This is a genomic window from Spirosoma soli (assembly GCF_042684525.1).
GTDB classification, from domain to species: domain Bacteria; phylum Bacteroidota; class Bacteroidia; order Cytophagales; family Spirosomataceae; genus Spirosoma; species Spirosoma soli.
In genome coordinates this window covers 1-54,851 of the sequence record NZ_JBHULN010000029.1, presented here as the reverse complement: position 1 = coordinate 54,851, position 54,851 = coordinate 1, and the positions used below count along the sequence as shown (strand labels likewise).

General features: G+C 49.1%; 50 protein-coding genes. 22 read left to right on the top strand and 28 right to left on the bottom strand.

Going from position 1 to position 54,851, the window contains the following annotated elements:
- Nucleotides 1–73: 73 nt before the first annotated feature.
- The 3 genes from ACFSUS_RS28120 to ACFSUS_RS28110 all read right to left on the bottom strand — a co-directional run bounded on the left by ACFSUS_RS28120 (nt 74) and on the right by ACFSUS_RS28110 (nt 3,715).
- Nucleotides 74–700, bottom strand: coding sequence for a DUF4886 domain-containing protein (locus ACFSUS_RS28120; protein WP_381528316.1), 627 nt, complete (start codon nt 698–700; stop codon nt 74–76).
- 130 nt (nt 701–830) lie between these two features.
- Nucleotides 831–1,778, bottom strand: coding sequence for a hypothetical protein (locus ACFSUS_RS28115; protein WP_381528313.1), 948 nt, complete (start codon nt 1,776–1,778; stop codon nt 831–833).
- A gap of 134 nt (nt 1,779–1,912) precedes the next feature.
- Complete coding sequence (locus ACFSUS_RS28110; RefSeq protein WP_381528310.1) at nt 1,913–3,715, bottom strand: IPT/TIG domain-containing protein; 1,803 nt, start codon at nt 3,713–3,715, stop codon at nt 1,913–1,915.
- 218 nt (nt 3,716–3,933) lie between these two features.
- Between ACFSUS_RS28110 and ACFSUS_RS28105 the strand changes: the two genes are divergently transcribed.
- Nucleotides 3,934–5,466 carry a P-loop NTPase family protein gene (locus ACFSUS_RS28105; RefSeq protein WP_381528307.1) on the top strand — a complete coding sequence of 511 codons (1,533 nt, stop codon included), beginning with the start codon at nt 3,934–3,936 and terminating at the stop codon, nt 5,464–5,466.
- Between the two features lie 126 nt (nt 5,467–5,592).
- Here the strand turns inward: ACFSUS_RS28105 and ACFSUS_RS28100 are convergent, their stop codons facing one another.
- Complete coding sequence (locus ACFSUS_RS28100) at nt 5,593–5,913, bottom strand: heavy metal-binding domain-containing protein (protein ID WP_381528304.1); 321 nt, start codon at nt 5,911–5,913, stop codon at nt 5,593–5,595.
- 236 nt (nt 5,914–6,149) lie between these two features.
- On the opposite strand from ACFSUS_RS28100, the gene ACFSUS_RS28095 reads away from it, so the two are divergent.
- Nucleotides 6,150–6,683 carry a lipocalin family protein gene (locus ACFSUS_RS28095; RefSeq protein WP_381528302.1) on the top strand — a complete coding sequence of 178 codons (534 nt, stop codon included), beginning with the start codon at nt 6,150–6,152 and terminating at the stop codon, nt 6,681–6,683.
- Between the two features lie 61 nt (nt 6,684–6,744).
- On the opposite strand, the gene ACFSUS_RS28090 is transcribed toward ACFSUS_RS28095, so the two are convergent.
- The 11 genes from ACFSUS_RS28090 to ACFSUS_RS28040 all read right to left on the bottom strand — a co-directional run bounded on the left by ACFSUS_RS28090 (nt 6,745) and on the right by ACFSUS_RS28040 (nt 18,431).
- A complete protein-coding gene (locus ACFSUS_RS28090) occupies nt 6,745–7,425 on the bottom strand; it encodes a uracil-DNA glycosylase family protein (protein WP_381528299.1) in 681 nt (226 codons plus the stop codon).
- 13 nt (nt 7,426–7,438) lie between these two features.
- Nucleotides 7,439–8,113 carry a toxin-antitoxin system YwqK family antitoxin gene (locus ACFSUS_RS28085; RefSeq protein WP_381528296.1) on the bottom strand — a complete coding sequence of 225 codons (675 nt, stop codon included), beginning with the start codon at nt 8,111–8,113 and terminating at the stop codon, nt 7,439–7,441.
- 81 nt (nt 8,114–8,194) lie between these two features.
- Nucleotides 8,195–9,010 carry a serine hydrolase gene (locus ACFSUS_RS28080; RefSeq protein WP_381528293.1) on the bottom strand — a complete coding sequence of 272 codons (816 nt, stop codon included), beginning with the start codon at nt 9,008–9,010 and terminating at the stop codon, nt 8,195–8,197.
- 69 nt (nt 9,011–9,079) lie between these two features.
- Nucleotides 9,080–10,183: a vWA domain-containing protein gene (locus tag ACFSUS_RS28075; RefSeq protein WP_381528290.1), complete on the bottom strand. Its 1,104-nt coding sequence runs from the start codon at nt 10,181–10,183 to the stop codon at nt 9,080–9,082.
- Nucleotides 10,184–10,282: 99 nt separating this feature from the next.
- A complete protein-coding gene (locus tag ACFSUS_RS28070) occupies nt 10,283–10,624 on the bottom strand; it encodes a hypothetical protein (protein ID WP_381528287.1) in 342 nt (113 codons plus the stop codon).
- A gap of 130 nt (nt 10,625–10,754) precedes the next feature.
- The gene (locus tag ACFSUS_RS28065; protein WP_381528284.1) at nt 10,755–11,678 is read right to left on the bottom strand and encodes an aspartate carbamoyltransferase catalytic subunit; all 924 of its coding nucleotides are present in this window, start codon (nt 11,676–11,678) and stop codon (nt 10,755–10,757) included.
- Between the two features lie 90 nt (nt 11,679–11,768).
- The gene (locus ACFSUS_RS28060; protein WP_381528282.1) at nt 11,769–12,122 is read right to left on the bottom strand and encodes a DUF5615 family PIN-like protein; all 354 of its coding nucleotides are present in this window, start codon (nt 12,120–12,122) and stop codon (nt 11,769–11,771) included.
- Nucleotides 12,119–12,421, bottom strand: coding sequence for a DUF433 domain-containing protein (locus ACFSUS_RS28055; protein WP_381528279.1), 303 nt, complete (start codon nt 12,419–12,421; stop codon nt 12,119–12,121). The genes ACFSUS_RS28060 and ACFSUS_RS28055 overlap by 4 nt, the downstream gene beginning before the upstream one ends.
- An 83-nt stretch (nt 12,422–12,504) precedes the next feature.
- Complete coding sequence (locus ACFSUS_RS28050) at nt 12,505–13,953, bottom strand: efflux transporter outer membrane subunit (RefSeq protein ID WP_381528277.1); 1,449 nt, start codon at nt 13,951–13,953, stop codon at nt 12,505–12,507.
- Between the two features lie 28 nt (nt 13,954–13,981).
- On the bottom strand, nt 13,982–17,182 hold the full coding sequence (locus tag ACFSUS_RS28045) for an efflux RND transporter permease subunit (protein ID WP_381528274.1): 3,201 nt from the start codon (nt 17,180–17,182) through the stop codon (nt 13,982–13,984).
- A 40-nt stretch (nt 17,183–17,222) separates the two neighbouring features.
- Entirely contained in the window at nt 17,223–18,431 is a 1,209-nt protein-coding gene (locus ACFSUS_RS28040) for an efflux RND transporter periplasmic adaptor subunit (protein ID WP_381528272.1), read from the bottom strand.
- A 339-nt stretch (nt 18,432–18,770) separates the two neighbouring features.
- Between ACFSUS_RS28040 and ACFSUS_RS28035 the strand changes: the two genes are divergently transcribed.
- Nucleotides 18,771–19,013, top strand: coding sequence for a hypothetical protein (locus ACFSUS_RS28035; RefSeq protein WP_381528270.1), 243 nt, complete (start codon nt 18,771–18,773; stop codon nt 19,011–19,013).
- Between the two features lie 459 nt (nt 19,014–19,472).
- Here ACFSUS_RS28035 and ACFSUS_RS28030 read toward each other — a convergent pair whose 3' ends face one another.
- From ACFSUS_RS28030 to ACFSUS_RS27985, 10 genes are all read right to left on the bottom strand, one after another.
- Nucleotides 19,473–20,102, bottom strand: coding sequence for a Uma2 family endonuclease (locus ACFSUS_RS28030; protein ID WP_381528319.1), 630 nt, complete (start codon nt 20,100–20,102; stop codon nt 19,473–19,475).
- A 47-nt stretch (nt 20,103–20,149) separates the two neighbouring features.
- Nucleotides 20,150–21,685, bottom strand: coding sequence for an alpha-amylase family glycosyl hydrolase (locus ACFSUS_RS28025; RefSeq protein WP_381528268.1), 1,536 nt, complete (start codon nt 21,683–21,685; stop codon nt 20,150–20,152).
- A 90-nt stretch (nt 21,686–21,775) separates the two neighbouring features.
- Nucleotides 21,776–23,350 (bottom strand): alpha-amylase family glycosyl hydrolase, encoded by a 1,575-nt coding sequence (locus ACFSUS_RS28020; RefSeq protein ID WP_381528267.1) that lies wholly within the window; start codon nt 23,348–23,350, stop codon nt 21,776–21,778.
- 81 nt (nt 23,351–23,431) lie between these two features.
- Entirely contained in the window at nt 23,432–24,484 is a 1,053-nt protein-coding gene (locus ACFSUS_RS28015; RefSeq protein WP_381528263.1) for a SusE domain-containing protein, read from the bottom strand.
- A 67-nt stretch (nt 24,485–24,551) separates the two neighbouring features.
- Nucleotides 24,552–26,144: a RagB/SusD family nutrient uptake outer membrane protein gene (locus tag ACFSUS_RS28010; protein WP_381528258.1), complete on the bottom strand. Its 1,593-nt coding sequence runs from the start codon at nt 26,142–26,144 to the stop codon at nt 24,552–24,554.
- Nucleotides 26,145–26,193: 49 nt separating this feature from the next.
- Nucleotides 26,194–29,208 carry a SusC/RagA family TonB-linked outer membrane protein gene (locus ACFSUS_RS28005; RefSeq protein WP_381528256.1) on the bottom strand — a complete coding sequence of 1,005 codons (3,015 nt, stop codon included), beginning with the start codon at nt 29,206–29,208 and terminating at the stop codon, nt 26,194–26,196.
- Between the two features lie 206 nt (nt 29,209–29,414).
- Nucleotides 29,415–31,364 (bottom strand): helix-turn-helix domain-containing protein, encoded by a 1,950-nt coding sequence (locus ACFSUS_RS28000; protein WP_381528254.1) that lies wholly within the window; start codon nt 31,362–31,364, stop codon nt 29,415–29,417.
- Between the two features lie 51 nt (nt 31,365–31,415).
- Entirely contained in the window at nt 31,416–34,295 is a 2,880-nt protein-coding gene (locus ACFSUS_RS27995) for an alpha-amylase family glycosyl hydrolase (protein ID WP_381528253.1), read from the bottom strand.
- Between the two features lie 34 nt (nt 34,296–34,329).
- Nucleotides 34,330–34,911 carry a Maf family protein gene (locus tag ACFSUS_RS27990; RefSeq protein WP_381528251.1) on the bottom strand — a complete coding sequence of 194 codons (582 nt, stop codon included), beginning with the start codon at nt 34,909–34,911 and terminating at the stop codon, nt 34,330–34,332.
- A gap of 187 nt (nt 34,912–35,098) precedes the next feature.
- A complete protein-coding gene (locus tag ACFSUS_RS27985) occupies nt 35,099–35,797 on the bottom strand; it encodes a 3-keto-disaccharide hydrolase (protein ID WP_381528249.1) in 699 nt (232 codons plus the stop codon).
- Nucleotides 35,798–36,131: 334 nt separating this feature from the next.
- On the opposite strand from ACFSUS_RS27985, the gene ACFSUS_RS27980 reads away from it, so the two are divergent.
- From ACFSUS_RS27980 to ACFSUS_RS27945, 8 genes are all read left to right on the top strand, one after another.
- Nucleotides 36,132–36,653, top strand: a complete 522-nt coding sequence (locus ACFSUS_RS27980) for a GNAT family N-acetyltransferase (RefSeq protein WP_381528246.1) — start codon at nt 36,132–36,134, stop codon at nt 36,651–36,653.
- A gap of 75 nt (nt 36,654–36,728) precedes the next feature.
- Complete coding sequence (locus ACFSUS_RS27975; protein ID WP_381528244.1) at nt 36,729–38,699, top strand: BamA/TamA family outer membrane protein; 1,971 nt, start codon at nt 36,729–36,731, stop codon at nt 38,697–38,699.
- 54 nt (nt 38,700–38,753) lie between these two features.
- Nucleotides 38,754–39,209 carry a MarR family winged helix-turn-helix transcriptional regulator gene (locus tag ACFSUS_RS27970; protein WP_381528241.1) on the top strand — a complete coding sequence of 152 codons (456 nt, stop codon included), beginning with the start codon at nt 38,754–38,756 and terminating at the stop codon, nt 39,207–39,209.
- 50 nt (nt 39,210–39,259) lie between these two features.
- Nucleotides 39,260–39,886: a YceI family protein gene (locus tag ACFSUS_RS27965; protein WP_381528238.1), complete on the top strand. Its 627-nt coding sequence runs from the start codon at nt 39,260–39,262 to the stop codon at nt 39,884–39,886.
- A 197-nt stretch (nt 39,887–40,083) separates the two neighbouring features.
- Nucleotides 40,084–40,515 carry a MarR family winged helix-turn-helix transcriptional regulator gene (locus tag ACFSUS_RS27960; RefSeq protein WP_381528235.1) on the top strand — a complete coding sequence of 144 codons (432 nt, stop codon included), beginning with the start codon at nt 40,084–40,086 and terminating at the stop codon, nt 40,513–40,515.
- 1 nt (nt 40,516) lies between these two features.
- Nucleotides 40,517–41,845: a TolC family protein gene (locus tag ACFSUS_RS27955; protein ID WP_381528232.1), complete on the top strand. Its 1,329-nt coding sequence runs from the start codon at nt 40,517–40,519 to the stop codon at nt 41,843–41,845.
- A gap of 30 nt (nt 41,846–41,875) precedes the next feature.
- A complete protein-coding gene (locus ACFSUS_RS27950; RefSeq protein ID WP_381528229.1) occupies nt 41,876–42,988 on the top strand; it encodes an HlyD family secretion protein in 1,113 nt (370 codons plus the stop codon).
- Between the two features lie 199 nt (nt 42,989–43,187).
- The gene (locus ACFSUS_RS27945; protein WP_381528227.1) at nt 43,188–44,744 is read left to right on the top strand and encodes a DHA2 family efflux MFS transporter permease subunit; all 1,557 of its coding nucleotides are present in this window, start codon (nt 43,188–43,190) and stop codon (nt 44,742–44,744) included.
- A 28-nt stretch (nt 44,745–44,772) separates the two neighbouring features.
- On the opposite strand, the gene ACFSUS_RS27940 is transcribed toward ACFSUS_RS27945, so the two are convergent.
- Entirely contained in the window at nt 44,773–45,216 is a 444-nt protein-coding gene (locus ACFSUS_RS27940) for a type I restriction enzyme HsdR N-terminal domain-containing protein (RefSeq protein ID WP_381528224.1), read from the bottom strand.
- A gap of 119 nt (nt 45,217–45,335) precedes the next feature.
- Here ACFSUS_RS27940 and ACFSUS_RS27935 point away from each other — a divergent pair, with 119 nt between their 5' ends.
- The gene (locus tag ACFSUS_RS27935) at nt 45,336–46,106 is read left to right on the top strand and encodes an AMP nucleosidase (RefSeq protein ID WP_381528223.1); all 771 of its coding nucleotides are present in this window, start codon (nt 45,336–45,338) and stop codon (nt 46,104–46,106) included.
- 38 nt (nt 46,107–46,144) lie between these two features.
- A complete protein-coding gene (locus ACFSUS_RS27930) occupies nt 46,145–47,350 on the top strand; it encodes a tyrosine-type recombinase/integrase (protein WP_381528221.1) in 1,206 nt (401 codons plus the stop codon).
- Here the strand turns inward: ACFSUS_RS27930 and ACFSUS_RS27925 are convergent.
- Nucleotides 47,325–47,543, bottom strand: a complete 219-nt coding sequence (locus ACFSUS_RS27925) for a hypothetical protein (RefSeq protein ID WP_381528219.1) — start codon at nt 47,541–47,543, stop codon at nt 47,325–47,327. The two genes, ACFSUS_RS27930 and ACFSUS_RS27925, sit on opposite strands and share 26 nt — an antisense overlap.
- 439 nt (nt 47,544–47,982) lie before the next feature.
- On the opposite strand from ACFSUS_RS27925, the gene ACFSUS_RS27920 reads away from it, so the two are divergent.
- The 4 genes from ACFSUS_RS27920 to ACFSUS_RS27905 all read left to right on the top strand — a co-directional run bounded on the left by ACFSUS_RS27920 (nt 47,983) and on the right by ACFSUS_RS27905 (nt 50,675).
- Nucleotides 47,983–48,504 (top strand): hypothetical protein, encoded by a 522-nt coding sequence (locus ACFSUS_RS27920; protein ID WP_381528217.1) that lies wholly within the window; start codon nt 47,983–47,985, stop codon nt 48,502–48,504.
- A 393-nt stretch (nt 48,505–48,897) separates the two neighbouring features.
- The gene (locus ACFSUS_RS27915; protein ID WP_381528216.1) at nt 48,898–49,728 is read left to right on the top strand and encodes a hypothetical protein; all 831 of its coding nucleotides are present in this window, start codon (nt 48,898–48,900) and stop codon (nt 49,726–49,728) included.
- Nucleotides 49,715–49,945, top strand: coding sequence for a hypothetical protein (locus ACFSUS_RS27910; protein ID WP_381528214.1), 231 nt, complete (start codon nt 49,715–49,717; stop codon nt 49,943–49,945). Before ACFSUS_RS27915 ends, ACFSUS_RS27910 begins: the two co-directional genes overlap by 14 nt.
- Nucleotides 49,946–50,051: 106 nt before the next feature.
- On the top strand, nt 50,052–50,675 hold the full coding sequence (locus ACFSUS_RS27905; protein ID WP_381528212.1) for a hypothetical protein: 624 nt from the start codon (nt 50,052–50,054) through the stop codon (nt 50,673–50,675).
- Nucleotides 50,676–50,695: 20 nt separating this feature from the next.
- On the opposite strand, the gene ACFSUS_RS27900 is transcribed toward ACFSUS_RS27905, so the two are convergent.
- Complete coding sequence (locus ACFSUS_RS27900) at nt 50,696–50,953, bottom strand: hypothetical protein (protein WP_381528210.1); 258 nt, start codon at nt 50,951–50,953, stop codon at nt 50,696–50,698.
- Between the two features lie 75 nt (nt 50,954–51,028).
- Between ACFSUS_RS27900 and ACFSUS_RS27895 the strand changes: the two genes are divergently transcribed.
- The 5 genes from ACFSUS_RS27895 (at nt 51,029) to ACFSUS_RS27875 (ending at nt 54,579) form a co-directional block, all read left to right on the top strand.
- Nucleotides 51,029–51,430, top strand: a complete 402-nt coding sequence (locus ACFSUS_RS27895) for a hypothetical protein (protein WP_381528208.1) — start codon at nt 51,029–51,031, stop codon at nt 51,428–51,430.
- A 625-nt stretch (nt 51,431–52,055) separates the two neighbouring features.
- Nucleotides 52,056–52,433: a DUF4160 domain-containing protein gene (locus tag ACFSUS_RS27890; protein WP_381528206.1), complete on the top strand. Its 378-nt coding sequence runs from the start codon at nt 52,056–52,058 to the stop codon at nt 52,431–52,433.
- A 324-nt stretch (nt 52,434–52,757) separates the two neighbouring features.
- On the top strand, nt 52,758–53,297 hold the full coding sequence (locus ACFSUS_RS27885; protein ID WP_381528205.1) for a hypothetical protein: 540 nt from the start codon (nt 52,758–52,760) through the stop codon (nt 53,295–53,297).
- Between the two features lie 369 nt (nt 53,298–53,666).
- The gene (locus ACFSUS_RS27880) at nt 53,667–53,918 is read left to right on the top strand and encodes a hypothetical protein (protein WP_381528203.1); all 252 of its coding nucleotides are present in this window, start codon (nt 53,667–53,669) and stop codon (nt 53,916–53,918) included.
- A 403-nt stretch (nt 53,919–54,321) separates the two neighbouring features.
- On the top strand, nt 54,322–54,579 hold the full coding sequence (locus ACFSUS_RS27875; protein WP_381528201.1) for a hypothetical protein: 258 nt from the start codon (nt 54,322–54,324) through the stop codon (nt 54,577–54,579).
- The last annotated feature ends 272 nt before the right edge of the window (nt 54,580–54,851 follow it).

Below are 54,851 nucleotides of genomic sequence, written 5' to 3'. Positions count from 1 at the left end.
TGTTTGAAGAGCCGCAACCAGGGCAGTTGTGTTGGTAAAACATGACGGGTAATTCAAGTTTGGCGACTCAAAATTACCCCCTTGGTTGCGGCTTCTTACCTGACATCATTACTTCTTGAGGACTACCGATAATCTTATAGTGCTTTTGGCCAACTTCAATTTTGCCGATTTGCGTAGCAGCCGCAGTTGAGTCGTAGGCTGCACTTAGTAAGGCGAATTCCTCTTCTACATCTTTAATTTTTGCTGAACAGCAACTGGGCTTTTGTATTGACGGATCAATCATTGAAGAACGATAACAGAACTGTTCAGGGTATTTATGCTTGGAAGGCCAGGTTTTAAACAGAATAAACGCAGTATTAAGATTGTTATTGAGCTTTTTGATTTTCTCAATAGCTGTATTTACTGAATACTTTCTTGCCTCAGGGATTAGTAGCCGAATGGTTCCTTCTTGCAGAACGATAACATCCCACTTTCTGCTGAGGATCTTAACTTCTGTTTCGGTTTGTTCGTTTGGCTGCTTCTTCCGGGTTCTTATGCCATTTTCTGTTTTGGCTTCAATAACATTGTCCAAGTGATCGGCTAATGACATACCTGGAAACGTGCTGGTCTCAATATGCACTCGTTGATGGGTTGCTTTCAACATCTGATCCAGATACTCAGGCATTCCATTGTAATACGTCAAACTATTGCCGATGAACAATACATTTATTTCCCTTCCCGGCTGGCCATAAGAGTTGAATGAAAGAAAAAGGAAAACGATAATTTTAGATAAGCGTACGTAGCAAACTTTGGGTTGAAAAAAACGTTACACTGCCGTTTAAACAAGTCATTTACTTCTCAGCCGGTTTAGAAATAGTAGCATTAGCTAAGCCTTTATCTGTCAAAAGCAGCTTATCGCCCTGTAGTGAAATACGTGTGATCTCGATTCGGTGATTGTCTAGAATAAATGATTGCCCAATCCTGTACTCTGGTTTACCAAGAGCGCTTGACAGAGCCTGTGGGTCCTGCCGAATCTCGATTGTAGCCATTGGTGAGCTATACGGTAATCCAGCTGTACCACTCGTTACGATAAAATAAACCGGTTTTCCTCTCAGGATACCATTACCAGATCGATATTCGTGGGCCAGCAGAGTTAAATGAAACTGATTCTCTATTGGGTTAAGATACGTCCAGCCGCTATTGTAAGGATTAGGCTTAACCCAGACGTATCTAGGAATTATCTTCTTCCCATCAAACGCTTCGATCTGCACCCGAACGGCCGGTAACGTATCATAAACAGCGTGAATGCTATGTGTATAAAAGCCGTTCTTGTATCGCTCAATGGTTGGAAGTGTCATGGGATAGCGTAACACCCGATCATCGCTGAAATTCTGATTGTTATTGGCATCGACAATGACTACTCTACGTCCTTGTTTATCGGTGCCAACCAGCGTATTAATGCGCTGTTTAAGTGGAGCTGGGCTTAGTGCCGTTGTGTCGCATGCGCAGGACGCTTTCGCTTTTTCCCATTCGGCTGGGGTAAGCTTGCCCATCTGATACTCTTCAAATTTAGATTGCCCCCGGACCGTATTTGAGAATCGAATGACCCTCTCAACTAGATAATCAGGTATCCCCTGAAAGCCTGAAAGATCGGTAGACTGCTCTGTACCCACCTGATTATAGGCTTTAGCAAAGTAGTTATCGACTGATTTCAGAGATATTTCAACCGTTTTCGATTGAGCGATTGACAGAGCAGGCAGAAATACTAACAAAAGATAAGCGATAGTCTTATGTTCCATGTCAGTCAGAGTTAATAGAAGACAACTACTTATCTTAAAGCTAAACTATAAAAATGATTATGCAACTATTTTTGTAGTTTATTGAGTAAGTGGTTTTAAACCTACGCACTGCAAGCGTCATGGTACGGATGAAACTACTTCGCCACCGTGAAGCTGCTGGTCGAGCAGGACTTGCCAGCTTCGTTTGTCAGGCAGATCTGACCCGTAACGGCATCAGCCGGAACAGTGACCTTTAGGCTGGTCGTGTTAATCAACGTGAATTTGGCAGGCGACGACGTGCCATTGCCAAAACGGATTTCCTGAACCGACGCTACATTCTGACCCGTCAGCACAACTTCGGTACCTACTTTAGCGGATTTCGGGGTGAAGTCTACATCAGGAATTAGGCGTAATACTGTGAACGTTTCGGTCGTCACGGGATCGTTCAGGACGTTGACGACCTGAATTGGACCCGTTTGCGCATCGGCGGGCACTAACACCCAACGCTCGGTATCTTCGTTTTTGCCGCCATCAACGGCCGCTGTAGTTGTGCCCGAAAACAGAATCTGGGCATTGAGCAGAAAATCACCGCGTAACACGACCCGCTCACCAGGCCGGGCTTTTTTCGGAATAATATCGGTAATGACGGGCTTTTGAATCACAACCAGCGGCTTGGCTGTACTTGCCGAACCAGCCCGGTTGATGACCGTGACCGGTCCGCTGACAACATTAGCGGGAACGTTGACTAGCAAATCAAATCCCTCCGTGCGGCTCGTGATGGGTACAGCCTGACCACTGACGCGCACTTCGGTAATGCGGTATAGATTTTGCCCCGAAATCGTGATCGGACGGTTGTTGAGCTGACGGGCCGGATTAACTGTAATATTGGTCGGTGCCTGATAGAAAAAGAATGGATCTGCGGCACTGGTATTGCCGCCAACACCACTGGCCGAAACCGTTACGGCTCCGGACGAAGGGAGCGTCGGAACCGTAGCTTCGAGCTGGGTATCGCTAATGACGCGGTACGTAGCGGGCAGGCTTCCGAACGACACCGCTGATATTTCACGTAAGTTCTGACCCGTTAAAATTATCTTATCGCCTGCAATCCCGTCGGGGGCACTCAGGTTGGCAATAGCGGGCTGTTGCACAATTTGCAACGTATCAGCACTGGTGGCCACGAGTTTATCAAAAACGGTGACCGTAACACGGCCTGTTTGGGCAAATTCCGGAACAATCGTGCGAATCTCAGTGTCTTGTACGCTTGTTCGGCTCCGGTCGGTACCCATGCCGTTGATGTAGACCAGGCCATCCGTCAGGTTAACACCCTTAATGATTAGCTCTGAACCGGGACGGATTTTCTTTGCTGAAAGGCTGGTAATCTGAGGAGTCCCCGCTACAATAAAACTTCCTGATGATACCCCCCCCGACGTTTCTATGACGATGGTTTGTGGACCGCGGGGTATGTTGGGCGGCACCGTTACAGTGAGTTTCTGCGCCGAGCTATCTTTAACGGCAATGTCCACATTAGCAAACCGAACGTACCTGACCTGATTAAGGTAAGCGCCCGTGAGCTCAACCGTAGTGCCGGGCAAACCATTCGCGGGAGTAATGGTACTGAGCGTAGGAGCGGGTTGCTCGACTATAAATGGTAAGGGGTCAGAGGTACCTTCGTCGGTCTGTACCCGAATTTGTGTCCGGCCTGGATTTACGAGCGGCACCGTAATCTTGATGGTGTTATCGTCGCTGCTGCCCACTGTAGCGGCTACTGCTGATGCGGCTACACCAACGGTTACGGTAGGGGTAGAGCTGAACTGATAGCCCGTTAGTGTAATCTCCTGGCCTATAGGTGCCTGTTTAGGAGATATGCCGGTTAATTCAGGAGGATATTTCTGAATGCGACAGCCAATGGCACCGAGTAGTAAGAAGAGGAAAGAGAAAGGCAAAAAAGTTGATTTCATAAACGGCGGCAGCAACCTGCATCTGGTCTAAATGTTCGTTGCAGACTGGTAAAATTAGTCAATTTGAGCGTCCAAAAACCATTTCTTCCCAAAGCCTGTTAGCTTTAATGGATAATGTAGAATGAATAATGTACCAGAGGGCGTAATCAAGAATTGAGCCAGTAACTCTCCAAATCATTAGACATATACATCGTTCGTTATTCATTCAAAAACGCCCAATGAACTACCGCAGCCTGAAATCATCAAAATTATTGACGATCACTACGCTTGGCGAGTTAAAAGCCGCCGGGTATGAATCCCGCTCAATCAAGCAGGAGTTGCGGGACAACCTGATTGACCGAATTAAGGAAAAGGAAGTTGTTTTCCCCGGCATTTGGGGCTATGAAGATACCGTTATTCCCGACGTAGAGCGTGCCATCCTGTCGATGCACCACATCAATCTGCTAGGTCTGCGTGGGCAGGCAAAAACCCGAATCGCCCGGCTGATGGTAAATTTGCTCGACGAGTACATCCCGGTGGTAGCCGGTTCGGAACTAAACGACGATCCTTTACAGCCGCTGTCCCGGTTTGCCCTTGATCTGATTGCCGAAAAAGGCGATGCTACGCCAATTGCCTGGCTGCACCGAGACGAGCGTTATACTGAAAAGCTGGCCACCCCCGACGTATCGGTAGCTGACCTGATCGGGGACGTTGACCCAATTAAAGCCGCAACGCTTAAATTGCCTTACTCGGATGAGCGGACCATTCACTTTGGCCTGATTCCCCGCTCGCACCGTTGTATCTTTGTTATCAACGAGTTGCCTGATTTGCAGGCTCGTATTCAGGTGTCGCTGTTCAACATTTTGCAGGAAGGCGATATTCAGATTCGGGGCTTCAAGCTTCGTTTGCCGCTCGATATTCAGTTCGTCTTTACGGCTAACCCAGAAGATTACACCAACCGGGGTAGTATTGTGACGCCGTTGAAAGACCGGATCGATTCGCAGATTGTGACGCACTATCCGAAGTCGATTGAGATCGGGAAAAAGATCACGATGCAGGAGGCTACTGTCAAGACCGAGCAGAAAGGTATGGTGAAGACCAATGACCTCGTGGCTGACCTGATCGAACAGATTGCCCTCGAAGCGCGTGAAAGCGAATACGTTGATGCGAAGAGTGGCGTATCGGCCCGTATGACAATTTCGGCCTACGAGAATTTGCTTTCTTCAGCCGAACGGCGGGCGCTGCTCAACGGTGAAAAAGATACGTACGTTCGTATTGCCGATCTGTACGGCGTAGTGCCGGCTATCTGTGGTAAGGTCGAGTTAGTGTACGAGGGCGAAGTCGAGGGCCCGGTCATCGTGGCGCAGAACCTGATTGGTAAAGCCATTCGAAATCAGTTTTTGCAGTATTTCCCAAACCCGGAGAAAGCTAAAAAAGACAAGCGTGGCAATCCGTACAAGAAAGTCACGGACTGGTTTGGCGACGGCAACACGATGGACATTCTGAACGATCTGACCAACCGCGATTACGAAGCCCGATTGAAAACCATTGATGGTCTGGATGACGTAGTGGATCAGTTTCAGCCGCGTTTAAGTAAGCCCGAAAAGTTATTCATGATGGAGTTTGCCCTGCACGGACTGGCCGAACACTCACTAGTTGGCAAGAAAGCTATGGATACCGGACAGACGTTCAAAGACCTTCTCGGCTCAATGTTCAATCCCGGAAGTAGTTTCGGGGAAGAAGAGGATGAGGACGACGATGACCGGTTTTAGTTTGTAACGCGGGTGGAAACCTGTGATTTTAAGACAAAACGGGTCAAAGCAGGTTTCCACCCGCGCTACATTAACAAAACGAGGAACCCCAGCTGGGGTTCCTCGTTTTGTTAATGAGTGTATAGATCACTCAATTATTACGGCTGTACCATTGGCGCTAACCATCAGCATCGCGCCATTGCCGCCGATAGTTTCATAATCTAAGTCTACGCCGATGATAGCGTTTGCTCCTAAGCGCGTAGCCTGATCAATCATTTCTTTAATCGCAATGCTTTTTGCTTCGCGAAGCCCTTGTTCGTAAGCGCCGGAGCGGCCCCCAACCACATCGCGGATGTTAGCGAAGAAATCTTTAACGATGTTAGCCCCAATAATGGCCTCCCCGTTGACTAAGCCAATGTATTGTTTGATCCGTTTACCTTCGATGTTGGGCGTAGTGGTTACGAGCATCTGCTAAAGTTATATAGTCCTGAAGTTGTAAAGTTATAAAGAATTGTATCTGTCACTATGCCCCTGGGTTGATAACATAGTGGTCTTTTGGCTCAAATTCGGTTGTACGATTCACTGTCACGAAGTGACACTTCATTACGTCAATACGACTATCCATACCAATCCTGCTCGGAATGCCCTATGGGAGCACGATACTTTTGAAGCGTAATCAAAAACGATCTCAAAAATATACGCTCATGAAAATGATGAATCTCTCCCGGTTAATGGTTTGGGCATTTGTACTGGTAATGCCTCTGATGTTTGCAAGTTGTAAGAAAGACGGTAACGAGGTTGTAAATCCGTCAGGAAATGCTGTTGAAGGAAGCTGGAAAATTTCAGACATAAAGATCTCAGATGGTAAGGATTCACAAAGCTTTCTGGATTACATCGTAGACTTGTATGCTCAGCAGGGTGCCGAAGAAGAAGGCGCTAAACTAATTGCCTGCTTAAAAGACAGCCGCATTACGCTCAACGGTGACGGAAAAGTTACGGGGGCTGCATCACCTAAATGCGAGTCTGAAGATTCCGATGACCTTAACCCAGCTAAAAGCGGGTCAACCTGGAAAGTAAACGGTAACAAATTGACCATTACCGATAGCGACGGTTCCGAAACCTTTGATCTAACTGTCAGTGGTAACACCATGACCTGGAGCAATCAGGAAGAGGATGATCTCGACGGCGATGGCATAAACGAGAAATACACGTTCTCAATTGAATTCAGGAAGGCATAAGCGCTGAATGGTTTAACAAAGGCAACCTCTTGCATTAAAGGGTTGCCTTTTGCCATATGAATTAGTCAACGAGGCAGTCGGCTAGCGTAGTAATGTACCGATCTGCATAGGCGTCAATGTCTTTGCTTCGGTACTGCAAAATGTACCTTGGGTGGTCGAGTGTAACAATGCGCTCAAAAAAGCCCTGCTGATCGTTTAGTCGGCGTAGGTATGTCTCATTTTTGCGACCCAGACAAACCGCTACGCGTCGGTCACTGCCGAAAGCCAGTTGTGCCCTGACAGTTTCGGTAATGGCTGGCCAGAGGGATTCTGTCGTGATCCGGTCGTCGTAGAAGTTGTAGTTCTTCCCGTTCTTGGTTAAGGCTAATGGAAACAGAGAGGAGAGAAAAAAACGGCCATAAAACGCTTCTGCCCCGCCAAAGGCTTCGACGATCTGATAAATGAACCGGCTCGATAATTCGGGTGTGTCGCGCAGGTTATTTTCAATGCCACAATACCGGCGCAGATTCTGGGGCGTGGTGAAAGAGATACCCGTTACGCCCGCTCCAAACCGGCCTGGGTTAATACCCAGCACGAACACGCGGGGCGTATGGTCACAATAAAACTTTGTATAAAACTGGCTGACAATATCTTGCACTTCAGACTGCTCGTAAGGATTCATAACACCGACGCCGGTAGGTAAATGAGTCGGTGCTTTCAGCGTATTGTAATAAGGGATGGCTTTATCGGCGAAGGTGGTCATCAAGTAATTCTGTTTATCTTCTTATGCTGAAACCATTCAGCGTTACAGGGTCTAATCTGTACAGAGCGGTCACAACTTTCCCGTCATATACAGCAGGTAGCCACTGAACATCTTTAAATGCTAATTGGGAGGCTTGTTGAGCATTCTTAACAAATTCTTTGTCATTGTGTGACGTAACAACTCGATAATGGGCGCCTACTGGTGAGATTGTAGCCACAATCTGATAAGAAAGTTGTGAAAGGCCGGCACGTTGCAGATGGGCAGGAAACTTTGACTCACGAACCAGGATACCAAAAATTTGCTGCGAACTAGCTAAATAAACCGGAGGTGTTTCAAACCAAACCGTAACAGTAGAGTCGGCCTGTTGAATTATACCTGTACTATCTTTAATAGCACGGTTGGTCATGACTATTTTATTAATGCTATAATCGTAGACCAATTCCGGTTTACTTGCTCTGTTATAAAAAGTCCAGGTACCAACCCGTTTATTACTGTTGTACTGGCCTTCCTCTAAGAGGTTGTTACCGTCCCGAAAATACTTCTTATAAATACCTGTTCGAATCGTATCGTTACTGGCCTGAACTTCATACTCTTCTATAAAATAGTGGCTTTTGACTTTTATAATTTTCCCTGGCTGGCCAGCCGCAGAAAATAACAATAGCACAAGAAGTAAAACAATGTATTGCATAGAATAACAGGTTGATTTATCTGACTACGCTGGCATCTAACATAATATTGTTCAGTATTCAGGAGGCCTTTGAGGATAAACCTAACTACTAAATAGCTTATAACATTGTAACGCCATCTCGGCAATAATCCGCTCGGCTTCAAAGGTTGACGTGCCCTGGACGAAGATTGATAATAAGAATGGCTTCTTAGCATAAACGACTCCTGCGTCTCCTCGTATATAGCTCAACGTTCCCGTCTTATGGGCGATCACTACGTCCTTAGGGAGTAAACGTGGAATGGTAGCCGTATCCGCATTCTCTTTAAGAATAGTAAGCATTTGCTCACAAAGCTCGGGCGTTGCCACCTGGTGACGGTAAATCATTTCGAGCAGGCGGTTCATTTCCCTCGCTGTTACATAATTCTCTCTTCCCTGTTTGGCCGCCAGCGTGTCCATCATGACTCGGTTGAGCTGACTTTGGGTGAGCCCAAGCGCTCGAATACGTTGGTTGATAGCGTCGCGGCCAAGTTCATTGATGAAAATATTAGTGGCCGTATTGTCGCTGTACACCATCATCAGCCGGAGCAAATCACGGTAACTGATGCGGCTGCGGTGCGAGTACGTCTTCAACACGCCATCACCACCGGTTTTCTCAGAATCGGTTAGAATGTGAATTTCGTCCAGATCCAATGTTCCTGCTTTAGCCCGCTCCATTGTTTCGAGCATAATGGGCAGTTTAATCACACTAGCCGAAGGAACCCGTTCATCAGCGTGATAAGTAAAGACAATGTTGCTGTCCGCTAGTGATTTAACGGCGATGCTGACTCGTGTTGTTGATGGAAGTCGATGCAGATAGGCCGTAATTGAATCCGTCAACGCTGTTGCCGTCCGTGATTGGCCAGAGGTATTGAGAACCATACACAAAAGCAAAGTCGAGGCAATGGCCCCGACTTTACAAACTATTATTGGTTGTCTGTTAATCACTGCTTATTTAATGTTCTTACGCCGGTTGCGTTGGAAATCCTCAAACATCATATTACCCAGACCCTGCAAACCGCTGTAATACGCCCGGCCGTTGTTCACCTTGGTGAACTCCTGCACAAATTGCTTTAGATACGGGTCCGAAGCAATCATGAACGTCGTAATCGGAATCTCCAGTCGGCGGCATTGCGCAGCCAGCGTCAATGTTTTACTGACTACTTTGCGATCAAGCCCAAACGAGTTTTTGTAGTACTTGATGCCTTCTTTCAGGCAGGTTGGTTTCCCATCCGTGATCATAAAGATCTGCTTGTTCTTGTTTTTCCGCCGACGAAGTAAATCCATCGACAGTTCAAGTCCGGCGACGGTATTCGTATGGTACGGACCAACTTCCAGATAAGGCAGGTCTTTCGCTTGAATCTGCCAGGCATCGTTACCAAACACCACAATGTCGAGCGTGTCTTTGGGGTATTTCAGTTTGATCAGTTCAACCAGCGCCAACGCCACTTTCTTCGCGGGCGTAATGCGGTCTTCGCCGTACAAAATCATCGAGTGACTAATGTCGATCATGAGCACGGTCGAGGTTTGCGTTTTTTGCTCTTTCTCGGTGACTTCAAGATCGCGCTCCATAAGCCGGAATTCGTCAACACCGCTGTTGATCTGCGCGTTCTTGATGGATTCCGTCATCGAAATCTGCTCCAGGGTATCTCCGAACTGATACGTGCGCAGATCGCTGCTCAGTTCGTCGCCGGTGCCGGTGTAAGGTGTGTTGTGATTACCACCCGATTTGGAGCGTTTGAGCTTGCCAAAAATCTCTTCAAGAGCCGACCGACGGATGGTTTGTTCGCTTTTGGGCGTCATCACAATGCGGCCTTCCTCGTTCTCTTCGGTCAGGTAGCCTTTTTCTTTCAGGTCATCGAAGAAGTTACCAATGCCGTATTTGTCGTCGGTAAGGCCGTATTGCCGGTCGAGCTGGCTCATCCAGGACATAGCCTGCTCAACGTCACCGGAGGTCAGTAGTAACAGTTGCTGGAAGATGTTCAGCAGCTGGTCAAACTTGCTACCTTCCTTCTGTTCGGGGGGTATAAAATCGGAAAATTGAAAGCCTTTCATTAGTCAGTTGTTAAAGACGCCGGTGGCGTCGATGCGTCGGTCAGGTAGATAGTTGGAGAACAGTCCGATTTGCGGATTTGTTCGGTCTGTAGCTGTGACTTACAAATCAATGTTAATCGTGAAATCGGGCAGTACATCTTCGCCGGACAACGCCAGGGTTGATCCCTGACGAATATCGATCGAGCCATTTTCGCGATAGATAAATGCATGTTTACCTGTCCGGTCAATCAGCCAGCCCAGTCGACAACCGTTATCGCGGTACTCTTCCATTAAGCCCGTCGATGAGTCAAAAGCATACCCAAGTTTAGTACGGCGATTCCAGAATCCTACTTCAACCGATAGTTCGAAGTTGTAACGTCCTGTTTCTGTTCCAGTGGGGGTATAAAAATAATATTTCCGTTCGCGTCGCGTTCCAGCTTCGTTGTTTCGTTGGCCTGACATAAGGCGAAGAAGAAGTCGTCGTCGAATTCCCGGTAACGGGGCGGATGTAGGGTACGAAGTTCCAGGTCCATGGCTGCAAGTGCTTTTATCAAATATAACGAAAAGATTCCCTCGATCAGTTATCTGGTTCTTACAACTGCGCCAGCAGATACAGCACGGCCATGCGGACGGCCACGCCGTTTTCGACCTGGTCGAGAATGATCGAATGCGAGGAATCGGCCGCATCTGAGGTAAGTTCAACCCCCCGGTTGATGGGGCCGGGATGCATCAGCACGATAGGCCGATCCAGGTCGTCCAGCATCTGCTTAGAAATGCCGAAATAGAGGGAGTACTCGCGCAGCGAGGGGAAATATTTGATCTGCTGACGCTCTAATTGAATTCGGAGTACGTTCGCTACGTCGCACCACGCCAGGGCCGCTCGAACATCGTGCCCAACCTGCACTCCCAATGCTTCGATATGCTTTGGTATAAGTGTCTTAGGCCCGCACACCATCACTTCAGCTCCTTGTTTCTGCAAACAGAAAATGTTAGATAAGGCTACGCGTGAGTGCGTGATATCGCCGATAATAGCGATGCGTTTGCCTGCTACGTCGCCCAGCTTTTCACGGATAGAAAATGAATCGAGTAAAGCCTGCGTTGGGTGTTCGTGGGTACCATCACCCGCGTTGACAACATTGGCTTTAATGTGCTTGGTCAGGTAATGCGGAGCGCCGGGACTGCTGTGTCGCATGACTACCATATCGACCTTCATGGCCAGAATGTTGTTGACGGTATCCAGCAGGGTTTCGCCTTTTTTCACCGAGCTGCCCGATGCCGAGAAGTTAACAACATCGGCTGAGAGCCGTTTTTCGGCCAGCTCGAAGGAAAGTCGGGTACGCGTTGAATTCTCGAAAAAAACGTTGGCAATCGTCACGTCACGCAACGAAGGAACTTTCTTGATGGGGCGGTTAATGACGTCTTTAAATTCCTTAGCCGTTTCCAGAATAAGCTGAATGTCGGATTCGGTCAGGTCTTTGATGCCCACCAAATGGCGGACGCTGAGAGATTGGGCCATGGGAGCGATACGGACAAAATTAGGCAAAGATAGGCGGTAGCGGCAAGTGAACTAGCCACACCAATAGAAGCTCACTTCATTTACAAACAATTAATGCCAAATCTTTAATACAAACTGATTGAGCTCGATTACATCAGCTGTTTCCAGCGCATTCAGCAAATTGTGGAAGTTGGCTCGGAACAAGTTCATTAACTGCCGATTTTTGAGGTTGCCAGTTGTCAGGTAAACTAACTTATAAGGTTGCTGCTTAATCAGATATGTCCTAAGGAAATCCTCGTCTTTAGGAATGACAACTCGTTGTTCAGCCATGCTACGTTCGCAGATGTAGCCATCAGGTATACGACTGTTGGTCAGTAAGGTTGTTACATGAACCGCATCCTGTCCTTTTTCTTGCAACCAGTCTGCCAGCAAATAAGGCAACTGTTCATCCACCAGAAACCTCATGCGGCTAACGGAATAGTGCTGAAATGGGCTAGTTGTACCGCATAGTTCAGACAAGCCTGGATGTCTTCTGGTTCGAGACCAGGGTAGTCTGCCTGTATTTCGTCCCAAGTCATATTACTAGCCAGTAATTCGAGAACCGTAGTCACGAGCAGTCTTGAACCACGGATGGTGGGCTTGCCATGGCAAATCTCTGGGTCTATGGTAATCCGAGTGAGCATCGTTTTTACGTTTTTGATAAATCTCTTACCCTGACAGTCATGTTCGCTGGCTGAATGGCGGACGTTGAGAGATTGGGCCATGGGAGCGATACGGACAAAATTAGGCAAAGATAGGCGGTAGCGGCAAAAAATAACCTGCTTCATCAGTCACCGCCCATCCCATGCTACCGCCAGCCACCGCCCAGTGCCTCATAAAGGGACACAACGGCCTGAAGCTGTTGAAGTCGGTCATTAACGCCGTTTAGTTGGGCGTTCAATAAATTTTGCTCCGCAGTCAGTACGTCCGTGTAGTTGGTGTTAGCCGTAAACTTCAGTAACTCTTTTGTATACGAAACCGCTTTTTCCAGAGCGGCTAGCTGATACTGACGAGCGTTCGCTTTCTCGACTCCCATGTTGTAGGAGAACAGGGCATTCGATACTTCCTGACCGGCATTTAGCAGTGTAGATTGATACGTAAAAAACGCCTGGCTCTGGGTTGCTTCGGCTTTGCGCAGTCGCTGACGATTAACGCCCTGATTGAAAATAGGCTGCGTTAATCCGCTGACTAGACTGCCGTAGAAGGTGCCGTCAAAAAAGCCTCGGAGTGTGTTGGCTGTAGCCCAACCGCCGTTCCCCGTAATGGTTAAGGATGGATAGAAGTAGGTACGGGCTACGTTGGTCAGTTCAAAGGCATTGCGGAAAGCCAATTCGGCTTCCTGCACGTCGGGGCGGTTGCCAAGTAGTTGCGCCGGCAAACCTGTCTGGAGAGAGGCAACCGTCGGCTGGTCGTCTAACCGGGCCCGGGGAATGCTATCGGGCGGCATCGCCAGCAAAATACTCAGCGCATTCTCGGTTTGACGAATGTTTTGTTTGATGTCGGGTAGGGTTACTTCGGCGGCATATCGGTTCGCTTCGCTTTGTACTACGTCGGCCCCGGTTACTACGTCACCTTCCTTCAGGGCCTTGGTAATGTCGACGTCTGTTTTTCGAATGTCGATGGTGGCTTTGGTGATCTCCAGCTGTTTATCATAAGCCATTAACGCATAGTAATTAGTGGCAATGTTGGCCACTAACTGCGTTTGCACGGTCCGTCGGTACGCGTCACTGGCGAGATAAGCCGCCAGATTGGCGCGTTTTGTACTACGTAGTTTCCCCCAAACGTCGGCCTCCCAACTGCTGCTCCCGGTTAACGTAAACTGCTTTATCGTCGGAATAGTAGTTGGACTAGCTGTGGTAGCTCCGTTTCCAGCATCTGAACTCTTGATGTTAAGCGACCGTAACTGCACCGATGAGGATTTCGATACCGTAAAGCCGCCGTTTGCGCTGAGCGTTGGAAAAAAAGCCAGCTTACTCTGCTGTAGGTCTGCTTCGGCCGATTGCATCCGGGCTACGGCAATTTTGAGGTCCAGGTTGTTGTTAATGCCCTGCTCAATTAGGCGTTGGAGAATTGTATCCGTAAACATTTGCCGCCACGACAAACTGGCTAAGTTCGTAGAGTCAGTCGTTTTGACGCCCCGGTACAAATTGGTGGAGGGGGAACCCGGCGCTTGATAGGGGGTTGTGACCCGACAGGATTGCAGCAATAGGCCCAGCAGCACGACGGCAACTAAGGGCCGAGTGAGTAGTCTGTTCATGGTGGTTATAGGCTGTGGATTGGATGGGCTACGCATCCATCTCGTTTGTAGTCAGTTGCGTACTTGGACTGTTAACGTTTGCCGGATGGTCATCATCATCTGGGTCAGGCTGGCCAGGCGCCCCGCTGATTTTCTCCTGAAGGCCCTGAAACAATAAAAACAGCGGAGGAATGGCGAATACACCCAGGAGGGTTCCGAAGAGCATACCGCCGATGGCACCCGTACCAATGGAGCGGTTACCCTGCGCCCCGGCACCACTGGCGAACATGAGCGGTAAGAGGCCAAAAATGAACGCAAAAGAGGTCATCAGAATAGGCCGTAAGCGTGCTTTGGCTCCCTCAATAGCCGACTCCAGTAGCCCCATCCCGTTTCGGCGTCGCTCAATGGCAAACTCGACAATCAGAATGGCGTTTTTGGACAGTAAGCCAATCAGCATAATGAGCGATATCTGCAAGTAGATGTTGTTGTCCAGCCCAAACAAATGGGCAAAAACGAATACTCCGGTTAACCCGATAGGTAACGACAGCAGGACGGCGAAGGGCAATAAATAACTTTCGTACTGGGCGCTCAGCAGCAGGTACACAAATGTTAGAGACAGAATGAACAAATACACCGTTTGTGAACCGACGTTCTGCTCTTCACGGCTGATGCCCGAATACTCGAAGCCGTAACCCGGTGGTAACGTTTTGGCGGCTACTTCCTGAATGGCGTTGAGGGCTTGCCCAGTGCTGTAGCTTGGATTGGGTGAGCCATTGACCGAAATAGACGTAAACAAGTTGAAGCGGGAAACACTCTCCGGGCCATAGATGCGCTTGAGTGTCACAAACTCCGTAATCGGGGCCATGGTATTACTCGACGTTCGAACCGCTATTTTGTTGAGTCCGCCTGGGTTAGCGCGGTAATTTGTGTCGGCCTGCATGATAACCCGATACTGCTTTCCAAACTCGTTAAAGTTAGATACGTAGGAGCTGCCGTAAAAGACCTGCATGGCGTTCAATACGTCCGTCACGGCGATACCGGCTTCGGTGCATTTCGGTACGTTGACATCTAGCCGATATTGGGGGAAATTGGGGTTAAAAGGCGTAGCTACGTATTGGATCTCCGGACGTTTCCCCAGTTCGCCCAGAAAGTTTTGGGACACTTTATAAAAGGCATCCATAGTATGGCCGCCTTTATCCTGCAATTGAAACGTAAAGCCACCACTCGTCCCGAAACCGGTAATGGTTGGTTGTTGCAGAAACACAATGCTCGCGTTATGAATCCCGGCCGACTTTTGTTTTAGCTTCTGAATGACATCATCGTCGGTCACGCCCGGACGGTCATCCCAGGGCTTCAGCTTCAGAATGATCAGGCTGTAGGCACTTCCGTTACCGGCAATGAAGTTCTGTCCCAGGTTACGAAGGCTCGTCTGCACTTCCGGAATGGTATGGGCAATGCTATCCACCTGATTAGCAACCGCAGTTGTCCGCTCCATCGATGAAGCGGGAGGCAGCGAGATGTTAACGAAGATCACGCCCATGTCTTCTTTGGGTACGAAGCTCGATGGCGTGTTTTTCAACAGCAGATAAAAGGCGCTGCCAAAGACCCCAACCGCAACGAGTACCAGCCATTTTCGGGCCGACAAAAAGCTTATAGAACGGCTATATTTTACAGTCAAGGCGTCGTACGCTGCGTTGAAGCCAACCCCAAACCGCTGAAGTACACTGCGCTTTTCTGTGTTATTACCGTGCTGGGGTGGTTTGAGAAACAGCGCGGCTAATGCGGGGCAGAGTGTTAGCGCGTTAACGGCTGAGATAATGATGGCGATGGCCAGAGTGATGCCGAATTGTTTGTAAAACACGCCCGCCGAACCAGTGATGAACGTAACGGGCAGAAATACCGAAGCCATTACCAGGGTGATAGAAATGATAGCTCCCGAAATTTCGCCCATGGCATCGATGGCTGCCTTTCGGGGCGATTTGTAGCCGCTTTCCAGCTTCGAGTGGACGGCCTCAACAACCACAATAGCGTCGTCGACGACAATGCCAATGGCCAGCACTAAGGCGAACAGGGTGAGAAGGTTAATACTAAACCCGAACAAGTACAGAAAGAAAAATGTACCAGTGATGGCAACGGGAACGGACACCCCGTGAATAATGGTTGACCGGAAATCCTGAAGAAAAATGAAGATGACCAGGAATACGAGCGCAAAACATTCCAGCAACGTATGAATCACTTTGCTGATCGACGCATCCAGGAATTGATTGATGTCGACCAGATACACAAAGTGGATGCCGGGCGGAAACGACTGGGCGGCCTGCTCAATTACTTTTTTAGAGTTATTGATCACATCACTGGCGTTGGAGCCGGGCGTCTGGCTAATGGCTATTCCGACGGACTGCTTGCCATTTGTGGTCGTGAAACTAGAGTAGGTTTGCGAACCCAGCTCAACGCGGGCAATGTCTTTGAGTCGTAGAAACTGGCCGTTACCGGTCGATTTGATGATGATATTCCCAAACTGGTCGGTCGATTGCAGGCGACCGCTGTAGCGGATGACGTATTGAAACGCCTGGTTGTCGTTCTCGCCAAATTTACCCGGTGCGGCATCGACGTTCTGTTGCGTTAGAGCCTTCGATACGTCATCCGATGTGATGCCATATATGGCCATCACATCGGGTTTGAGCCACACCCGCATAGAGTACGTTTTGGCTGAGCCAAAAACGGCGGCACTGCCAACGCCATTAACCCGCTGCAACTGCGGAATGATGTTAATCGCTGCGTAGTTCTGCAAAAAGGTCTGGTCGTAGGCCTTGTTGTCGCTGTAAATAGAAGTAATTAGCAGATTGCTGCTCTGTTGTTTTCGCACCGTTACGCCTGCCTGAATAACTTCTTGAGGTAGCAGGCTGGTAGCCGCCGAAATGCGGTTTTGTACGTCGACAGCGGCCTGGTTGGGATCGGTGCCTACGCCGAAGAAAACACTGATGCTGCCTGCCCCATCGTTCGTAGCCGTAGAGGCCATATAGGTCATGCCCTCAACCCCGTTGATTTGCTCTTCGAGGGGAACAATGACGCTCTTTAGCACCACATCGGCGTTGGCTCCACTGTAACTGGTCGATACCTGTATGGTGGTTGGCGATATATCGGGATACTGTGCGATGGGTAACTTGACTAAACCGACGATGCCTAGCAAAACAATTAGTACCGAAATAACCGTACTGAGAACCGGGCGTTCTATGAATGTCTTTAGCATAATGAATGAGAATAAGACTGAAAAAAGCCGGAACCTGTCGCTACTGCTCTTCCTGATCTTTGTTGATCCGGTACACTTTGTCAGGCTGAACCGTTCGGGGTTTTATGAGTACACCGTCTTTGAGGGCATTCCCTCCGTCGAGCACAACACGGTCGCCTGGCTTAAGGCCTTGTTGCACAACGTAGTACTGGCCGTCGGGCGTGGGCGTTACGGTTACTGCCGTAGTATAGACTTTATTACCTTGGCCCAGGGTGTACAGAAAGTGCTTATCCTGTAGTTCGTAGGTAGCACTCTGTGGGACGATCAAGGCCGAGTCCAGCGTGCGGGGAATACGTACGGTACCGCTGTTACCGCTACGCAGTAACCCCAGCGGATTAGGGAAGGTAGCTCTGAAATTACTGGAACCCGTCTGCGTATCGATCTGACCAATAGCGGTTTTTATCCGGCCTTTGTAGCCATAAACTGAGCCGTCGGGCAGGAGCAGCATAACGTCGGGGACCTTAGTTAATTTGTCTTGCAAGGTACTTCCCTTGACATCGCGGGTAAAGTCGAGCAGTTGTTTCTCGTTCAGCGAAAAATAGGCGTACACTTTACTAATGCTCGAAATTGTGGTCAGCGGGTTCGTTGTTGTACTCGTTATCAGGCTTCCGATTTTGTAGGGAATGGAGCCAATAACACCACTGACCGGACTAGTAATGAGGGTATAGCCGAGGTTCGTTCGGGCATTGACGAGCGTAGCCTGAGCCTGGGCCAGCGCTGCCTCCTTAGAGTCGAGGGTATACTGCGCTGACTCCAGTTGATACTTGCTAATGATATCTTTCTCCACCAGCGGCCTCACCTTATTAACGGCCATCTGGGCAGCATTCACATCGGCCTGGGCCGTCTGGATGCCAGCCTGAGCAGTCCGTACATCCTGCGCGTATTGAGGAGCATTGATGCGGAAAAGCCGCTGATTTTTCGTGACGGTCGCGCCTTCATCGACATAGATTGCTTCTACGTACCCGTCTATTTTCGGGCGAATTTCAACGTTTTGCTGTCCCTGAATGATGGCCGGGAAGTCGGTGTAAAGCGTCACCTGGCGAGGGTTAACTGTCAGAACCGAGTATGTTTTGGGCTGGCTCTGCGTTTTGTCGTCTTTTTTGCCACTATGGCTGCTACACGACGCCAGCAATAGCCCAGCTGAGAATGATAGAATTAATAAGTGCTGTCTTTGAGTAAGGAATGGTGTATGTTTTTGTCTTGTTTCCATAACATATCCTGTTGTTTTCGGATACGGTAGAAACATCTGGTTAGCTGCACAGAGTTATTAGAAAACGGTTAAAAAGCGAGGAGTCAAGGATTTGCGCGTGTGAATCGGCGAGTTTGGGCGCTGAATAGCCAATAATTTACCAGTTGATTTTTAGAAAGTATCAACTGTAATGCGGTAAGGTCGGTGATAGAGCAGCATTCATATTCTTTATCAGCCTGACTGGAGTTAATACCCCATTATCAGAACTGGAATACAAGCGAAAACGTGGTGATCTGTTCATAAAAGTAGGTTCTAATATCTTGTTTATATCGCGTATCATCAAGTAAAGTGCATCTGTTTATGGAAACGTATTCTGTCGAGATACTCAACCCAAAAGCAACTAAGCTTTTGCAGGATTTAGCTGACTTAGAGTTAATTAGAATCGAGCCTACGGGATCATTGGCCAATGTTGTCAACGATGAGGAAGAGACAAAAGCACGGGCGGCTATTTTGCGGGGTAGCCCAGATATGAATCTGGAAGCTATGCTGGAACACCTACGCGAGTCACGTCAGGATCGTAAATTGCCTTTTCGGGATGAGTAATGAAGTTGTTTGATTCAAACCTGATTATTTACTCGGTCTCGGACAAGTATAGGCAGCTACGGCTAATGATTACCGAGCCGGATGCAGTAGTCTCGGTAATAACCAAAGTGGAGGCACTAGGCTATCACAAACTACCCGCCGATGATAAAGATTACTTCGAGACGCTATTTGCATCCATCCGCATGATTTCAATAACAGAAATGGAAGAACTTTGCAAAAATACTAAGTATCGATCCTTACAGTGTTGACTGGAAAGGGCCCATCAAAGCATTACTGCAATTTCCTATGACATTCTACATATCTCATTTGCCTGAGAGTGTTATAGCGAAAAAAGTAATTCTCACATTGATAGAAAAGTTGTATTGGGTAATCGACTCAGGTGAAATTGATTTTAACAAGGCTGTCAAGAAGTATCAACTTAGCCACTTTTTTATTGGCCTTGGATAGGATGACAAGAGATTACCCCACTTTCACATGCTCATAGACCTCACTCACCTTCACCGCACAACCGGCTACGGTAACCGTCTGGTCGGGTTGTTCGGCGAAGGTGTTGAGCCAGTCGTTGGTATCGCCGACGCGGGTAAAGAGATCAAGGCGGATTTCGTCTTGTGATACCCGAACGTACTGGTGTAGGGTTGGTATCTGCTTGTAGGCATACCATTTCACAGCCTCGGCCAGACGTGGCACCGCGTAATCGTTGGTTGTCTCCGATAACACCTCAATCAGTACAGTTGGATTTAAGGTGGCCTGCATCCGGGGCTTGAACTGGTAAAACTGCGATTCGCCACAGACAACCATCACATTGGGGTAATAGTAGTTTCCGGTTTGTGGCGTAAACAGCATATGATCACTGGGATACACGCGGCAGTTGGTACCGTTGAGTGCTGCGAATAAAAGACCAGTCAGGTTGGCCACAATCAGGCCGTGGTTTTCAGAGGTGTAGGGCATTAGTCGAATCTCACCGTCAATATATTCATGTTTGCGTACGGAGCGTATTTCACCCTCGAAATACTGCTCCGGCGTTGCTTTACGACGACGTTGAGAAACTCCCTTCCGGGAACGGGAACGACATACTTTTTCGGCCTGCATACGAATCAAAGGAGGTTTGATAAAGATACTACTTTGCCTGAAATTGCCTATTCAATCACCACACAGCTGTAACCAGGCACCCTCACCCAATCATTCTCAAACGAGCTACCCGGTACAGTTTCAAATACAATGCGTTGGCACCAGGCCTCGTCCGGCGAGAAGACCACGTTAATCGGTTTGCCGGTCATATTGTGAACAATCAGCACCTGCTGATTATTAGCCCCTTTACGAACGAAAGCAATAATTCCTTTTTGCTGGATACCCGCTGGTTGCAACCGGCTGAGGTTGTCGTTTAAAACCGAGTGACTGTTGCGGTAGGCAATGACTCGTTTGTAATGATTAAATAACGAGTCTGAGTCATTACGTTGCTCGGCCAGCGGACGAATGGTTTGACTAGTGGTGTACTTGCCGCGTCGCCAGCGGGTTCGCTGTTTGTCTTTGGCGCGGATGTCCCATAAAAACGGCTCCCGCAAGTTCTCATCCGGTTTTAAGCCAAGCATGCCGATTTCTTCGCCGTAGTACAAGTAGGGGAGACCAGGCAATGTCAACAGCAGATTCGCGGCAACTTTCAGATGGTTCAAATTGCCCTTCAGCAAGCTACCAATACGATTCTGGTCGTGGTTCGAAAGAATCAGGGCATCAATGAACTGCGGATTGGTCGCTGCGAACGTTTTGTGAATATAATCCAGGAGGGCGACCAGGTCTTCGGTGTCATTTTCGTCGCGAACGATTTCTTCGATCACCAGGCGCAGGTCGAAATTAAAGTTGGCTTTCAAACCCTTGAAATAAGGCGCAATGTGCTCGGGACGCGTCCAGACTTCGCCAACTGTGTAGGCACCTGGCTTAGCGGCTTCCACTTCCCGGCCGAACTCCTGCCAGAACTCATGGTTCTTTGGTTCTTCAAACTCACGGTACAGGTGCCGGGCTGCGTCGAGCCGGAAGCCGTCGATACCAACGTCGGTAAGCCAGTAGCGAACAATCTTGAAAAACTCTTCCCGCACCGGTCGATGATCGAAATTTAGGTCGGGCATGCCTTTCCAGAACATACCGTAATACTGCTCCCGGTATTTAGCGCCCGGTACGGAATGCCATGGATTACGCTCGCCCGAGTCAGCTGTAATGTCGCGGGTGGCCAGGTTGCGCGCCTTAATTTCTTCTGGTGTAAGCCATTTGTAATAATGCCAGTAAGGGTTGGTAGGCCCTTTCTGGGCCTCCTGAAACCAGTGATGCTGCAAACTGGTATGGTGCAACACTAAGTCAATCAACACCGCAATGCCTCGCCGGTGTGCTTCGGCCAGGAGCCGCTTGAAATCGTCCAGCGTACCATATTCAGGATCGATGCTGTAATAATCCGTGACATCGTATTTATGATACGTCGGCGAGGGGTTAATGGGCATCAACCAGATCGCCGATATACCCAGCTCTTTTAAGTAATCGAGGTTGTTGGTTACTCCGTTCAGGTCGCCGATGCCGTCGCCATTGGAATCGGCAAATGAGCGAACGAAGATTTCGTAGTGAACGCCCGTATGTCCAACAGGCTGTAAGGAGGGGTAAGAATGGGTAAGCGAATTATCAGGCTGCATAGAAAATAAGCAATCAGGCGGTCCGGTGTGTTAGAATAATTGTATTTCTAGCGAACAGTGAAACCAGCCGCTGAGTTTTCGCTTCTTATCCTATTCAAGAATTGTACAACCGTAAGCCGGAATAGTTAACTGGTTCTTAGCCAGTCCAGCGCCGTTTACCGATTGAAAGGTAATCTTACGGTATGCTTGTTCGCTTGGCGTTAATCCTACTGAAATTGGTTTGCCGGTCAAATTCTGCACCACCAGCACCGACCGTTTTCCTGACTGCCGTACAAAGGCAACGACACCTGCCTGCCGAATACCCGTTTCAGCCAACTGGCTGAGGTTGTCGTTTAGCACAGCATGGCTGTTCCGAAACTGAATTAGCCGTTTGTAATGGGCAAACAATGACGTTGGATCAGCCTGCTGACGCGATAGCGGAGCCACGCTTGAATCGGTGGTGAACGTAGGTTTCATCCAGCGGGTGCGCTGTTTGTCCTGGGGTTGCCTATCCCACAAAAACGGCTCCCGAATGGTTTCGTCGGGCTTACGGCCTAACATGCCAAGCTCTTCCCCATAATACAGATACGGATTACCGGGCAGGGTGAGCAGGAGCGAAGCGGCTACTTTCTCGTGATTCAAATTGCCGTTTAGCACGCTGCCAATACGGTTTTGGTCGTGATTCGTCAGCATCGTGGCGTCAATGAATTGCGGATTAGCTTTGGCGTAAATGGCCCGATTGTGCGCCAGCATGGCAACCACATTGACCGAGTCGTTTTCCTGCGCAACTAGCTTTTGCAGAGCAAAGCTGAGATCAAAATTGAAATTAGCTTTCAAGCCCTGAAAATAGGGCGCTACCTGATCGGCTTTAGCCCAAACTTCGCCCACGGTATACGTGCCGGGTTTGGCCTGCTCCATCGTGCGGCCAAACTCAGCCCAGAACTGGTGGTTTTTCGGTTCGTCCTGGTCGGGGTAAATGTGCCGGGCTGCGTCGAGCCGGAAACCGTCTACACCCACCTCTGTCAGCCAGAACTTTCCGGTTTTGTAAATCTCCTGTCGAACGGCCGGTTCGTCATAATTCAGGTCGGGCATACCGCTCCAGAACATACCGTAATATTTGGCGGCTGCCTGGTTATTAGCGACATGCCACGGACTGCGCTCGCCCGAGTCGGCGGTAGCTTCACGAGTGGACAGGTTCAGCGAGTCAATTTGTGCCTGTGTCATCCAGACGTACCAGTTGCGGTAAGCTGCTGTCGGTCCCGATGCTGCGTCCCGGAACCAGGGGTGCTGGTTGCTGCTGTGGTTAATCACAAAATCAATGATGACTTTAATATTACGTCGGTGCGCTTCGGTCAGTAGCCGTTTAAAGTCAGCCATCGTACCATATTCAGGGTCAATGCCGTAGTAGTCCGTTACATCGTACTTATGGTAGCTGGGCGAAGGACTAATGGGCATCAACCAAATCGCCGAGATACCCAGGTCTTTTAAATAATCTAAACGGGACGTAACACCATTAAGGTCGCCAATGCCGTCGCCGTTGGAGTCGGCAAACGAGCGAACGAATATCTCATAGTGAACACCTGTATGGCCCGGCCTGGATTGGCCGGTTGGCTTACTGCCGGACTGAGCCAATGCCTGAGTCGCCAGCAGACCAAAGCAGAGGAGGTAACGATTGAGGAAATGCATAAAAGGAGGTCATGAAAAATCTGCACAGCGAAAGAGAAACTCGCTTCCTCACTGTGCAGATTGTGATAAACGGAACGTCTGTTATTGCTTCGTCAGCGTGTAGGTGTACTTACCGGCTTTGCTCAGGTCCAGCGTTACGAGGTACTTGCCCGCAGCTGGCACTTTAATGTTGTCGCCACCTGCATCGAGTATACCATCCGCTTTTGTATCGCCGAAGTTGATGTCCCAGGCATCGTTGGCCCGGAACTTAAAGTCGTCGGCTTTGAGATCGAGCGTTACCTTCCAGGTGTTCGAGGTAGCGTCGTACGTCATGGGCGTACTGGCGTCCCAACCTTTGGGCGTTGCCGCACCAACAATGCCCCACTGCGTTTTTGTAGCGGTCCAGGTTTGCTTGCCGAGATCGACCCGCATCAGGTAATAGCCAGGGCTGTCAATGCTTAGGTTACCTCCGGTAGTCGATAACTTGCCGACACCGCCCGTGCCATAGTTCGTATTGTCCCAGTTTGGCGCAGAGGTTAGTTTAAACTCCGAAGCGGCTGCGAAATAGATATAGCCTTCGTAGGAACCATCACTGTTCACCAATGTCAAACTGGACGCCTTGTCCGGCGACCAACCTTGATAAGCGCCGGGAACGTACAGGGCAGTCGGATAAGTGGGCGCTGTTGAAAACGGTGTACCCGTGATGGTCGTGCTGTTCGAGTAGGCCGGTGCGAAGTTTGTCCGGGCCGGGCTTGTGTTGGTTACCACCGTCGACTTAACGCTAATGTCAACCTGGCCCTGTGTTCCCGGCTGAACTCCCGCTCGCAGCATCAGCGCATTCAGTTCGCCTACCGTGAACGACTTGCTCAGACTGGTTCCGTTGTCAATCATAATGGTATCCGCAGCACCCTTGCGAATCACTTGTAAGGCATATGCAACGGCTGCATTGCTATACCCGTAGTTTGGGGGTGTCCAGGTTAGGGTTAAAGCGGGTTTGGCCGCATCGGCGCTGGTCAGCGTAACGCTCTGAGCCGTTGATGTCAGCGTAGCCGGTGCTTGCTGACGAAGTACCAGCCGGTCCTCATCTTTTTCGCAGGCGGTAAACACGGCCAGCGCCAGACCTGCCAGCAAGAAATTCTGAAAAATTGATTTCATTGATGTTGTCTTGTTATGTGTTTCATAAACCGTGGGTTCAAACCCACGGCTTATGAAACCGATATGATTAATAACCTGGGTTCTGCGTTAGCGTTGGGTTCGCGATGCGGTCAGAGGCTGGAATGGGGTAGATATTACGAAAATCTTCAACGGCACGACCGTCTTTCACGCCACCTTTCCACGGCCACAGGTACGTGGCGGTGGTGAATCGGCCATAGCGAATCAGGTCCGTCCGGCGGTTCGCTTCCCAGTACAGTTCACGCGCCCGCTCCGACAGAATGAAGTCGGGCGTAAGCGCGGTTACGTTGGCAGCCCCAGCGCGTTGCCGGATCTGATTTACGTAACCGAGGGCCGTCGTTTGATCGCCACCGGTACCACCCCGAACAACGGCTTCCGCATACATCAGGTACACGTCCGCCAAACGAAACATGGGGAAGTCGGTGTCGACGAAATCGCCCGCCTGGTCGGAGCCTTTCACGCCCGCCGAGGTCACGTTTTTGTACTTGGTAATGGCATAACCTTCGGTAAACGTGGCGATGTCGTTAATGTCTAGGTTCTGTCCATCGGTGAAGAACATCGCCCGCTTGTCGGTTTTGCCCGATGGATCTTCATACTGGCTCACGAACGCTTTTGTGGTACGAAGTCCAGCCCAGCCGCCGTTAATGCCGAAGTCATCTTTATTCATCTTGCCGCCCACCGGTGCGTGAACCAGGAACGTAGTGCCGCCGTAGGTTTTCGTCCGGGTCCCGTCGAACGTGATGGGAAAGATGATTTCCCGCGAATTGTTGTTGTCCGCCAGGAACAGGTTTTGGTAGTTTGGCTCCAGCGTGTAAGCGTTCGCGGCAATGACTTTGTTGGTGTATGTTACAACGTCATTCCAACGAGCTGTGCCCGTATATACCTGAGCGTTCAAATACACTTTAGCCAGTAAGGTCCAGGCAGCCGCCTTGTCGGCCCGCCCGTATTCGCCCGCCCGTGGGGCAGCTAAATCCGTCTCAATGGCCTTCAGCTCCGATTCGATGTACGCGAACAGGTCCTGCTTATTGGTCTGCTTAGGCAGAAAAGCTCCTACTGCATCAGCTTCGGTTACGAACGGTACGTTACCGCCAAACAAATCGAGCGCGTGTGAGTAAGCCAGTGCCCGCAGAAACCGGGCTTCGGCACGGTACGCTTTGGCATCGGCCGCTGCCTGGCCCGAAATGCCCCGTTCGGCCAGCTTAGCATCCGACGTCTCCCGAATGAATTCGTTGCAGGACGTTACCAGTACGAAAATTCGATCATACATAGCCCGAACAAATTCATTGCCCGAGGTCCAGTTCATGTTATGATAGTCCTTGATCGAGCCATCGTTCCAGCCAATAACGGCCTCGTCGGTGGGTAGCTCCTGGGCCATCCAGTATTGTCGCAGGTAACTCGACGCTCCCTCGTCGATGATGCCCAGGTCGGGTTTGCCCGACGGCCCCTGCTGACCCGTCAGGGAAAGCATACCGTAGAGCTTGGCCAGCACAGGTTTATAGTTGGCCGGGTCTTTATAGACGGATACGGACGTTACGTCGTAAATCGGTTGCCGGTCCAAATCCTGTACGCAGGACCACGTGGCTGTAGCCAGCACCGCGGCCAGCATACCGACTTTGGTTATTGTTTTTAGAATACGATTCATGGCGTATGATGATCGAATAGTCAACGAATGATTCGGTTTGACGAGTTGGTTAGAAGTTTGCGTTCAGGCCCAGTGAGAAAATACGCGGACGGGGGTAGAAATTGTTGTCAATACCGCCCGAAATCTCCGGATCAAGACCTTGATATTTCGTAATCACAAAGGCGTTCTGCACGTTAGCCGTGGCCCGCAGCGAAGACGACTTGCCGAAGACCCGGCCGAAATCGTAACCTACGTTGACGTTGTCCATCCGCAGAAACGAAGCGTTTTCCAGGTAGTAGTCAGAAAGATACTGATCACTACCCCCAACGAAGCCAGACGTAAGCACTTCGGTTGAGCCGTTTCGTAGGTAAGGCGCGCCCTGTACGTTCAAAAGGCCGGTTCGGGTGCCGGTGCTCGACCGAACATTGTTATACACGTAGTTGCCTACATTGCCCCGTAACACAAAACCCGCGCTGAATCTTCCGTAAGTGAGTTGCGACGTAAAGCCCAGGAACAACTTCGGGTTTGGCGACTTATACCGGTACCGATCTTCGATGGTAAACTTACCGTCGCCATTCAGGTCCTGATAGACGCCTTCAATGGGTTTGCCCGACTCGTCGTACACCTGCCTGTAGACGTAAAAGGCGTTGGTTGGGAAGCCCACCGTATGAATCTGAACTTTGTTGCCCGTTCCGCCCGATATATTATCACCCGTCAAAATGCCGGGATCGTTCGGCGTCGGAACCTTCGTCAGATTCGTGATTTTGTTCTCGTTGTACGTGATGTTGAAATTAACGTCCAGATTCAGCCCTTCCCGGCGGATTGGGTTGGTATTCAGAGTAAACTCGATACCCTTGTTTTCCAGGTTACCCACGTTGGTTAGCAACTGGTTGGTCAGGTTTGAGCCAGCCGCTACGGGAATGACGCTCAACAGATCTTTGGTTTTCTTCTGATAAACGTCAATGCTACCCGAGATACGTCCGTCGAAGAACGCATAATCGACAGCCGCGTTGATAGCCTGCGTTTCTTCCCACTTAATATTGGCGTCGTAGCCTTCAGCCCGCAAGGTCCGGTAATAGGCATTGCCAAACTGGTACTGAGCCGTTGGGTCGCTCAGGGTGTACCGCGGCAAGTACGGATAGTCGCTCAATACTGCGCCAAAATCCTGCTGACCCGTTACGCCATACCCAACCCGCAGTTTAAGCGCCGACAGCGCCGTTACGCCCTTCAGGAAAGGTTCGTCTTTTAAGCTCCAGGCCAGACCAGCCGATGGAAACCAGCCCCAACGATTTTCGGGGCTAAAGCGCGAGGTTGCATCCCGGCGCAGGGTAGCGGTCAGCGTGTATTTTTCGTTGAACGTATAGTTCGCCCGGCCGAAGAAAGCCAGCAGCGTGTACTGTGTTTTGAAGGGCGTACCGGCTGGTGCAAACTCTGTATTGTCAGCCCGGCGGGTTGGGTAGCTTGGGTTGTCGCGGATAAAATCCTGGTACGAATAACCGCCCGTTACGTCTACCCGGCTCCGGATGGCCTTCAAGTCCTTGGCGTAGTTCAGATAGAATTCCAGCGTTTTGTTGGTGCGGCTCTGCGAACTTTCGTTGTTCTGTCCGCCCTGATTAAACAGCGAAGCTGCGCTTGCCGGTACGAAATTCAGACCGCTTGACGACGAGATGTCATAGCCCAGGTTTAGGTTCGCCCGCAACTCCGGCAAGAAGTGAAACTTGTAGTCGAACGCTACGTTGCCAATGCTACGATTTACCGTGGTTTTGTCAGAGCGCTGGTTCAATAGACCAACTGGGTTGCGCGGAGCTGAGGTATTCGGATTGTTACCGTCGAGCCATTCGAAATAGCCACCAAAGGCCCGTTCCTGTCCACTATAAACCGGCTGGGTCGGGTCGAAGGCGATGGCTGAACCGATGGCTCCCTGATCAGCAAACGTATTGTTGATGATCGACCCTTTCAGGTTAATATCCACTTTGAGATGGTCCTGAAAGAAACGGGGCGTTGCCGATACCGCTGCCGACACCCGCTGAAAGTTCGAGGTTTTTAGCACCCCGTTCTGATCGAGATAGCCAAGTGACACCCGATACGGCATTTTGCGGTACGTGCCCGATGCGCTTACGTTCGCATCAACGCTGAACGCCGGGTGGTAAATCTCTTTCTGCCAGTTCGTATTCGCGGGACCCAGCAAAGCTTTTTGAGCAGCAGTACCATACGTATTTACAAATGTAGTGAACTGATCTGCCGACAAAACCGGTACCAGTTTCGAGTTCACCGATACTGATCCCAGCACGCTGGCGTTGATCCGTAGCTGATCGCCCTGCTGGCCGCGCTTGGTCGTAATCAGAATAACTCCGTTCGCAGCACGAGCGCCGTAAATAGCGGCCGCCGATGCGTCTTTTAACACCGTAAAGGTTTCAATGTCCTGCGGGTTGATTAAGCTCAATGGGTTCGATGCGCCCGAAATACCACTGTTATCAACCGGTAACCCATCGATAACCACGAGCGGATCGTTACTGGCGTTGAGCGACGAGCCACCCCGAATGCGAATTGTACTGCCACCGCCCGGCTGGCCGCTGGGGGGCGTAATTTGTACGCCAGATAGCTTACCCGCAATCAGTTGCTCGGGCGTGACGACGTTCCCTTTCTGGAATTCTTCGGACGAAATAGCGGCAATAGAGCCGGTTAGGTCTTTCCGGCGTTGCGTACCGTAACCAACCACGACAACTTCGGTCAATGATTTAGAATCGTCGGCCAGCACAACATCAATCGTGGAGCGACCGTTGGCAACGGCTTCTTGTGGAGTTTTGCCAATAAAGCTAAATACCAGCGTAGCATTCGGCTCTACATTTGTCAGCTGATAAACACCATCAGCGTTGGTTTGGGTACCCCGGTTGGTGCCTTTAATCTGTACCGTTACGCCGGGGAGTGGCGTACCGTCAACTTCTTTAACGAGACCGGTTAAGGTCTGGCCCTGGGCCATTACGGATAAATTGCCGAAGAGTGTGAGAAGCGTGAGTAATGTCAGTCGTACCCGCAGGGCAGACGCATTACCTCGGCGAAACCTTTCAGGAAAGAGTTTCATCATGAGACTGAGTTATAATGGTTTGTTCAGGTTTTTTTGACTCGTATGTTCTATACAGTCAAATAATTCTGACAAAAGTACCATTATACTTCTGTCCTGTCGCCCCACTTTACGAAGCCTTTTTATTTTGAAGATAAATTTTATAAATGGCTGTAAGTCAAAGTACTAACTATGGCGTCTGTACGTGCCTACTTACGAAAGTGGTACGTTTAGAGCGGATGTTCGTCACTAACCATGTTAAAATACTCTTTAGGCGTCTGATTGGTCAGCTTTTTAAAGGCTCGATTGAAGGCGGTTTTAGAATTGAAGCCGACTTCGAAAGCCAGACTCAGGAGCGTATAACTTTTTGACTTCGGATCATCCATCCGTCGTTTGAGTTCTTCGACGCGGTATTGGTTGACAAAATCAAAGAAGTTCTTGCCAAAGCCATCGTTGATGACTTTCGACAACACGTGCGGGGGCAGCTTTACACCACTGGCCAATTCATGAATTGTCAGGTTTGGATTGGTGTACGGTTTATGCTCGTCCATATACACCTCCACACTACGCTGCAGCTGCGCAAGATTAACCACCGGGGCTGATTTAACTGGGGTTGGCCGGTTATCCGAGTTGGCAGATAAAGCAGAAGTCACCGGAGCTAACTGGGCTGTAACGGGTGATTCGGGCAGAGGAGGAACAACTTCCTCGAAAAAGCCTCCTGATGGGTTATTCGCCAGTTGCGGCTGTGGTAACTTAAAGATTTCCGGCTGGTGAACCGCCACGTAGCCCAGGAAGTAGGTAATCGTTGAGAACGCCAGCCAGATCATATCGACATTTTGCCCGGCCAGCACATGCACATCAAACGTAATGAATCGGCTGGCCAGCATCAGCCCAAACAGGAACGTCCACAAGACCAGGCATACGGCCTGAATGAGCAAGACTGTGTTTAAGTATTGTAAATTCTGCTCGTAGGAAATGCTCGTTCGGTAATGCGTTTTATAGGCCCTGATCGTCCGGCGACAAATGAACCAGTACGTTGCATTAAAAATCAAAGCTAAGAAACCCGTTACCAGAAAAACCGCCCGCAGCGTGGGGTCTTGGTTGACAATCTTGAGCTGGAAAATCTTACTCTCCATCAGAAAGTAAGGCAAATACACAAAGAACTGAATAACAATCGGAATGAAGTGATACACCCAGCTACGAGCCGGTAAGCCGGTGTCGAACAGCAGCCGCCGAACGTAGAAATAAAAGAGAGGTGCGTACAGAAACCAGATAAAATCAGGAACCAACAGCAGCTTGGTATATACCTGAGCGACATCGCGGTAGCTACTGACAACTTTGAGCAGAACGAACAGCGATGCAATGCCTAAAAGCGCTACCAGCCAGCGATTGGCAATGCGGTTGTAGTTCTGAATGCTCGGAATGGCAATTAATAACAGCAACCCCTGAAAGCACGAGAACAGCATGAGCAGGTCATACAACGAGTAGAACTGGAACGTGCTGGTCAGATCTTCCCAACTCTGTATCGTAATGTCGATGTCCTGATTACCCGCTTCCAGCCGGGTTATAACACGGTTTGGGCGAGACTTCCCGCTCTCGCGACCTTCGACCGAATCCCAGTTGCCGCGGGTAAACTTGTATTCCATCACCGGAGCGTCGGAATGAACCGTGATTCGATACGTACCGTCGACTTGCCGTTGTAATTTGTAGCGAGGATCGCCGGGGTTCCATTTGTTAAACGTGCCAGTGATGTATAGACTGGCGTCATGCGGTGTATTGGCGGGAACATCGGTCAGCACAAACTTATAGGCTGGTTTCTGCTCCCAACCCGCTATTTCCACGCGAATGAGCGAAGGACTGTCGGCGGTACTTTGGTCAAACAACCGGTTGGCGATGCCCTCGCCTTGTGCATCGCCCTCCGTTAAGGTCCAGTTCCCCTGCGTAAACTTGTATTCAAACCGACGTAGCGTATCGGGTAGCGTAATGGTGTACCAGCCGTTGGGTTGGCGTTTCAGCGAAAAACGAGGGTCGCCGGGATTCCAGTTGTTAAAATCGCCGGCCATGAACAAACCCGATCCGGTCGGCGAGAGCGCGGGGTATTTCACCACCTCCACCCGGATCTGTGCCCAGGTAAGTGCTGCGGTGAGCCAACACGCCAGAAAAAGGCCGAGCCGAATCATGGATTTGTGCTTATCGGTTTTTGTTAACTCAGCATACCCGCCGACCAGATGCTACCGTTTTACTACTTTTAATGTCTGCTGCCAGTCGCCCTGCTGTATCCGAAGAAAGTAAATGCCGGGCGATACTGATTGCAAATCAAGTGTTTGCTTTAGCTGGTTTGCGGTCTTCTGAGCACGTACTACTCGGACAGCGCGCCCGGTCGCATCGCGTACTGTAAACTCAACTACCCCCCGATAACTACTGTTCACATCGACCAGGGTCTGGTGATCAACCGGATTCGGCGAAACGCTAAGCTGACCATGGATGGGGTCATCAACGGCCGTAACCAGGTTGGGTAAAGCCGCAACCGGAATCAGACCCGCTTCTGGTTTAGGAAGCTGGCTGGTTGTGAACAGATGAAAAGCGCCGGGTTCGAGTATAATCGGTTGGTTATTATCGGCCACCGTCAGCTCTTGTCCCGAGAAGTAATCATACCATTTTCCGGCGGATGGAGCACCCAGATTGACGGTCTGAGGACGTACATCAAAATTGCCAATGAGAAACACGGTGCCCGATGAACTCCGTAATGTCAGCCGTTTGACGGGGTTAGCAAAGTCGGTTGTAAAATCAGTGCTGGCAAAAGCAGGCACGGTTGTTTTAAGCTTGATCAGTTCACTATATACTTTGTATAGCTTCTGGCGTTGTGCATCCTGGTAATACTCCCAGCGAACCGGTTTGGCGGCTGTACGGCAATCGTTTGTTATGGTTGTTCCATCCGAGCAGGTATTGATGGAAAGATCGTAACCCAACTCACCGAATTGCCAGATCATTTTCGGACCGGGCGTTGTCAGCAGGAAAGCGGCAGCCAGCTTGGCGCGGTCGAGAGCGGTTGGTAACGACTTGACATTGTAACTTCCTTCGGTTACGCCGTTTGTGCGCAGGTCATACACAAGCCGTTCTTCGTCGTGGCTTTCGGCATAACCAATCAGGTTTGGCTGCTGAAAATTGCGCTTCTGATACGATAAACCCGAAAAGTCACCTTGGGCATTCCGAGTAGCTCCCCGGAAATCGCCGTTGTGATTGCCCCAGAGCAACATGCCATAATCGGCTAGTTCTTTTTCCTCCTGATTGTCGGCAAAATGCTCCAGGATAACGTAGGCTGTTGGGTCAACGGTGCGGATCTGGTCGTAAATGCGTTTCCAGATGGCCACCCGGCTGGCGTCGTATGCGCTCCAGGCGGCAACATCGTTACCCGTGTTCTTCTGCGTAAACCCTTTGGACAGATCGAAGCGGAACCCATCCACTTTATACTCCTGCAACCAGTATTTGCAGACCCGATCCACAAACGCTTTAGTGTCGGGGCTTTCGTGGTTGAAATCGAAGAAGACGCTGAATGGATGCGTGGCCTGCTGGTTGAAATACGGATTGTCGGCTGAGGGACGATCGCCCGCCCAGTACATCTTCACGTACGGAAACTCGTAATCGGCCTGATTCAGGACCATGTCCATTACCACGGCTATGCCTTGTTTATGGGCTGCGTCGATAAAGCGCTTCAAAGCATCTTTGGTGCCGTACGCTTTGTCGGGGGCAAAATAGAAAATCGGGTTATAGCCCCACGAATCGTTGCCCGAAAACTCGGTGACCGGCATCAGCTCAATGGTATTGATGCCGAGCCGCTTGAGGTAGGCGAGGCTGTCGGTTAGGGTTTGATAACTGCGATTCTGGACGAAGTCACGAACGAGTAGCTCATACACCACCATCGTATTGACGGCCGGGCGCTGAAAGCTTGCGGTCTGAAACACAAACGGAACCTGACCGGGCTGAAAAACAGATACTGTATTGCCCTGCGCTTTTTCGGGAAAGGCCTTCAGTCTCGGATACGTAGTGGCCGAAATAAATTTGTCGTTATTACGATCCAGGATTTTATCCGCGTACGGATCAGCCACTGCAATAGTACCATCGACCAAATACTGAAAAGCGGTTTCGGCGGTAGATAAACCCGATAACTCCAGCCAGTAGCGATTGCCATCGGGTGTGCGTTTCATCAGATACGCCGGGTCAATGGTCCAATTATTGAACTCGCCCAGCAGATGGACAAATTGCTTTTTAGGGGCGTATAACACCAACGTAACCCGACCAACATCTCCGCGTGTGGCGGCCGTGTAGTTGATGCCATCTCTCAAACCGGTTGGCAGCTCGGCAATGGTTGGCGTAGGAGCAATGCTGTAAAAAAACGTGTCGGCTACCGTTTCCTGCCCTGCCTTTGCTTGCAGAATAACCCTGCGTTGGGTTCCGGCTGGTCCGTTAGCTGAAACAGCATAGTTTAATGTATCGGGCCCGGCAGTGGTCACGATGGTTGAATCTAGCACGAGCTGCTCGTCAACCAGCAGCCGAAAATTGGTAGTCGAAGCCGATGAAACCGCCTGAATAGGAATTGATTCGTTGACTTTGATGAAGAAGGAGCGCTGGGTGGGCTTCAGACGAACCAGATTCAGCCGATTGTCGTAGATTGTCACGAACAAGTCTTCGGTCTGAGCCTTGCCGTCGCCACTCTTCAGCAGCACCCCCAAACGCCGGATCGGCGTTGGCGCTGGAACATTGAAATACGTACGGGGAACGAGTTTAATCTGCCACTTATCATTGCCGAGCGATGTCATTTTACCCGATGCATACGGGGCGTTAAAATTAGTTTGACCAGCGGGTTGAAATTCGAAGGCGTTACCGGTTGCCGTCGAGCCCGCCCCTGACCACAGATATACATCGTCCGTTTTACCCAGCAGGCCTTTTACCCGACTATCTTTTGACTGAGCCAGGTCAAAAATTAAGGTTACTTCGGCATCAGCCGTCGGAAAAGCGGGTTGAGTTGTAACAATAGGTAACGTACCCGTTTGGCCGTAAATAGCTCCAGATAGGTAGCAACAAAGAAACAGTAGTTGATAAAGTGTCTGCATACGCTTAATGAAAATGGGCAGTAAACATACACGTTTATGAGCGACTTTCATACGACTTCAACGCCTGATACACCCGGTGCGTAGGCAAGCCCATTACGGTATAAAAGGAACCTTCGAGCCGTTCGATGCCTACCAGGCCAATAAAATCCTGTGCGCCATAAGACCCCGCCTTATCGAAGGGCTGGCAAGCCTGTATGTAGTACGTAATTTCTTCTTCCGTCAATGAGGCAAAATAGACCGTGGTTTCATCCGTGAACGATTCGAGCCCATCAGGCGACAAGATGGCTACGCCCGTCCGCACCCGATGTGTATTACCCGATAAAGTGCGTAACATGCGCCGGGCATCCGCTTCGTCCTGTGGTTTATTCAAAATCTGGTTGTTCAGAATGACCACTGTATCAGCGCAGAGCACAATTTTCTCGTCTGTATCCGCCTGAAATTGTTCGGCTTTCTGGTGGGCGAGGTATTCGGCTACCTCATCGACGGGCATGGTATCAGGAAATGCTTCGTCGGTGGGGCGGGTCTCGATGGTAAAGGTGAAACCGGCGTCGGTCATGAGTTGCTTTCGACGGGGCGACCCCGAGGCCAGCACCAGTGGATAACGTAAGGATAACACAGTAACTAATGATGAATTATAAATGATGAATGCAGCAGGCCACCCGGCCCCTGCCTGGTTCGGCCGGTGCGGTAGTCTACTGACTAGGTCGGGGTATTATCCGGTCCAGGATTAAATAACACGAGAGCAAAGTTTCAAACTTCGTTCAACATCGCTCGCTCAAACAGTTTCTTAAAGAACGCAATTTTTAGTCCAGGCGTCTGACTTTGATATTTTTTAGCCAAACCTTCTGGCCATGATGCTGAAACATAAGCACGCCATTGGTCGATTTAGCAAACCGGGGGTTATCCTTGTATTTACTCTTACTGATTAATTGGCTGAGTGCAGGGGAGCCAATTTCATAGTCAACCACTTTTACGCCGTTTAACCAGTGCTCAACATGGTTGGCGTTGACAATAAGCCGCGACTGATTATACTCGCCCACGGGTTTTAAGACCTTATTCGTGGGAGCGATCAGGTCATACAGCGAACCCGCCGAGCGAATCGGTGCTTTGTCGTTGAAGTCAACGTCGTCCAATAGCTGCATTTCAAAATTGTCGAGCCAATTTGGACTGTTTCCGTTATCGACCACTTTGTTAGCGGCTTCATCAATGTAATAAAAAACGCCACTATTGCCTGCTTTGGATATTTTCCAGTCCAAGTTCAGTTCAAAATTTTTGAAGTTCTCTTTCGTCACCAGGTCGATATTTGGCGCGCCTGTTTGCGCGACCAGGGCACCATCTTCAATATGCCAGGACTGGGCGGGAAACGAACTCATTTGATACCCTCGCAAGGCTTCAGTGGATTTTCCCTCAAACAGAGATATCCAGTTATTTTTCTGCTGAGCACTCACCCAGGTAGTCATTAACGAAAAAAGAAGAATCAGGTAAAAGGTTAACGGCTTCATTGATTAGTTAAGTGAAATGAATTGTTACCCGTCAGGCACGTACCTTGAAGGCGTTTTGTAAACCCCAAAATTAACTACAGATCCCCGGCAGTTTGTGCCTGTAAATCAGAATTCAATAAATCTGCCCTTACCTTTTGCTGAACTTGAAAAGAATGCTGTGACGCGTAAGAATACAGGGGCGATGGCTCCGGTTCTATTTTCATGCTGGCCTGCAACCACCAACGGTTAATAAGCATCTTTATTTAAGAGAGTTAATCAGGGCGTTCTTAAAAATGCAGGCGAATTTCGGCGTATATTCGTTATTCAAATGGGATAACTTCAACTTACATCATCCTTGACCATTCGATTTGCTACGGTAGCGGACGCAACTTTGCTGACCGACCTGGCCACAACTACACTCCGCGAAGCGTTTGGGCCTCCCCACAACCCGGCTGAGCTTGTTGACGAATACATCCAATCGGCCATTACTGAACGTATTATAGAGGCTGAGCTTACTGATTCGCGTTCCACGTTTTTCTTGCTGGAGTCGGCCGATGGGGCTGCCATTGGGTACGCTAAACTGCGTCGGCATGCCCCGCCCCGCCGGATGAGGGAACGAAACGCCATTGAGATTCAGCGTATCTATCTGTTAAAGAGTCAAGTAGGGCAGGGGCAAGGCCGGTTTCTGATGCAACATTGTCTTGACTGGGCAGCCGAGCAAGGCTACGCGGCTGTGTGGCTTGGGGTGTGGGAACAGAACGAGCGGGCGTTGACATTTTACAAAAAAGCGGGATTCGAGCGGTTTGGCTATCACTATTTTCAATTTGGCTCTGAGCGCCAGCGGGATTATTGGCTCCAAAAACAGTTAATTGCCTGACAGTTGATTCCTTTAACAAAAATCAGGTTTAAACCATTTGTGCCGAGCCCGTTCTAAGATCTACCCTGCATTGCCATGAACCAACTGCATTTGAACAAGTATGCATTAACCCTGCGCCATTGGCTGGTAGGGTTGATGGTGCTTGGCCTATGCAATACGGGGGCAGTCGCTCAACAGGATACAACCCGCAGGCAGATTCAGCAAAAACGAGAGACAGATTCATTAGCGACGGTTTATTCTAAAGTAGTGGCCGACAGTGCGCTGATGCAACGGGACAGCGTATTCTACAGCCGGTTGAAAACCAGGATGTATAAACATCGCCTGACTCGCCAGTTCTACGACGCGGTTTTTCGGGACGTCTATAACAGCCGTATCCAGACCGGTGAGGTCAGCCAGATCGAGGTTAATCCCTTCAAGCCGTTTGAAGGACGTATTATTGGCGACATTTTTATCCGCCGATTGGGCGTTTTTGGTCAAACCGTTTATGATACCCTCCGAAAACCCGGCAACTGGATCGAGCGTACCGGTAACCGGGTGCACACCAATACCCGTGAGAACGTAATTCGCCACTCTTACCTGCTCTTTAAAGAAGGTGACGCAGTAGACCCTACGGTACTGCGTGATAATGAACGGTTATTGCGGAACACGTCTATTTTTCATGATGCCCGAATTCTGGTTCTACCGAGGGAAGGGAGTCGTCAGTTTGTCGATGTGTATGTAATCACACAGGATGTCTGGTCGTTACTGCCCAGTGGTGGTTTCGGCGGCTTCAATAACTTTAGCGTTGGGTTCGAGCAGCGTAACTTCCGGGGGCTTGGTCACCAGCTTCTTGGCCAGATCAACTATAACGGGAGCGATCCGCGCCAAAAAGCCGAATACCAGGGGCGATATGTAGTACCCTTCATTGGCAAGACGTTTTTAACCGCTCAGGCTGATGTGTTGTATCTGCGTGATCTCAAACAGGCGTCGGCCCGATTGTATCGCCCGTTTTTGACGCCCGATACCAAATACGCCGGCTCGATTGAGCTGAACTACACCCAGGTAAATAACCGATTGGTGACCCGTGACGACAGCGTTTTGTCGGTGCCTGTCAGCTATAATTATTCGGATGTGTGGATTGGCCGGTCGTTCCGGCTGTTCTACAATCCGCGGGATCAGGATGAAAAAGGACGTACCCGACTCATCATTGCGTTGCGGAATACCAACTACGAGTATACGAAACGGCCAGACGTAACGTCGGATACTAACCAGATTTATCAGGACAGTCGCACAACGTTGTTCAGCGTAGGCATTACCCGGCGTAAATACGTTCGCGACGTACTTATTTATGGCTTTGGTCGAACGGAGGACGTTCCGGTAGGAGAGTCCATTTCGACCATTGTCGGGTTAGATAACGCTGAGTTGGGACAACGTATGTATTTGGGTGCCAACTTTTCGCAGGGTAAATACATCCAGAAATTTGGCTATGTCTACGGTCTGATCAGTCTAGGAGGATATATCCACAGTTCAGGTATTGAACAAGGAGTATTCTCTTTTGAGTCAAACTATTTTAGTCCACTCCTGAAAAGTAGATGGGGCAACATGCGCCATTTTTTTAATTCACGCTATACGACCGGTATTGGGCGCTTTAGCAATGAATATATTTCGCTGAGCAGCAGCGGAGGAGTAGGCGTTAACACTGATGGCTTTGGCATTAACAGTGATGCACTTCGTGGCACAAAGCGGTGGTTTGTCAACTACGAAAACATTCTGTTCTCGAAGCTAAGCCTGGTTGGGTTTCGGGTAGCCTTCATTACGTTCGCGAACCTGGGTTTAATTAGCTTCCCTGACCGGGCACTGCTCCGGGGACCCTTGTACCAGGGCTATGGCATTGGCTTCCGGCTGCGAAATGAAAACCTGACGTTCAACAGCTTTCAGATTCGTCTGGCGTACTACCCTAACATTCCGGGCAATACAATTCCCTTCCGGCAGGCGTTTGAGGGCGTGCCAACCTTGCGCTTCCGTGATTTCGACCTTTCGGCTCCACAAATTATTCCGTACCGATAAATTATTTTGTATATAATGTTGTTACATTAATTGTAACTGCATTATATTTGTACCATGTCAATAGAAACAGACATCAAACAGACCACTCCGTTTAAAAGCCCCTACCAGCGGCTGATGGTCAATTTAATGTATACGAGTAATTGGGTAGCAGATGCTCAGACCCAAGTACTAAAGCCGTTTGGATTGACGTTACAGCAATTTAATGTGCTCCGTATACTGCGGGGGCAATATCCTAATCCAGTTAAGGTAAGTGATATAACCGAACGCATGCTCGACAAAATGTCGAATGCCTCGCGCCTGGTTGATAAGTTGGTTGCCAAACAACTGGTAGTACGAACCGAGTGCCCGAGCGATCGCCGGGCGGTCGATGTTGTCATTACCGAACAGGGACTGGCTTTACTGAAACGCCTGGACAGGCGCCAGAACGAATGGGACGAGTCGCAGCAATGTAAACTGACCAAAGAAGAAGCCACTTACCTCAGTCAGATGCTGGACCGCATGCGAAGCTAAACAAGCACCATCTAATCAATTTATACAACCAAAAGTAAAATCTAATTTCTATGAAAACACGTCAATTCCTGACAGGTCTGGTAGCCGTAGCGGTACTGGCCAGTACATCGGCCTTCGTTGGTCGCGGTGTAGACTCACCGGGTAAGAAGGCCCCTGCTGCTTATAAAGTAGACACGCAGAAGAGCGTATTAAACTGGAACGGTAAAAAAGTAACCGGCGAACATTCAGGTACGGTGAAACTGGGCGATGGCTCACTAACGGTTGATGGTAACAAGCTGACCGGCGGTACGTTCACCTTCGACATGAACAGCATCACCTGCACTGATCTGACCGACGCTGGCTATAATGCTAAGTTCATCGGCCACATGAAGTCCGAAGATTTCTTCAACACGGCGAAGTTCCCAACGTCTACGTTCAAAATTACCAAAGTGACACCAAAAGGGGGGAATGCGTACGACATCACCGGCAACATGACCATCAAAGGCATCACGAATGCTGTAACGTTCCCGGCTACGGTGAAAATGAACGGTAATTCTATTGAAGCCGACGGAAAAGCTACCCTTGACCGCACGAAGTATGACATCCGTTACGGTTCGAAATCTTTCTTCGAAAACATTGGCGACAAAGCGATCTACGACGACTTTACAGTAGAAATAAAGCTGGTGGCCAGCAAGTAATCTATTATTTGTATCCCACCTTTCTAGAATCCCTGACACCTAGCGGTGCCAGGGATTTTTGTATTATATTAATATTTATTTGTTGCAACAGTTTGATTAAAAGCATATTAAAATTTAATAAACTTCACTTATACCTTTGTTTAAACGAAACTTGTTTAAACAAGTGTTAGTTATATTTGCACACGACATTAGTAGTCATGGAAAAGCAATTTAAGAACGACTATCACCGGCTGATCGCCAATCTGCATCGGACAGACGGTTATATTTTTAACTTTTTTCAGCAAAAGCTATCCCCGTTCGACCTCTCTGTACAGCAATATATCGTTCTGCGGCATTTGCAGGATGTGTACCCAAATACGCTAACCGTCAGCGAAGTGAAGGAGCGACTAACGGATCATAACTCGGATGTTACCCGGCTGATTGATCGGCTGGTGGCTAAGGACTTAGTAACGCGGGAAGTTGATGCTGAAAATCGTCGCCGTGTCAATCTAAAGCTGACCGAATCTTCATATCGCTTTACTGGGGAGGTGGCTGAGCAGTTTAAGGATTTTGAGTCGATCGTCAGCCATTTGACGGATGAGGAAGTAAAGACACTGAATACACTCCTGGATAAAATCAGAAATAAATAACATGAAAAAGTACCTAGTAGGGTTTGCCTTGTGGGGGATCAATATTGTTGGGGCGGCTGCTCAGACCACCCCAACGAATCTCCCGTTAGATCAGGCCATTCAACTCGCGCTGAAAAACAACAAAGGGGTTAAACTAGCCGATTCGCGTACGCAGGCGGCTGAAGCCCGTGCACAAGAAGTTAAAGATCGCGGTCTACCGCAGGCGAATGCATCGTTGGCTTACTCGCGTTATAGCCTGACAGGTCCCTTTGCGTTTGGAGAAGGTACCGACGGTAAGCCCTTGTTTGGTATTCCCGCTGGCGCATTCAATGCAACCATGGGTGGCGCAACCGTTAGTAAAGAAGTGTTTGGTGGATTTGCCGAAAAGTCAGCCCGCTTATCGGCGGATCTGTTAGCGCGGGCCAGCCAATTAGACGCCCGGCGGAACCGACAGGAGCTGGTTTATACGGTCACCGACGCCTACTACAACATTGTCAAGCTGATTCGGTCAACCAGCGTCATTGACCAGAATATTCGGCAGTTCGACGAACGGGAGCGGGAAGCCCGAAACCTGGAGAAAGAAGGCATCGTAACGGCCAACGAGGTGCTGAAGATTCAATTGCAGAAAAATAACCTGCAACTCAGTCGCCTACAGGCCGATAAGGCCCGCCAAACGGCACTCTATAACTTCAACTTACTGATCGGTTTGCCAGAAAACCAGGTGGTGGCTGTCGACACGACACTAAGCAACCCGGCTACAACCCTGGAGCCGCTGGAGAGCTTCCTGAATCAGTCCGTTCGGGTGCGGCCAGAAGTACAGGCGAACTCCTTACGCGTACAGGCCGCCGATGCCCAGCTTAAAAACGTAAAGAGCAGCAAGTATCCGCATCTGGGCGTATCGCTGGGCTATAACTACATCAACCCAACGGCCAATGTAATTCCGGAAGCCAGTTCGTTTATCTCGGCCTGGAACGTGGGCGCTGGATTGACCTACAACATTGGCTCGTTGTATAACCTGAAAGGACGATTAAACACGGCCAAGACGGCAATTGACCAGGCTAATCTGCAAAGCCAGCAGCAAACGGACCAGATCCGGTCAGAAGTTGTTACGTCTTACAACAACTATCAGCTAGCGCTTGAGCAGCAGAATGTTATCCGTACCGCGCTGACGCAGGCCCAGGAAAACTACCGGCTGACCGAATCGCGATTCCGCAATGGTCTGGTTGGAGCAACTGACTTTCTGGAAGCGAATAGCTTTCTGATTCAGGCGCAACTAAACGTCATAAATGCTACGGTTGATGCACAATTAGCGTATCAGCGCTTGTTGAGAGCGACGGGCACAAACCTTTAATCACAAACGACTTCTTATCAAACAGTTATCATGAATACCAAAACGTTAATTCGCGTAGGTGGCGTTATCATCTTAGTCGCTGCGCTCTTTTTTGGCTATACTGAGTTCCGGTATCTGCAACGTTATGAAACGACCGACGATGCTCAGATCGACGGAGACGTTGACCCCGTTACGCCCAAAGTAGGCGGTTATATCAAGGCCATTCGCTTCAAAGACAACCAGTCGGTTAAAGAAGGCGATACGCTGTTTGTGATTGATGATGCCGATTATCGCATCCGGGTGGCGCAGGCTGAAGCTGCTTTGCAAAGTGCCCAGGCGGCTGCTGGTGTCAGCCGTACAAACGTGAGTGTGGCCGCGGCTACTATTCAAAGTTCGCAGGCGGGTGTGCAAACCGCTCGCAATCAGGTGGCTGCGGCTCAGGCGAACGTAGTAGCCGCTCAGGCGCGGGCTCGTCGGGCTAACCAGGATTTTGAACGCTACCAGCGATTACTCGCTGAGAAAACCGTACCGCAACAACAGTTCGACGCTATTCAGGCCGAGCGCGATGCTGCTCAGGCCCAATTACAGGCCGCTCAGGCGCAACTACAAACGGCTCAATCGCAGGTTAATGCAGCCAGTTCTCAGACGGGCGTAACCAGCTCGCAACGCCGGACGACGGAAAGCCAGATTTCGGTGGCACAGGCAACCGTGAAGCAACGGCAGACTGAGCTTGATCTGGCTAAGCTCCAGCTTTCGTATACGATCGTACGCGCACCGGCTACGGGGGTTGTTTCTAAGCGGTCTGTGCAGGTAGGTCAGCTTATTCAGCCTGGTCAGGCGCTTTGCTCAGTAGTTGGTAACTCGAACCTGTGGGTGACAGCCAACTTCAAGGAAACGCAACTGAATCAAATGCAGATTGGCCAGGTCGTGACCATTGACGTCGACGCCTTTGGTGACCAGAAGCTGACGGGGCATGTCGGATCATTCGCCGGCGCTACTGGCGCGAAGTTCTCGCTGCTGCCACCAGACAATGCGACCGGTAACTACGTGAAAGTGGTTCAACGCGTACCCGTCCGTATCGAACTCGACAAAAACAGCCCGCTATATGCCAAACTACGTCCCGGCTTAAGTGCCAACGTAGCGGTTGATTTACAGGGTAAATAATCGGTTCAAGATTAACTGTGTATAGTTGGCAGGGTAGTGCTGCTTAAATTGATAGACAAGGCCAAGTCATTTTGTCATTCTGACCGGGACGCGTAGTCGATAGGAAGAATCTTTTGTAACGATCTGTAAGGAGATTCCTCCTGCGTCGGAATGACAAAATGACTCACAAAAACCCTGAGCTTTTTTAACTCATCTTATTATGAAATTAGGTTTTGACAAGTGGATAGTCGTGATCACCGTAACGACGGCGGCCCTGCTACAAACCATTGACTCATCGATCGTCAACGTAACCTTGAACCAGATGATGGGTAACCTGGGGGCGTCGCTGGGCGATATCAGCTGGGTCGTAACGGGCTATGCAGCGGCCAGCGCCGTCATGATTACGATGTCGGGCTGGCTAACGGCTAAGCTGGGTCGTCGAAATTACTTTGCTGCTTCCATCATATTGTTCACCATAGCGTCGATCTTTTGCGGTACCTCGACCAACGTTTGGGAACTGGTATTTTTCCGCGTAGTGCAGGGCATTGGTGGCGGTGGTCTGCTGACTACCGCGCAATCCATTCTGATACAGACTTTCCCCAAGGAAGACCTGGGTATTGCCAATGCAATCTTCGGTATGGGTGTCATCATTGGGCCGTCGATTGGTCCAACGCTGGGTGGCTACATCACCGATAACCTGTCGTGGAACTGGGTGTTTTACATCAATATTCCGTTTGGTATTCTGGCCACCATATTAACCTACGCGTACATTAAGGAGCCTACCGAAAAAATGATAGCTGGTAAGATGGACTGGCTCGCCCTGATTCTGCTGATCATGGGTATCGGTGGTTTGCAGATCATCCTGGAAAAAGGCGAAGAAAAAGACTGGTTCGATTCGAGCTTCATTGTCGGCATGTCCGTTGCCGCCGGGGTTGGCCTGATTGGCTTTATCTGGCGCCAGCTAGCCGTTAAGCTGCCCATCCTTGACCTGCGGTTATTACGTCGGCGTCGCTATGCGGTCGGTACCCTGTTCAACTTCATTCTGGGATTTGGTCTGTTTGCTTCGGTGTTCATCATCCCGGTTTTCTGTCAGACCATTTTGGGGTTTACGGCTAGCCAAACCGGTTTGCTGCTCATGCCTGGCTCAATCATGACCGGGTTTATGATGCCGATTGTCGGTGGGTTGCTGCGTAAAAATTACATTTCGCCAATCTGGTACGCTGCTATCGGCTTTGTGCTCTTCTTCGGTTTCTGCTTCGATCTATCGGCAATTAGCCTCGAAGCCGGTCCAGATTACTTCTTCTGGCCGCTTATTATCCGGGGCGTAGGTATGGGACTGATTTTTATTCCGCTGACCACTGTTACGTTGGCTGATTTGAATAATGTCGAGATTCCACAGGGGTCGGCCCTGACAGGTATGATTCGTCAGTTGGGTGGTACGTTCGGTACGGCCATCATGACGACCTATATCTCGACCCGCACAGTGTTTCACGGCTCTCGCTTAGCCGATAACATTTCAATTTATAACCCGCTATCGGCGGACCGACTACGGCAGTATACAAACCTGTTTTTGTCGAAAGGTGACGCATTAATTACTGCAACGGGTAAGGCCTATGGGCTTATGCAGGGGGCTGTGATGAAACAGGCGCTCGTGATGACCTACGCCGATGCGTTCCTCGTTATTGGTGCTTTCTTCATGATCTGTGTGCCGCTTCTGTTGCTGTTTATTGGTAAGAAGATTGAAACGCCAGCCCACGTAGAAATGGCGATGGAGTAATAAAAGTAGCCTGGACCAGCGGTCCAGGCTACTCAAACGCCGGGAAATCGTCCAGAAACCGGATCTCCGCTGTCTCGTGGTCAACGCAGCAACAGTAATGCGTCAGGCCGTTAGAAATAACCAGATACGGAGCGCGGTGAACATGGTTATAGCGGGCGATCTGATCGAACACAGATTGAGTTAGCGGAATGTGCGGTGCCTTACATTCTACCACCAGAAACGGCTGCCCCTGCCGGTCGAACGCAACAACATCCGTCCGCTTCTGCGTTTGATTGAGTGTTAGCCCGCCTTCCGAACGAATCAGCGCTTTAGGGTACGCATAATGCGTCAGCAGTAAGTTGACAATATGCTGCCGCACCCACTCCTCGGGCGACAGCCGGACGTACTTCTTCCGTAACAAATCGAAAATGTAAGGTTTCCCTTCGACTTGCTTAGTTTTGCAATCAAATGTGGGCAGGTTCAGCGTGACCATGTGTCAAATATAAAGAGCGAAAAGCCGAAAGAGTGAAAGAGCGGTCAAAAATCAGCTGGCATTTTCACTTGTTGAATTCTATTGCGGCACTCTTTCGCTCTTTCATTCTTTCACTCTTTATGAAAACTAAAGAAGAAATTGTACAGAACTGGTTGCCCCGCTACACGGGTACGCCCATTGAGCAATTCGGCGAATACATCCTGCTGACCAACTTCATCAATTACGTCGAGCTGTTTGCCAACAAGTTCGACGTCGAGATTTTTGGGATGGGCCGCGCCATGCAGACAGCTACGGCCAACAACATCACCATCATTAACTTTGGCATGGGCAGCGCGATGGCGGCAACCGTCATGGATTTACTGTCGGCCATTTCGCCCAAAGCCGTCTTGTTTTTAGGGAAGTGTGGTGGACTAAAGAAAACGCAGGTAGGTGATTTAATTCTGCCCATTGCCGCTATCCGGGGTGAGGGAACCAGTAACGACTACATGCGCCCCGAAATTCCGGCGCTTCCTTCATTCCGCCTGCAACGAGCCGTATCGTCAACCATCAAACGCTACGAACTCGACTACTGGACCGGTACCGTGTACACTACCAACCGACGCATCTGGGAGCACGACGAAGTATTTAAAGACTACCTGCGCGAAATTCGGGCGATGGCCATCGACATGGAAACGGCTACGGTGTTCACAGTCGGCTTTGTGAATGCTATTCCTCACGGTGCACTACTCCTGGTTTCCGATAATCCGCTGGTACCCGAAGGTGTGAAGACGGAAGAAAGCGACAAGCGCGTAACGGGCCAGTTTGTCAATAAGCACCTTGAAATCGGCATTGACGCCCTGCTTGAACTCGAATCTTCGGGCGAATCGGTGAAGCATTTGCGGTTTGAGTAGAGACGTAACATATTGCGTCTCTACAACATCTGCCGTACATGATCACCATCCAGATTGACGAACAAGACCCCACCTGTTTAGGCGTTTATTTTCCCCAGGACCCCATTGGCAACGACCTGATTGGCCAAGTACCCGGCCGACGCTTTAGTCGTTCGCGAAGAGGCTGGCTGGTACCTAACACCCGCGATTCGGTCGTAATGCTGGGAAAACTGTTTGGTAAAGACTACTGCCGCTTCGACGAGGCCGTCGTACGGCTATACAAGCCTACTGCCACTACTGCCGAGGTTGAGCAGGCTACCAATCCCATATGGCCACCGCCTGGTACGCCCCAATCTGCCGGGTCGCCGGACCTCCGAAAGCCCTTCCGCTACGTACCGCCCGGCGTGAGTTTGCCCACACGCGAGTATGATCGGCATCCGGTTATTGTGGCCGTTTCGGAAGTGATGCGGGTGCAGAACTACAGCTATAAAACCTTTAAAAACTACAAACAGGCCCTAATTGCACTGATCCGGTACGCCAGCCCCAAAATGCCCGATGAGTTAACTAAACCTCTGTATCAGCGGTATCTGCTGTTTTTGGTGCAAAAGAAACGGCTGAGTAGCGGTACGCTTAACGTTCACATCAATGCATGGAAGTTTTACCAGGAGAAAGTGTTAAAGCGCGACAAGGCGTATTACGATGTTCAATACCCGCGTCAGCCCACCAAACTGCCGACTGTGTACAGCGTTACGGAAGTAAAGGCAATTTTCAGAGCCACCACCAGTCTGAAATACCAAACATTATTTAAGCTAGTGTATGCCACTGGCCTGCGCGTCGGCGAAGTGGCCGCGCTACGCATCACTGACCTCGACCGCGTTCGGCGACTGATCACCATCCGGGGCGGCAAAGGCAAAAAAGACCGGATAGTCATGCTCTCAGAAAAGCTCGAAATAGATATTGATGCGTATTTAGACCGACATAGGCCGAAACGGTATCTGTTTGAGGAATCCGAAACGAATGAGCCGCTCTCGAAACGAGCGATTCAACAGGTCTACAGTAATGCCGTCATTCATGCCCGGATTCAGAAACGGGGCGGTATTCATACACTGCGGCATAGCTTTGCCACTCACCTGCTCGAATCCGGCACGGATATTCGGTACATTCAGCAGTTGCTGGGACACGAAAGCATTACAACAACCATGCGCTACACACACGTAACGTCGGATAAAATCAGTACACTTAAAAGCCCACTGGACGACCTGTGAGGTCGTGCCGACGCAACATCAGGCGCAGTTGCGACAGACTATAGAACCGGCTTTTGAGCACGTATCCTTGTGTATAGCGCTTCATACTACGCCGAATGCGTCGGAGCTCACCGCGTTTGGTAATCCGATACAGTTCGTTGTTGTTATCGAAGAAGTAGTTATCATACCCTTCGATATCCCAGATTCGTTGCACTGGAACGTGTTGTATATACCGTTTAGTCAATTGGCGAAAAGATGGTTTGTAAGTTCCAGGCTAAATATATTCATTTGTTAGTCAGCCGCCCAACTAAATACACCGTTAAAAAGTGCGGAACTATACACAATTTACTGCCAATTTATTAACTTTCAATAGTTCCGTAAATTCGCGTACTATAGTATGTTGGGTGCATAGAACAAGCTGAAAAACAACGTAGTAGTGGTCGGGTCTCGTGCGACAGGTTGCCCGTCCCAAAGTCGGGCTCGTTAGGCGGCTTCGTGCGACAAGTTGCACGGCTCGTTATGGAAATTATGCTTGTTAGGCATCTTTCGTACGACACAGGAGCGGTTTGCATTGTTAGGCTTCGCGCTTTGGAGTTAAATAATTGGCGACGTAAATGTCACTAAAATTATCACCCAACTGGCCGTGTAATAATATGATGTTGTCTCAAGTGATTTGCTTGCGCGTCGGGCTTTTCTCTACTTTTTTTATTGTGGCTTGCAAAGGTAAACCATTTATTGAAACTATTTGGTATACAGCCGTTTATCAAAATCCATCTAAACAATATCTGGATACGTTGAAAATTTCCGATTTTCCCCGGAAGCGATTATTTTGCTTTCTTGAGATTAACCGTCTGGATTCGTCAAAATACAGTTCTTTTTATTTACAAAGTTCAGCTAAAAAGCAACCTATAGAACTGGTTTTAGTCGCTAAGAAGTCAGGATTATTTTTAGATGAAAACAGGGACCGTTATCTCGTTGCGACTCGTTACTTTGAAGATGAAGCATTATTCGAATCACTTGTAAATCGCCTGAGCGAAAGTTATATTATTCTCAAAACTGATTCTAAGCCTGATACTGTATATTTGAAAGGTGAGCGGCTCGAAAGGGTTAACCATCTGACAATAGAATATGCAGAAAATATACTTTCAAAAAGAGTCGAGACAAAGACTGAGTAATATACGCTCTGCATGGTCGGCTCTCCGGCGACAGGTAGCACGCTGGTAAGTCGAGCACTTCAGCCCAACCAAACGGGTGTGTAAAGGTTCAGGTACGTGTGTTGAGGCAAGTTTCGCGCCCACCATCAACACCCGTTGGCGTTGGGTGCAGCCAAACAGCGAGTGCTTCCATCTTCGGCTTTGGTCGACAGGCAGCACGTCCCGCAACAGAGCAGTTTTGACACGTTAGGCGTTTTCAGTCGACACGAGAACCGCCCCGGTTGAGGTAGCCCAAAAAGTAGGTTTGGCACGTAGCGTGGTACAGAGGAAACGTCCAGGTTCGGCAAGTTTAAAATTAAATTGACATACTACCCAGAGACAGCCTATAAGCACCCTTTAACGAATGCATTTTAGATGGATAAAGAGGCTTTAAAAATATTGCTCAACTACAAGCGAATTTCTAGTAAAACGTATTCATTTTACCAAATAACAGCCGAAGAATTTGAGATTGCGAAAAAGGCAGGATTGATGTTTGATAATATAGTATTGTCTCATAATCAAGCAATTGACTGGCTCTTTGAAGCTAAATCAAAGGTTGATAAAGAACACGTTACTGCGTTGTTCTTGGCTAGCCTTTCAAGTAATAGATTAGAATGGCGTAGTGGATTACCCGCCTACGTTTTAAGCAGTCATTTCCCATCTCATCAGTACTCAAAGACGGATGAAAATAATTCCTTCTACTGTCCGATTTGCGGGGATATGCTAATCGACGATCCACAGGAAATAGACTTATCATTTTACAACTATACCCGCTTCACAAGTGGAGGTGAGATGGTGATTGACGATAGATTTGAGGTCAGTCGATTAGCGTTTTGCCTTGACCAACATTCGAGACTTTCTAAAGTAGCGCCCAATCAAGACGACATTACTATTTTTAAAAATATAATAGATACCATACTTCAATCCGGTGAAGATGATACACCCAATGATTTAGAGAAATCAATAGCGTCTAAAAAACTTTTTAAGTCAAATCATTGGCAAAGAAGGTTCTTGCTCGAAATATTAAGTTTTTGCAATATCATTGAAAGTCCTCGAGCAACAGGCTACACGTCTAAATTCATCCCACCTAACAAACGTTACAGAGACGATCACGTAAGTGAATGGCACTATCCAATCAGACTTTGGCGAGGTCAAGATGGAATCAATAAAGCAGCGCTAAATTATTGGTTTGGTGAGTATCTTTGATTACAATAAATTCCGCTGGCGGGGTTTCTGGCGACAGGTTGCACGTCCCGAAGGAAAGTTTGCAGCCCAACTGACTGAGTGTGTAAAGGCAGCGGATACGCGTATTTTTCAAGTAGCTTACGGGGCCATCAGCACTCAGAGTCGTTGGGTGATGAGCAACAAGCTGAAAGGTGTGTTTGCCGGTTTCAGTCGACACAAGACACGATTCGAGCAATGAACTTTTAGGCGTTCATATCCGGCACCTGTTGACACGAGAAACGCCCCGGCAAAATTTTTGACATATTTCCACACACTAATTAACTTTATTAGACGATTAATAACTCATGAAATTAGATAAGGTTAAGCTAAGGTATATATCTGTTGGATTGTTAGTTCTCGCTATTTTGGAGATCTTCCAAGACAAGCTAGGGGTAAAAATAGATACAACAACAATTATTATAATTGGGCTAGCGATTCTACTTTACATTCTTCCTGAATTATCAAACCTTACAAAATTTAAATATGGAGACATAGAACTCGAATTCGAGAAAAAGGTAGATGAGCTTGAAAAGCTAATTATTGAAGAGGAAAAAGTTGGCGGTCCTGTAAAAATAAATAAGGAATCAAACGTCACTTGGCAGAGTTATTACAAAGAATATAATGATATACTAAATTCAAAATCATCTAATATTGAAAAGATTTTAAGAGCAGCACAACTTGTGGAATTAATGATTTCAGTAGCAGGAAAAGATTTTGGTCTGGATGAACATTCAAAATTAAAAAACTCAACAAGTGTTATACGAGAATTACATAAAAATGCTTTAATATCTAAAGAAGAACTAGATATTTATAACGAATTCTATTCATTAAGAAACAAAATTGTTCATGGTGAAATTAAGGAGTTGAGCGATGCACTAACAATTAGAATTCTTGACTTACTATGGAGAATAGTTAGAATATTTGGCTGACAAATGATTTCATTTTCTATTTATACGAAATAAGTAGACTGCCGGGCGACAAGAAACTCGCCGGTTGAGAAGCCAAGGCAGCCCAACCAAACAGGGGTGTAAAGGTTGATGCTACTTTTGTTGTTTGAGCCGGTCCCATCGGCCATCAACCCCTGTTGGCGTTGGGTGAACCAAACAGGCTGGGAGTTTAAGGGCGGGTTACAGTCGACAGTGGAGCCGCCCCGACAGGCAAGTTTAGGCTCGTTGGTCGGCTTCCGGCTGACAAAAGAAACACCCAAGTTAGGTGAATGTGAATTTCTATTTCCAGCTTGTGTGCGACAAGTTAGTTAGTCAACAAGCCAGCATAAATGTCAATGATTGATAACGAATTGGAGCAATGGCGTAGAATGACAACTTGGGTGTCGGCGGCTTTTGATGAAGCCACTTATGAGCACTATGCTCAAAAACCAGGCTATTTTAGAGTAGACCGCTCTCTAAAAGACTATGTTCAGGCGCTAAACACTATTGATTTCCCTGTCGAATTGCCAAGTGATCTCCAAAAAATGATTGCTTTTCTGTCTGTCGACGGCTTTTTTAGTCACTATCATATTGCTTATAATGACTGGTTCCACAGCAAAGACTTTGAACGTCTAATTGATAGCCAGTACAGTGTATCAGAATTATTGGCAAGCAAACAGGGCTTGGATTACCTTCGTGAGTGTTTAGTTAATTTGTCTTGGTGGCATCTCACCAGAGGTGATCTACAGGGAACTTAATTCACTCCGCGTGGGCGGCTGTCGGGCGACAGGTTGCTCGCCCCCGAAGGAAAGTGTACAGCCCAACCGGCAGGGGGTGTAAAGGTTGAAAGTAGCTTGTGTTCAGTAACGTAGCGTCCTCATCCATCAACCCCCTGGGGCGTTGTACGACAAACCACCTACCGCTCCTTGCTTTTGTGCTATTTTTTGGGTTGCTTGCTGGCGCGGGAAGCTCGCTTAACAGCGACGGCAAGCAACCCAAAAAACGACGCCCAACCGCAGCAGCCCATTCCTGAATGGGTGACAACGGGCCAACAAGCGAGCCGGTCGGGCCGGTGTTTACGCGCTACAACATCCGCGAGGGTGTAAAGGCCCGACAGCCAAGTTAGTTCAGTGAAGTTGCTTACGGGGCCTTTCAGCCCTCGCTTGTTGTTGGGTGGACACAACAGCCAGTGCTTCCATTTCCAGCGTTTGGGCGACAGTGGACAGGTCCCGTAACAAAGCGATTTTGGCGCGTTAGGTGGCTCCGGTCGACACAAGAAACGCCCCGGAAAGGCGTCTATTGGCTTGCTGGGCGGCTTCCGGGTGACAAATCGAACTCCTACAAGCGCATCACCTTATTTTAGATAGAAAGGCCTACGATTTTATGGATGAAGGAGAAGTACTTGAATTACTAGAAAATCTGAGAAATAAGTTAGCGCAAATGGAATTGCTGACTCGTCCAAGTAGAGGTGGTGATTACATAGAACTTTTACTTCTCAAAAAAGAGAATCTGAAATTTAGAATAGATGCAGACTTCAATCATTCCAGACCACATTTTCATGTAGATTATGGGCGTGAATTCCATGCTTTAAGCGTATGCATAAATACTGGAGAGGTTTTGGCAGGATACATACCGAACAAATATCTAAAGACTGTTACCTTCTGGGTAGAGGAGAACAAGGAAACTCTTCTGAAGATATGGGACTCTTTGAGACTCAATCAGAATGCTACTCCCTTCGTAGCTCAACTAAAAGCAGTATAATCTTTTTATCAATGGGTTAGTCTCGTGCGACAGGGAGCACGTCCCGAGAGAAAGTCGGCAACCCAACCGGCAGGGGGTGTAAAGGCGGGCGAGTCGTTCGCTCCTTTCGGCTAACTTACAAGGCCATCAACCCCCTGGGTCGTTGGGTGAAGAGTCTAAGCCGTTCTACAGTCCAGTGTTCCGGCGACAAAGCGAACGCCCCGTGTGGGTAAGTTTGTGCTTCCATTTGCGGGTTCCGGGCGACACAAGACTCGTCCCGGTTAGGCAGCTTTGGGCTTTCAATTCCAGTTTGTGGGTGACAAGAGTCAATTGAGTCAAATTCCAATGAACGAAATTAAATATATAAGGGCAGAGGATCGTGAAACAGAAATTGATTTCCTTTCCATTTTGGCAGTCAGAAAAGAGATTGAAAGACAGCACTCAATTGAAAACAAGGAGTCAATTACTCCCGAAAACTTCATCGGGGTTACAATTACGCACTCCTTTGATGACACAAAATTACCCATCTCTTTAGACTATGTATTTTTAGAAAGCGATTGGAACACATACGTAGAGACAGAAGTAACTGTCAGGGGCTGTTTCAATTACGGACTGAAGTTTCATACCGACTTGTGGAAGGGGTATAACCATTTAGCTATTCTCGAATTTGAGGGAGAGGTCCCCAAGGTTCTTCTTTCATTGAAACCACATTTAGAATCAAAACGCTGGGACCCAAGATACATAATCTGCCGCAAGGAAGATGTACACAGGTGCCAAAAGCAACTTAAGGCTGCAAAAGAAGAGCATGATGAGTTTATACGTATTCATAATCCTGAACTTTATTCTGCTGATGGGAAAGAAGATATTAAGGCTGGTTTGGGGTGACAGGAGGCACGCCTGTTGGCCGAGTACACAGCCCAACCCAGCAGGTGTGTAAAGGCCAAAGCTACCCCAGTTTATTTTGGCTTCTGCGCCCGCCATCAACACCTGCGGTCGTTGGGTGGACACAACAGGCTGTAACGTAACGGTGGGCTTGTGTGCGACAGTGGGCTCGTCCCGTGACAGGCCGGTTTTGGCTCGTTAGGCGGCTTTGGTCGACACGAGAATCGCCCCCATTAGGGAGTCAAAAAAGTGTATTTGGCACGTAGCGCCGACACGAGAATCGCCCCAATTGGGGTGGTTAAACTGACGAGGTAAATTTCGGCCGACATTGAAAACATCTGAATTGATTAGGCTCATTAAACCATTTTTAAATTGACCGAAAAGATGGGGCTATTTGACTTTTTAAAACCTAAAAGCGATAAAACTCCCAAGCCTAAATTTGAAATTGGTACTCCGGTCTCGGAAATTGAAAGACCTGATGTGAGTGGACTGATTGACTACTACTTTTGGCACTATAAAGACAAAGAGTACAAATTTCACATTAGCATCAACGGAAAAAGGAAATCAAGACGATACTCCGGTAAGGAATTACAAGAGTTGATTACAACAAACCCAGCGACTTGATAAATATTGTTTATGAAAAAAGAAGTCTCGTTGTTGTCGGCTCCCTCTGTCACCGTTCCGGCGACAGAGGGCTCGTCCCGAGGGAAAGTCGGCAGCCCAACCAGCAGGGGGTGTAAAGGCTGACGCTACGTTCGTTCAGGCACGTAGTGTCACCCGCCATCAACCCCCTGGGTCGTTGGGTGGTACAAACAGCTTAGGCTTCCATTTAGGCGTTTCGGTTGACAGGTTGCAGACCGCAGAGGTCAAGTTTTTGCTCGTTCGGTGAGCTTCGTGTGACACGAGAAACGCCCCGGTTGGGTAGATTTAGATTTCGGGGCAGCATCTTGGTGACTGGGCGCCCCCCGAAAGGCAAGTTCTGGGCTTCGAACTCGGTATAAATGTCAAACCCTAAATTCTCTAAAATATGTTCGGTATCTTCTCCAACAAGCCTTTGTCTGAACTGAGTTTGGAAGAACTCAAAAGCCAAGAAAAATCAGCTCAAACAGCCCTTCGATGGTTCGGTATTTTTGTCTTGGCAATGATTGCCTTCGTTGCGTTTTGGACTGGCACGAAGGGCTATAATCCGATCAACTTGATATTCTTGTTGGCGAGTTGTTCTTTGCCTGCTATAGCGGCTGCTAAACTAAAGCAGATTAGAACTGAAATAAGCTCACGAGTATAACAGAAACGCTCCGCGTAGGGTCGCTTCTGGGCGACAGGACGCTCGTCCCACAGGAAAGCGGGGCAGCCCAACCAAACAAGGGTGTAAAGGTTGACGTTACGTGTGTTCAGGCACGTAGTGTCATCATCAATCCATCAACCCCTGTGGTCGTTGGGTGTTCCGAGCAGGCCGTAACGTAGTGGTGGGCTTCCGTGCGACAAAGGAGCCGTCTCCGCAGGCCGTTTTAGGGCTCGTCTGTCAGCTTCGGTTGGCACGAGAATCGCCTTAGTTGT

Excerpts from the sequence above, each read along its gene's own strand:
- ACFSUS_RS28115 (WP_381528313.1), bottom strand. The coding sequence starts at position 1,778 with ATGGAACATAAGACTATCGCTTATCTTTTGTTAGTATTTCTGCCTGCT.
- ACFSUS_RS28110 (WP_381528310.1), bottom strand. The coding sequence starts at position 3,715 with ATGAAATCAACTTTTTTGCCTTTCTCTTTCCTCTTCTTACTACTCGGT.
- ACFSUS_RS28105 (WP_381528307.1), top strand. The coding sequence starts at position 3,934 with ATGAACTACCGCAGCCTGAAATCATCAAAATTATTGACGATCACTACG.
- ACFSUS_RS28100 (WP_381528304.1), bottom strand. The coding sequence starts at position 5,913 with ATGCTCGTAACCACTACGCCCAACATCGAAGGTAAACGGATCAAACAA.
- ACFSUS_RS28095 (WP_381528302.1), top strand. The coding sequence starts at position 6,150 with ATGAAAATGATGAATCTCTCCCGGTTAATGGTTTGGGCATTTGTACTG.
- ACFSUS_RS28090 (WP_381528299.1), bottom strand. The coding sequence starts at position 7,425 with ATGACCACCTTCGCCGATAAAGCCATCCCTTATTACAATACGCTGAAA.
- ACFSUS_RS28085 (WP_381528296.1), bottom strand. The coding sequence starts at position 8,113 with ATGCAATACATTGTTTTACTTCTTGTGCTATTGTTATTTTCTGCGGCT.
- ACFSUS_RS28080 (WP_381528293.1), bottom strand. The coding sequence starts at position 9,010 with ATGGTTCTCAATACCTCTGGCCAATCACGGACGGCAACAGCGTTGACG.
- ACFSUS_RS28075 (WP_381528290.1), bottom strand. The coding sequence starts at position 10,183 with ATGAAAGGCTTTCAATTTTCCGATTTTATACCCCCCGAACAGAAGGAA.
- ACFSUS_RS28070 (WP_381528287.1), bottom strand. The coding sequence starts at position 10,624 with ATGTCAGGCCAACGAAACAACGAAGCTGGAACGCGACGCGAACGGAAA.
- ACFSUS_RS28065 (WP_381528284.1), bottom strand. The coding sequence starts at position 11,678 with ATGGCCCAATCTCTCAGCGTCCGCCATTTGGTGGGCATCAAAGACCTG.
- ACFSUS_RS28060 (WP_381528282.1), bottom strand. The coding sequence starts at position 12,122 with ATGAGGTTTCTGGTGGATGAACAGTTGCCTTATTTGCTGGCAGACTGG.
- ACFSUS_RS28055 (WP_381528279.1), bottom strand. The coding sequence starts at position 12,421 with ATGGCCCAATCTCTCAACGTCCGCCATTCAGCCAGCGAACATGACTGT.
- ACFSUS_RS28050 (WP_381528277.1), bottom strand. The coding sequence starts at position 13,953 with ATGAACAGACTACTCACTCGGCCCTTAGTTGCCGTCGTGCTGCTGGGC.
- ACFSUS_RS28045 (WP_381528274.1), bottom strand. The coding sequence starts at position 17,182 with ATGCTAAAGACATTCATAGAACGCCCGGTTCTCAGTACGGTTATTTCG.
- ACFSUS_RS28040 (WP_381528272.1), bottom strand. The coding sequence starts at position 18,431 with ATGGAAACAAGACAAAAACATACACCATTCCTTACTCAAAGACAGCAC.
- ACFSUS_RS28035 (WP_381528270.1), top strand. The coding sequence starts at position 18,771 with ATGGAAACGTATTCTGTCGAGATACTCAACCCAAAAGCAACTAAGCTT.
- ACFSUS_RS28030 (WP_381528319.1), bottom strand. The coding sequence starts at position 20,102 with ATGCAGGCCGAAAAAGTATGTCGTTCCCGTTCCCGGAAGGGAGTTTCT.
- ACFSUS_RS28025 (WP_381528268.1), bottom strand. The coding sequence starts at position 21,685 with ATGCAGCCTGATAATTCGCTTACCCATTCTTACCCCTCCTTACAGCCT.
- ACFSUS_RS28020 (WP_381528267.1), bottom strand. The coding sequence starts at position 23,350 with ATGCATTTCCTCAATCGTTACCTCCTCTGCTTTGGTCTGCTGGCGACT.
- ACFSUS_RS28015 (WP_381528263.1), bottom strand. The coding sequence starts at position 24,484 with ATGAAATCAATTTTTCAGAATTTCTTGCTGGCAGGTCTGGCGCTGGCC.
- ACFSUS_RS28010 (WP_381528258.1), bottom strand. The coding sequence starts at position 26,144 with ATGAATCGTATTCTAAAAACAATAACCAAAGTCGGTATGCTGGCCGCG.
- ACFSUS_RS28005 (WP_381528256.1), bottom strand. The coding sequence starts at position 29,208 with ATGATGAAACTCTTTCCTGAAAGGTTTCGCCGAGGTAATGCGTCTGCC.
- ACFSUS_RS28000 (WP_381528254.1), bottom strand. The coding sequence starts at position 31,364 with ATGATTCGGCTCGGCCTTTTTCTGGCGTGTTGGCTCACCGCAGCACTT.
- ACFSUS_RS27995 (WP_381528253.1), bottom strand. The coding sequence starts at position 34,295 with ATGCAGACACTTTATCAACTACTGTTTCTTTGTTGCTACCTATCTGGA.
- ACFSUS_RS27985 (WP_381528249.1), bottom strand. The coding sequence starts at position 35,797 with ATGAAGCCGTTAACCTTTTACCTGATTCTTCTTTTTTCGTTAATGACT.
- ACFSUS_RS27975 (WP_381528244.1), top strand. The coding sequence starts at position 36,729 with ATGAACCAACTGCATTTGAACAAGTATGCATTAACCCTGCGCCATTGG.
- ACFSUS_RS27970 (WP_381528241.1), top strand. The coding sequence starts at position 38,754 with ATGTCAATAGAAACAGACATCAAACAGACCACTCCGTTTAAAAGCCCC.
- ACFSUS_RS27965 (WP_381528238.1), top strand. The coding sequence starts at position 39,260 with ATGAAAACACGTCAATTCCTGACAGGTCTGGTAGCCGTAGCGGTACTG.
- ACFSUS_RS27960 (WP_381528235.1), top strand. The coding sequence starts at position 40,084 with ATGGAAAAGCAATTTAAGAACGACTATCACCGGCTGATCGCCAATCTG.
- ACFSUS_RS27955 (WP_381528232.1), top strand. The coding sequence starts at position 40,517 with ATGAAAAAGTACCTAGTAGGGTTTGCCTTGTGGGGGATCAATATTGTT.
- ACFSUS_RS27950 (WP_381528229.1), top strand. The coding sequence starts at position 41,876 with ATGAATACCAAAACGTTAATTCGCGTAGGTGGCGTTATCATCTTAGTC.
- ACFSUS_RS27945 (WP_381528227.1), top strand. The coding sequence starts at position 43,188 with ATGAAATTAGGTTTTGACAAGTGGATAGTCGTGATCACCGTAACGACG.
- ACFSUS_RS27940 (WP_381528224.1), bottom strand. The coding sequence starts at position 45,216 with ATGGTCACGCTGAACCTGCCCACATTTGATTGCAAAACTAAGCAAGTC.
- ACFSUS_RS27935 (WP_381528223.1), top strand. The coding sequence starts at position 45,336 with ATGAAAACTAAAGAAGAAATTGTACAGAACTGGTTGCCCCGCTACACG.
- ACFSUS_RS27930 (WP_381528221.1), top strand. The coding sequence starts at position 46,145 with ATGATCACCATCCAGATTGACGAACAAGACCCCACCTGTTTAGGCGTT.
- ACFSUS_RS27920 (WP_381528217.1), top strand. The coding sequence starts at position 47,983 with ATGATGTTGTCTCAAGTGATTTGCTTGCGCGTCGGGCTTTTCTCTACT.
- ACFSUS_RS27915 (WP_381528216.1), top strand. The coding sequence starts at position 48,898 with ATGGATAAAGAGGCTTTAAAAATATTGCTCAACTACAAGCGAATTTCT.
- ACFSUS_RS27905 (WP_381528212.1), top strand. The coding sequence starts at position 50,052 with ATGAAATTAGATAAGGTTAAGCTAAGGTATATATCTGTTGGATTGTTA.
- ACFSUS_RS27895 (WP_381528208.1), top strand. The coding sequence starts at position 51,029 with ATGATTGATAACGAATTGGAGCAATGGCGTAGAATGACAACTTGGGTG.
- ACFSUS_RS27890 (WP_381528206.1), top strand. The coding sequence starts at position 52,056 with ATGGATGAAGGAGAAGTACTTGAATTACTAGAAAATCTGAGAAATAAG.
- ACFSUS_RS27885 (WP_381528205.1), top strand. The coding sequence starts at position 52,758 with ATGAACGAAATTAAATATATAAGGGCAGAGGATCGTGAAACAGAAATT.
- ACFSUS_RS27875 (WP_381528201.1), top strand. The coding sequence starts at position 54,322 with ATGTTCGGTATCTTCTCCAACAAGCCTTTGTCTGAACTGAGTTTGGAA.